The sequence below is a fragment of the Lysinibacillus sp. GW247-5R2A genome, assembly GCF_059424475.1.
On sequence record NZ_JBWKZL010000006.1, the window covers coordinates 1 to 55335 of the forward strand.

Here is a 55335-nt window from a genome sequence, read left to right on the forward strand (position 1 = left end):
CAAAGCCAATTTAACTCAGACAATTGGCAGTATGATGAAGAAACAGATACCTATACATGCCCCTATCAAAAACATCTCAGATTTACATATCAATCTGTAAGAAATGATCGTACGGGCTTCCAACGTACGCACAAAATCTACGAATGCGAAAACTGTTCGGGATGCCCGTTCCGTTCATCATGTACAAAAGCGAAAGAAGGCAACAACCGAAAAATCATGGTGAATGAAAAATGGGAACAACAAAAAGAATATGTAAAAGCAAAGCTTTCAGAAGAGGAAACAAGTGCCATCTATCGAAAACGTAAAATCGATGTGGAACCAGTTTTCGGATTCTTGAAAGCTAATTTACGTTTCACTCGATTTTCGGTACGCGGAAAACCGAAGGTTGAAAACGAAATGGGCTTAGCATTAATGGCAGTAAATCTTCGGAAATATATTGCCATTAACCAAGCAATAAGGTAAAAATAGTGGAAAATCTTAGTCAAATAAGCAAAAAGGGAAATCGAACAGCATCGATTTCCCTTTTATCTTGAATATCAGCTAGTTCTGTCCCAGCCTCCTTTGATGTTAAGAACTACGTTGTGCAATGATAATTTTCAATCCTTCAAAATCTCCGCCAGTTAATGTGCCTGCGTCGAATTTATCTAGGTGTGACTTATTAATAAGATTTTTATCTACTGCTTGTTTGAGGTAGTCACGCACAGCAGCTTTAGTTGTTTCGTTTGTGAATTTCATTGTGTCATCCTCCTTTTCTATTGGTTTTTGAGTACCTTCTACAATAAGTTTTACCTTTACAGCGCTGCTTATTGGCACTACTACTTGTCCTTCTAATTGATAGCCTGCTGGCATTTTCCATGTTGTAGGAATTTCAAAATGCGGTGCATCGTACTTTCCTGCTTCCCAATATCCACCCCATTCAATGCCTAGTTTTTTAGCTATCGCTCCCACTTTTGAAAGTGTAGAAATATCATACAAGTTTCGCGGAGGAGCTACAGCAATATCCCAAGCTCTGCGTGATGTATGATTACTATTGCGTGTCCAGGTAACTACTTGCCCTGGTCTCATTCGCCCTTGTTCATACAAATAATTTTGGCGCGCTTGGCTGCGGTATGTCTCTGTTATGAATATGAAGTCTATACCTGCCTTATAGCATTCTTGAAAGAGTAATTGACAGGCTGTTTGAGCAGCTGCAGTTAATTCACTTAAATCTCGACATGTTTGAGTTACGCTTGTCATTTAACCTCACCCTCTCCTGATTTATCTTTTACAATTGCTAAAATATTTTTTACAAAGTCAGGCATTGGCAAGCCCATTTTAGTACCGTTTTCCGTGATCGATATAAATTCAAGAACACAAAATGCAATGGCTGCTCCATCCCCTGCGTACTCAATGCCAGAAATCACAACGGACAATAAATAAACCGATCCTACTAGCATTAAATAATAAATCTTGCGTATGATGCCGTTAAAGCCTGTACGACTATTTAAGTTTTGATTAACGACTCCACTCATGATGCCAGTGGCATAATCAATAGCCATGAAACCGATTAGAACCGTCACAGCCATTCCTAACCCATCAACCGAATATGAAATAATTGTGCCGATTGCTCCACTTACTGCAGCGATCCATTTTTCCATTACAACACTTCCTTTATGCATAATAAAAAGCACCCTCAGCTGAGGGTGCTCGTCTACTTTAATGAAATTCATAGTATATTAATTACTACTTTTATACTCAGTATAATTTTTTAATATAATCACGCTTATAAACGATCCAACTCCACCAATTACATATAGAATCAACGAAAATCTTCCGAAAAATAGAAATGGACTAAACATAAAAGCAATAGAAATAACTATCAATATTACTATTAATAATATCATTGGAATATTTCTATTTTGATTAGAGAGCTTAAATAATTTACTAAATGGTATTTCTCCGCTCCTCACCTCTCTTATTTCTAACCCCTTCCAATCTTCTAGCATCATTTGAACTTTTTTATCACTCTTCTTACGGAGTATCAAACAATTATTTGAAGACATTTTAATAATTTTCCATTCTTCGTTCGTATTATCTAATTTTAAATAGTAATCAGCAGTTAATGTTAATTTTTTTTCAAACCAATTCATTATAATGATTAACACCTGAAATAGTACAACTATAATTGCACCAATAACTAGAAAAATTGATATTACCACACTAGATTCCACTGAAAATATTTCTTGTCTTTTCTCCGGATCGAATAATATTCTTACATATGAGATTATCATTATAAATGTAACAATTACGATTAGTTTCCAGAAACTTATCTTTATTCTTTGTAAATCATTCATAAATTTTTTTTCAAATTGCGTTGTATTCCAATAGTTAATTGCTCTAGGAATAACGTATATAAGAATAGACAATAAAAATAAATAATGTGGATTATCTATTACGTTTTCTAATAACACCATGGTTCCTTTCCTCCAATCCACAAACTACATTCGACAAAAGGAAAGGATTTCCTTCTAATTTAGACAATAAAAATAACGCTAAGCGTCTGCTTGCGTTTACTTCTTTAACTCATACTTCAATGCGTCAATCTCACGCCTCATTTTACTGATAAAGGTAGGTTTATCATTATCGAACACGACCTCTATCTTTCATCTTTCGCTTGCCGTATTCATAAATTTCTTTTACAGCAGTTATCCGAGTGTCCATTGTAACACCCCAGCCTTTATCACGAACGGTAACCACATCACCTACGCTAAAACCTTTGCCGTAGACTAATCTTGATGTAGTAAGTATCTGGCCGCCTAAATAAATCTCTTGGGCATGCTCGGATAACTTTTCATTACCACGTTTGTTTAAATCAGCTACAACCTTTTCAATCGGACGTGGGTTTCCCTCATCGTCTTCCTCTGATACATCTCTGGCATCCACAAACATTTCATATCGGTCAGCTCCTACAACGTCACCAATCGAAATAATTCTGCGCTCTATGCCTTCACCCTGACCTGCTACGACTGCGAAGTTTTTATAATCCAAATCACTTTCGGTGTATTCGAGGGATTCAATTGTTTCAAACTCAGTCGAGAAAACAGCTTGTGGCTGCCCTGTTTGATTGGCTACTAGATTTCTTCCTTCTTTCACAACGAATACAAAACGCTTATTTTTCAAATCGAGCTCAATGTTCCAACCTAGACCATGAAAGTTCTGTGAGTTTTTCATTTAATGGGTCATATCGTGAGTTCTCTTCAATAACAGGTCCTTTGTTTTTGTTAGTGCCTAACACTAATCTTGGAAAGATACGAGCTGGATCACTCGGATTAATCATCTGCGTGTTCACAAAATGCCGCATAACTGTTTCTACATTACCTGTCACACTTTCATGAGTCTTGCCTGCCGCTGGATAGATAAGGCGCTGAGACGTGAAAGTTTTTAGAGCCAAGGCTTTAATGCCCCAGTTCTCCGTTTGCTTGCCGTTTTCGTCCAGCTCAATTTCTCAATGCCTGATGATGTAAGCTTGATCTAATCGATTGTAAGGGAAGATGATATTACCTTTAATCAATTACCAACAAAGAACTCTACTAATTTACTGGGTAGACTCTTTTCAGTTGCAGTGGATAGTGCTTGATTCACTAACTTTTCTCGTGCTGCTTCTATTTGAGACTGCTCAAACTGCGCCTTTAAATCGCGTAACTGTTTCGCTTCCTTCGATTCAGGTGGATAGCGTTTAGCAATCTCATCTTCTAATTTCTTTGGAAGTGTTTTAGTTTCATATGTTTTGATTGCTTCTGTAACACGAGTGTCTGCAAAGGACTGTAAATAGCTCTTACCTTCTGCATTTTCGTTTAAGAAAGTTTGAACCGATTCAAGTGTCAATGTAGCCCCTTGACCGTTACCGTCATCTCCTGGTAATGGGTTATCCGCTGGGGGAGTTCCTTCGTCACCGTCAGCAAGCATCTGAATATCTAAAGGTATTAAAGTTTTTAAATTGAATGGATTTTGATTCATGATTTCCTCCTTGCCCAATTTAGTTATTCGATTGAATCCCTAAACTGTTCAAAAGTGTATTTGTTCTCGTTCTTTATAGCGTCTGCGAGAGGAAAGACAAAATAAAAAGTCATTCAAAACGAATGACTTGTAAATATTTGTAATAAAGTTGGATTTGTTTAGATTACAGTTAAGAAAAAGTAAACTTTCATAAAGGAGAATTACTTCCTTTCTTTTCATCTTCACTTATTAGTTTGGCTGTTAGTTTTAACTAGCTTGCTAAAAAATCTTATAATTAATTGCCCTAAAATATAAATAATTGAAACAAATACAATGGCGGCATCTCTGCCAAAAGGTTTAAACCAACTTCCATCATCAACTATGAAAAAATAGCCAAATATCAAAGAAATAACGGTCATAATAAAATTCAAGCCAAAGAACAAAGGCAATTTAATGTTTCTCGATGATATACCTACAACAATTATGAACACTAGAAATACCTGAAACAAAAAATCAGCTTGTTGCCTAGCAAGATGACAATTAAATTCGTAAAAATGAAATAAGAAAGGAACTGGAAATAAAAACAAAATACTTTTAATAAATCTCTTCAATTTATATATACCCCCATATTATATTGATAAAGAAAAACCACCCATAAGTGTAATTCTACACTATTGGGCGGTTTTTTCAATATGGTGTAGTTTTATTCCTAATTCTTATTCTACTGAACTGTTCCTTTAGTATAAGTGACAATCTTCACAATTTCTTTGTTCCATAACGATTTCCTTTAAATGTGTTACTTAAGAAAATTGCCCGATTGTTGAACACAATTTAAACAAAACACCAAAATCGATATTAAAAGAAATCATCCACACTCACCCTTCACCTCTAAATTGTTTCCTCCAATCCTCGTAACTCACGAACGGCACTGTGACACTTGGAGGTTTAACCTGCTTGTATGCTTTGTTAAAGGCTTGCCTGTAAGTTAACCCTAAGTCAGACATATAAGCATCAATACGAGCAGCCAATAGCTTTTGGTACGTATCATCCATGTAATCTCTGCCTCTACGGTATTCAGGTAACTTGCCATTCACCATATAAATCGTATGGCAACGACATTGAATATCCATCGATGCAATACCCCATAAACGAGGACCTTTTGCTTTCCATCCTAAACTCGGTGCTTTATCTTGCAGATGTTCTGGCTTGTGATCGCTCCCCCCCCATTCCGTTATAGTGGAAATAGCCATCTTTATCAGCTTTTTGACCATCTAACTTACGATGTGATTTGCGGACCCTAGTATCAAGCGAGGACATCCATACTTTGGTTAGCCGTGCTGTTTTGCTTGCCTGTTCCTCTATTGCTAAATCTACTTGTGATCTAACTCGGCCACCTTCTGTACGAGCAACTAGGATAGCCTTCTTTCTTGTCCAACCCATAGCTTGTTCAATTCGTATCGCCATATCTGTGTAGCTTTCACCAGCTTGTAAACTCTGAGCTATCTCGATGTTCAAACGCCCGATAATGTCGTTCCTGTGTGCTTCTAATATCTTAGGTAACGTCAAAAACTCAACAGGATTAGTTAACACTGCTTGAATCACCTCAGCAGATGGTATTTTAAAGCCCATTTCCTCACCTGTAGACTGCTGTAAGAGATATAGCCATCAATAAGTATCTCTCGATGTAAATACGTTCCTGTGAAGCTTGTATAAGCTTTATTATCTCTTTGTAATCAGTATTTAGCTGTTGAGTTATCAACTTCATCTCTTGATAAAAGCGATTGTACTTGTTTACGTCAGTCCAAGTAGCTTGTCCGTTCTTCCCGAACTTGCGGTGCATTTCTAACATTTGAGCAAGAATAGTCTTTAAACGTCGTGCAAAAACAACCTCAATATCTTTTTCAGCTTTGGCTTCTAAATCATCTAAGACTCGATTGATTTCCTGTTGATTCATGTTTCATCAACTTCTTTCAGATCATCGTTATCCTCGTTCAATGGTTCAAGCTCATTTCCATACAATTGAGCGTCCTTCTGCATCTCTTCAAGTTCATACTCCACATCATCAACAATTGATAACTTAGAAAGGCGAGTATGTTCTGACACTAACCCTTTTAATGCTTGTGAAGCTTGAGCCTCGGACAACAAATCAATAGGAATGTTGCGTTTGTATTCATACCAAACTTTCAAGTAATCTTCCTTAGAGCAAATACCTTTCTTGGCCCATGCACTACACAGCACCTTAAATTGATAACGTAGAGCAGTCGTAAATTTTCGCTCCATCGTCTTACATTTGTTCTCAAGTGCCATAAGCTTATATTTCATTGCTACGCCAGTAGCATTACCTGCAAACGATTCATCGCTAAAGTTCACACTCTTAGCTAATCGCATGATGTTCTCTTCTAAGCGATCCAAGTGGTTCTCAATCATTTGATCATTGACGTCTTTGGTTAGATATTTAATGTCATCATCTTCACCCATTAACTCAAAAATGCCTGTTCGAGCAACTTTCTTAGCGTCATCGTCATCCATTCCCATGGCCTTTAAGTACTAGGTAGGCCAAACGGAATTGTTCTATCTCGTTGGAGGCATCAGAAAGAGTTCTATCGTAAGCATCAATCAGGTTATACACCTTGTCTGCATCACCCTGTAGTTCCTCGTTATTAGGGACTCCAAATAAAGGGCAATAGTCGAATAAGTGTTTACGTTCATCTTTTAAAACAAAAGGTGAATCAGTATCAGCGCGAGTGTAGAGCCTTTCAGTTGTTGTATCGTAAAACACCAGCTGTTCAAACTCTACTTTCTCACCCTCAGCATTAAGTTCAGCGCTTTTGTAATATCTTAAGCTATACTTAGGTTCACTGACATCTGCTGTTTCTGAAAGGATGATAGTTTCCCACGGATCAATCACTGTTGCTCTTTCATTTCCATCAGTATCAATGTAAAGCAAACGTGCTGAATAACCGCAAATGGCTGTTTTTTTGCCTGACTCACTATCTAGGTCATCAATAGAATTACGCAAATTAAAAAGCTCAATCGCCTCAGATAATTTATCAAGGCTTTGAGCTTGCTTGTCTACTACGTATGAAATTGGATTACCAAACATGTAACCAACCTTTGTATCTACTATTTCAGCATCTAAAGGATTATTAAGAGTATTGTTCACCTTGTCGTCAACACGGACTACATCGTCATTACCTTGCGCATAATCGGTTGGTTTACGTGTTAAAATCGGTACTGCGGATAGTTCAGCTTTGTACCGATTGTAGTTAAGTAATCGCTTTTTTCGTTCAGCTTTAGTTTCTGAAACGAGCTTATCAAGTAATAAAGGAGTAACGCCTTTCTCGTCGATATAAGCAATGTATTCGTTCACTTTACCACCTCCTTATTTTGAATTGACACCTTTCACACTAGCAACATCATAATCATCCAGCCCGTACCACATTGCTGAAAATGTGTGCGGATCAATATTAAATTCGTCTTCATAGATTTCATCTGTTTTAGGATCTTTCTTGAAGGTAAGTTCCTTCAACTCTCGAATTGTATTCACACAAGCATCCGAACAAATGATTCGTTTGAAACGTTTCATTTTCTTTGTATTCTCTACGCGCGTGAGCTTCTTACAAGCAAACATACGAAAGCCTCGCTGCTTGTAGTAAGCAATTGTTTTCGGCTCCGCATTATAAGATTTAATAATTGATTTTTTTAGCCCTTCTTCCTCAAGTTCATCTGCAGTTTTATCATAGGTCATGCCTCTTTTGTAATACTCCCAATAGATATACAGCCATTTCTTCTCATGATCTACAACCATACGTAAAAGCGCATTGTAGGAATCGACAAAGCCAAAGTCCATGCCATTCTTTCGAATTGGTTTTCTAATCGCGGCTATCTCAGCCATTACCTCATCATGAGGCTTTGTCTCAAACTGTGGAAGCACTAATATTCCATTGACACCGAAACGTCCTTTACGTGCAATTCTATAAAGATCAGGATCATATAGCTCCATCTCATCAAGTTGTTCGATATAGCTTGCTGGCAAAAATAAATTATCATCAGCTGTTGAGTGATGATAATATGTGTTATTCACTATGATGGTTCTTAGCTTGTATAGTTCCTCATCATCTAAGACAAAATAGTTTTCCAGCTCGTTTTTAAAGAAATGCTTGTACACCCAGTTCCCTTTTGATACTGGATTAGTAGAGAGAATAATGAACAAGTCTAGCGTTGGGTGTCGCAAACGACCAAGTAACTCTTTAAACCCGGCATACTTAATCTCACTACATTCCTCCAACCAAATGAGAGAAATATTGTTAATGGATTTTAGCTTTTCAGGCTTATCCATCCCTCGAAAGATTATCTTTGAACCGTTCGGGAATTTTACAGTCATTGGCGAAGAACTTGTCTTAACCTTGCCAGATAAACCTAAATCCTCAATGATTTCAGTAAACAAAGAAAACGTACTATCTCTGTGTGTATCGTAAACTTCACGAACGACAAGAGCTGTACGTTTTTCTTCTAACAACTTCAAAAGTATTTTGAGTGCCACATGATATGATTTAGAAGATCCATACCCACCGACTAAAAGTTGAGTTTTGCAACTCCAGTCGAATAGGAAATCATCAAAGCGAGGATTAATTTCTTTCTCCATTACCCCTCACCCTTTCTCTTGATGACGATTTCCATAGGTCCATCATCTTTATTATCAAGTTTTTCAATTTCAGCTGTCGTCTTCTCAATGTTCAACTGCATTTGCTCGAGTTTTAGCCTACGTTAATCATCCTCTGTTGTAAGGTCCATAAACTGCTTAACCAAGTTTCGGTGTTCTGCAAATGCCCTCGTTTGAGCTTTGATGTAAGATTCATAACGTTCATGAGCATAAATGACTTTAAATGTTTCGCCACTACCACCTTCACCAGATGAATAACCACTTGTTTCTTTCAAATGGTCAAATGAATCTTCAACCCACATAATCTTCTGGACACGGATGATAGCAGCGAAGCTTAGTTCGATTTGTAGCCAAAGCTGATCAACCACATCGAAGTCCTGCAATGCCTCCATGATCTCGACTTGTTCATCGAATAAGAACTTACTTCGCAAGCCATGAATCATAGCAGCCCTGTTCCGTTTGGTGAATTGATTCTGTGGATTTGGATTGCCACTCCTCTTCTTCACTCTTCCATCCTTCTTAGGTGGTTCATCTTGTAGGATTTCATCGGTATGAGGTTCGGTTGCATCCTTACTAGAAATAGATGCAAACTTCTTAGTTTTGGTTGCATCCTTTTCAGTTACATCCCTAGTCCATGGATTACCGTTTTTAGAATCCCGGCTCTTTTGGCTCTTTATAGTACCTAAAGGAACATCATGATTTTCAGCAAGCTTAGCTAAAGTAATCTTTGTGGTTTCCCACTCTAATTTAATTTCATCCCATTTAGCCATATCTCATAAACACCACCTCCAGAATTCAAAATAAAAAAGCCGCGTTCGAATGAACGTGACTTTTAAAATATATTACTTCTGTTCAGTTATAACTACTTTTGCAATTTCTGTTACCCTAATAAACTCTGCAGAATTTTCAAAAGTGATTTTAACACTTGAACCTTCTTTCATTAGTTTTCCTATGTAATCTTCAACTTCTGAAAAATCTTTATACTCATTTATGCTCTCCCCTAACTTATAACCATTATTAGAGTAAAACTCAATAATATATTTTTTCATCTTCTTCACCTCCTACATAATCCAATTATATCTTAGAAAATGAAATATATGTAATAACTTTTTGCCCTCAAAAGTAAGTAACACTATTCATTGTAGTAATCTACCAATACTTGTTGTTTCAGATTTAAATTGCCTTCAATCAATGGCATCACCCCATTATGCTAATTGCCTTATCAAATAAAAAATAGCACCCTTATTGGATGCTATTTTAATATATAAGTTATTAATCTGGTTCACATTTAAATCATTTGCTTTTTAATTAATGCAATGATTTCATTATGTAATTCTTCACCATTTGATTTTTTAAAGTCCGTTATCATACTATCAAAATGCTCTTCATTCATTAGTATCCTGATGTTTTCAAGTGGTTGATTTAAATACTTATTGTAATTGTCTAATTTCACTTTAGTTGATTTTTTTAGGATAAAGCTGTACATTTTCATAAATTTTTCATATTCTTTTATTTCATCTGAATACTTTTTGTAACCTTCTAAATACTGCTCTTTAGTAAATCCAGTAATAAATGTACAGTAAAACATAGCTTGTATCCTAGCTTCCTCGATACTAATGATCTTCTCAATCATTTCAAAACCTCTATCTGCAATTAGATTACCTTTTCGATTTGTTTTTTGTAGCAACAGGTTTGTTCCACCACTAAATAAAAACGATGTTATTGCACTTATAACTAAAGTAACTGCTGTGGATATAGAAAAAACCTGATCAACTATAACTTCAATTTGATTCATTTATCTCACCTCCCACCCAATCATAAACCAAAAGGTAAGAAATTTGTAATAATTCTGCTTTCAAAAGCAAGTACCGTTGCTCTAGCAGTCATAGGGAGGAACTGATCGATACTCACTTTTCAAGGCAAAATAAAAACATCCCGGAGGAATATTTAAAAAAGGATAATTAACTTTTATGTCGAATATTGGTATTTAAGGAGGTGAATAACACTATGGCAACTTATATCGTAAATACTGGTCCTAACAAAGAGGTACATCGTACTGCTTTTACAGTAGCATCTTGCAAAATATCTGAAATTACTCCTTCTCACAGGGTGGATACTGATACTGACTATACTGTAGCTTATCCAAATGAATATGACGGATGTGCTTATTGTTACCCAGAAAAACACCATAAGTAAGCTTTTACAATAGAGGAGTTGGCAGACTCCTCTATTTAATTATTCCTAAATCTCTTTTATATTCGACACTATTTGATTGATGCCATTTTTTACAATCCAATTCTGTTAGACACCCACTCTTCAAAGGCATTATTGAAACACCATTATCTTTGCCATCTGCAGAGAAGTAAGGATAAGGGTTATACCCCAATTGTCTAGCTATATTAATACTTTCTTGAGCAATTAAAACGTGTGGTGGATATTCACGTTCTTTCCAAATTCCAAATCCATTTTGATATTCCACTATTTGCCCTGCTCTTCCGTGTCCGCAACAACATCCTATCGTTTTTATTCCTCTTTTATTTAAAATTTGAACTTCCTCTGCTATACATGCATCAACAGCAACCACATTTTTATTTTGATTCTTATTTATTATGTTTACCCATCTATAAACACCATATAAACACATATATTCACCTCATTATTTAGTATGCTCTTAAAACAGAAAAAATTTACATAGAATTCCACCCTCAAAACCACACCAAACTCTGCCCTCTCAACTCGTAGTGTTTTGGCTGTTTGATGCAGTTTTCAAAGCATAATAAAAGCCACGTTCAAAAGAACGTGACTTCAAATAACTAAATATAATTACTTACCGTCTGTAACTGTTGAAATACCTCGCTGAAGCATACCTGCAAAACCTGCCATTGCTCGGTGAGCAGCAGCTTCACCTGTACGAGAATAAGCCACGATTACAGATGAACCATTAGTTGATTCTGTACCTACGAATACTGTTTCGCCAGCTGTTCGTACAGCTTTATCTAGGGCTACCAAGAAAGTCTGGTCACCATTCCATGCTTGAGCATATAAGTAACCCGTTGTACTAGCTGTGTGTGTAGCAAGCATGTCGTCAATTTCTGTTCGAGAATAACCTAAAGCTACAACTGCTTGAATAGTACTTTCTGTTAACTTTTTACCTGTAAAGTCAGCTGGTTCACTTAGTTCATAAGCTTTCTTGTTTGGCTGAGCGTCAAATACGCCTTTGTAGAAGTTACCGATTTTCTTCGAGTCACTGATTAGTCGGGATCCAGGAATTGTTGATAAAGACCCTGTGTAAACAATACCGTGAGCTAACCATGCTAGACTCATACCGACATAGCTATTATAGCCTGATGATGGGAAGAACTTACGACCGTATTTTGGAGGAGTATTAGCACCACCGATAGCAATCGATGCTTTAGTTCCAGTAGCATCAAGAGTTGCACATTTATCAAAAACATAAGTACCAAATTTATATAAAGCATTATACTTTGGATACTGTGATGCAGAAGTATGTGTTGTAATTAAATCAGAATATAATGCTAAACCACCTGCATGTAGGATTGGTCCATTTAGCGCAAAATTTCCGTACTTTTGATTTCTCCAACTATTTACCGCTAAATCTAAAGCTGCATAGTTTGGATTTGAAGAACTATCAATCCAAGTTGCAATTTGATTTGCCATTGAAATTGTAGCTGAAGCCATTCGACTTTGATCAGCTGTTCCTAAACTGTAATAAACACCTTTGCGAGCCATAACTAAACCAGCTAAAACAATACCACCTGCTGGTGAACCACCAAGGTTAGCATTAGTTGAAAGTAAGGACTGTCCAGAGCTATTTTTTAAGCTTTCCATTGCTGTTAATGTAGCAAGGATTGCTGTTTTCGCATTATTTTTCACTGAAGTTGTTGTTGATTTATCATACAGACTAGTTAGAAATTGTAGTTGATTTCCTAAACGTTGGAATCGGAGATCCACACCTTGATTAGCACTGCCTGTTCGAATTGCTACCACATTTGAGTATGTTGAATTGTAAGATGTACCTTCAGGGAATTGTTCATTAAAAAATCTTGTAGCTTCAGTTAATGTATTAATTGTTGTCATGTTTTCTTCACCTCATGGAATTTTTTTGTAGAATCTTGCTTTGTTGAATTACACTTTGATTCCTCCTTGTAAATAATTGAACAATCCTCTTTTTTCAATAGAAAAAACCACTCATATATTTTGAGTGGTTTCATGTATAAAGAGAATTATGCTCAATATGATTTCGATCTTACTTAAGCAATTAGCCTTTTATATTAATTAAGATACCTAATCTCTTAAAAAATATGGGCCGGCCGTGTATGTCATGCTCCGAACAAGTTTGCTCAGCGCAAGTCGGTCGTCGGTCTGTCTTTCCCTAATATTTAGGTTTTTATAAATACCAAGGGAGGAAAACCTTACCGCGCCGACCTACCTCCGAGTTTACATCATATTTTTCCTTTCACAAAACATGCTACATGTTTTACATTTGTTCCTTTTGTTACATCTTTTACAAGTATTGAATGATAAATGATATGTATTTACCTTTATCTTTGATCTAATCAAGAATTTCTCTCTCCAATACAAATAAAAAAACTCTTCAAAGTTATATATAACCTTGAAGAGGATGTTTTATGACCTAATTAATTCTGTCAGAAATATTAACTTGTGTATATATTTTGTTAATACCATTCTTAATATCCTTCAATGAAGCACTACTCAACACTAAATCTTCGGCTTTAGCTAACTGTGTTACGGACACTCTTTGATCTAAAATACGTACAATAAAATCAATGAATTTTGCCATAACTGTTCGCCTCCATTTCCAACCTTTATTTAGGTGTCCCTAATTTTAACACATTTTTAAACAAATTCAAAGCAATTTGTTCATTTATCATTCTTGTATTGGCTATTAATAACAGGACAAACCTTCTTTTTCCTTCGCTGTCGTTCTCCGTCTCAATACACAAATTATAATATCCTCTATTCTCTTTTTGGGATTTCCCTCCTTTATAGTTTCGCAACAAAATACAACTTGCCAGATCTTTTTCATCTGTTTTCTGTTGCTCAACTATTTTTAAAATATCCTTATGGTAACTGCTTTTTAAAGTCTTTATACGTTTTAAAAAATCCACTTTTTTTGCAATATTTGAATTCTGAATACTTGATTGAATATTTTCAAATAATACACCCAAATCATTTTCGTTATTTATTACATAAGGATTACTTATATCTTCATTACCTTTAAAAGCTATATGTATATAATCCTTAATTTCAAAGAAATTTAGGTAATGTACAGATTTATATCTATTTTTTTTACTAAAAAATCTTTTACTCACTTTCCAATCCTTAATCCATTCTTTAAAATCAATAACAATTTGGCTATCTTCTTTTAAATCATTCAACTCATGAAATGAAAAGGATTCTCCAGGATTGTTTTCTTTATAATATAATTCAAAGAGAAAATCATATACAGCTCTTAAATAAGGAGCTGGAACATAAATTACTGACTTAGTCAATTTAGATAGAAACTTTTTTGAAGTAAATTTGTTCAATTGATTAATATTTATTTCCTTAATCGTATCTCTATTGAATAAATTTATTATTTCCATTGGTACTTCAATCTGTTTTGGTTTTATTTTACTTATTTTGTCATATTTACTATCATTTCTCCATACCTCATCAATTTCATATACTATATTTTTTTCTGAGGTTGTTTTAGTTAATTCAAAAAATTGAAAAGATATAATTCCAAGGTTGTTATTTTTTATATTTTCACATCTATTTCTTAAATTATATATAAATTGAGCGTTATTATTTTCATATTTATTTAGAAAACCATATCTAAATCTGAAATCCACTAGAGGAGAAACTATTCCTAGTCCTAAAAGAATTATAACTATACCAACACTCCCACTTAGCGTAAACCTGATTAATTCTATACTATCCTTTATCACTGCATTTTGAATATTTACATATCCAGCTCCTACCATCCCTAAGATAATTAATAATAACGAAGCTAATATAGGTAGTATTCCATCTCTAAAAATATATTCTTTAAAATGTCCCCAACTTTCTTTTTTATATGGTTCTCGTTTTCTTCTTTCTCTTTGTAATAAAACGATTAAAAATAACACTCCAATTAAAATTAATCCAAAATTCACGCCTAAATAGTAATTTGAATTCAAACCATTTGAAACCAAATACCCCCAACAGGTGGCAATTACATTCCAGATAGTTTCCATCATTACATTATATTTAAACAAGATCAAAAATGTTACTACGTAAATTAAAGTTACAATAAGTATCTTTCTTATGTAGAATTTGAAGTTGAAAATTATTAGTAACATAAGGAATACATAAAAAAGACCAATTATGATTTCCATAAACCCCACCTCTATTTATCGTTCCATTAATAACCACATTATGCCATATCCTCTTACATATAACTATCTTTCATTTTATATCAAAAGTATTAAATACAAAAAAAAGCTTGGAAAAATTCTATTAAATTTCCCCAAGCTTTACTCAGCTATCATACATTATTGTAACATCATCTGACTCAAAATTTTACTTCGCACTCTAAATATGGTTGTACTAGAAAGTTTCATATGCTTCCCAATTGTTCTCATGCTATCCCCGTCCAACAATCTATGAAGGACTTCCACCTCTCTATCGCCAACCACATATGAAATACGTTGTTGTACTTCGGCAATCTTTTGTTCATATTCCTTAATACGATAATTTAGCGAATAAACACGACGTTGTACCTCTGTGTATACTGGATCACTTGTACCTCCACTAGCCTTTGGCAATGTTGCCTCAATGCCATACATAGCCGTTTTAGCTCCAATGTAACTATTGTTATCAGCCTTCGCTACTGGCTGCCTTGCTTCCACAATCGTTTCAACCATCCACCGATAATTCTCAATCCACTGAAGTAAATCTTCTTTCGTAACTTTAATTTGCCCTGTTAACATAGGTTTGCCCTCCTAAGTTGTGTTATAATTACTTATCTGACTAGCCTAGAAGGGCATAAACCAATTCGAGCTGTAGCGTGTGCAAACGCTGCGGCTTTTTCTTTTCTTTAATGGTTCATTCGATTAAACAGAGCTAATACATATAAACAAAGTAAACACATATATCTTCCTTATTTTTAAAAAAATATTAAACTTGCTAAAATTGTCCATTATATTATAATGATATGAGTAAAAAGGTTATTTAATCTTATCAATAAACAACGAATAAAGAACCATTAAACTTGAGCAATATGTCTCATTCAATTAGATTTATGGAGGAATAATATTTATGAAAAAAAAATTAATCGGATTTTCAGTTGCAGGTGCGCTCCTATTAGGAAGTGCTGGTGTTTATGCTAGTTCTAATAGTAAAACACTCGAAGTTTTCTATAATGTCAAAGATATCAAGATTAACCAGGTATCTAAGATGCCAGAAAACAAACCTTTTACATACAATGGTACTACTTATGTTCCATTACGCTTCATTAGTGAGCAACTTGGATCTCCAGTGGAATGGGATAGCGCTAATCAAACAATAAATATAGGGAAAACTAGTGAAAAATCTGCTTTTTACCCTGGAAGAGATCTAGATTATATGAACTTCCAAAGCGAAGTAGGTTTTAGCGATTTATATAGTTATTCATTTAACCAAAAAACAATTTCTGATAATATTGGAAATGATTATAGCAACTACATTACAATTTCAGCTAATTATAGGGGTGATCAGTGGTCATTGCTTGAATTTCCTTTAAATGGTCAATTCCACACTTTTAAAACTATTCTTGGATTGACTGAAGAAAGTAAAAATATATCTACAGAATTAAAATTGGAGGTTTATCTTGATGAGAAATTACAAGAAACCTATACAATTTCTGCTGGTGAAATGCCAAAGAATATCGAATTAAAACTTAAAGGTGCCAATAAAATTGGCTTTAAATTAATTAAAAAAGAACGTACTGGAAATAATGCTACCGTTGGTCTATTTGATGCAAGATTTTATAAGTAAGGCATATTAAGGGAGGAGAAAAATCCTCCCTTTTACTCTTCAATACACATATTTCTTTATCTATTATTCCAATAATTACCAAGCCATCATCTCATCAAGCAATCTTTCGAATATTCACTTAGCCCACCTCCGCAAGCGACTGATCTACTCAAGCTCTTTCCCAATGCTCTGTAGCTCCCTGAAAACCTTGCACCCTCTACATTTTTTGGTAGGATCATAGGCTCTCTTCTTGGGACACCCTTTGCATTTGAGGTGAGCTATATGGTCCTGTTGATTGATTAACCTTGCTCTACGTTGTTTGACTTCCTTGCGAACTGTGTTCATTCAGGCACTCCATTCAATCGTCACCTCTGCCCTTGGATTATCCGAATACCACTTGCGAGCAACTAACTCTGTCACTTGGCTATCGTCACGCCATATAACCTTACTTAGACCGTCTTTTATGCCCTTTGCTAAGTTATCGATGTCTGGCTTAGTTGTTGGTCGCAACTCACCATTTAACGCCTGCTGTAGCTTTTTCTTGCTATTGCTGATAGCTTTTGGCATCTTTCGGTAGACATCTATAGTTAACTTTATATCCTCTGTTACTAGTGTTTCTGGTGCTATTTGTGAAGCTACCAATCTCACGAATGATTTACAGTCTTTGGATTCCTTCGGATCGAATGTGCCGTTTCGTGTTACTCGTGGTCTTTGCTGTGCCTGTACATCTCCTGGTATTTCAATTGTGAGTACGTTCATGTTTGCCCTCCTATACGATTTCAAAAAGAGTCATCTGTTTTGTATTTTCAAAAGCTATTGGATTCATCCATAAAACTTCAACTGCAGTTTTTCGTTTATCGCCAGTGAATCCTGTTTTTATTTCAAAGGTCTTGTGATTCCATCCCTCTAGATATTCTTTATAAAGATCACTATCGTAACCAGAAAGTAATACTGGACCTTGATGTTCCTTTAGCATCTGCAGTAACTGAATGTGATTTGTATCTGAGTATTCGTTTTCGTAATGCTTTGATACCCTAGATGAATGCACATAAGGTGGGTCAGCATAGATTAGTACATTCGGTCGATTGTACTCATTAATAAGCTGAATAGCATCCTTACATTCAATTTGTACATCTTTTAATCTAGCTGCAGCACTAAATATCCGGTTTTGTAAATCGTGCCATTCATACGTGTTGTATGGTCCGTTTTCACTTACATTTCTACGCCACCCGACATTAGAATTAGTTTTGCCCCCTATAGCCATCCATCAACGAACCAACATCCTGCGAGTATCCTCTATTGGATTGGATGACTTTTCTTGTGATAGTTCATACTCTTTCCGAGAATATAAGGTGTAATGAGTAAGTCGAGCTAATTCAGATGGATTATCACGCATTTGGGTGAACATGTTAATAAGTCTGCAGTCGATATCATTTATTGTTTCAACTACTTTTTTTGATTTGTTGAAGAATACTGCCCCACTACCGAAGAATGGCTCTAGATAAACTTCATGAGCTGGCATATGGTCTATAATCCAATTTGCCATGGTCCATTTCGAACCAGGATAATTTAAACTCCTTTTCATTCCTTCACATCCTTTATTAGCACTCTTAGAAGTCTGCTGATAAAACAACCTAATGCCGTTCTACCAGCAGCGTATATTTAATCCTCAAGCTTAATGAGTTGTAATCTGTTATTTACTTCACTTTCCGAACGTCGTTGATAAGCACCTGACATGTAAAATCGTATTGTATTAGGTTTAACTCCACGTTCCTCAGCTATCTCTTTTACAGTTCCGATGGCTACCATCTGTTCACCTTTGTAAAGTGCGTATTCGTTCATGTGGCACCTCAATAACCAGCGTCTTGACGCTTATGATTTACTTCATTTTTCTTAAAATAAGCTTCCTCGATTTGCTCCCACGAGAAGCCAAAACCATTCATACCAATGTTTAAGAACAAAATCCAAGCCGTTCTAAAGCAATATTCATTGTTTAAATAACCAAATGCGTACTTACATTTGCCTTCTTCTTCCTCAGTGAATTTTCGAATATACGCCATACTTAAGAAGTAATCCATTTCTAAGAACCAACTTGTTAAATCACCATCAAATTCGTCTGGATCAAGTTGCTGCTCGTATACCCAAAGTGAATCTTCCCATCCTTTTTGGTTTGCGATTGAAACAAAGAAGTGAACAGCATCAACAAATTCTTCAAGTAATTTATTTGTCTTTCCCGTACCGTTGCATTCTTTACAGTCTTTGAAAGTAAACATATCGCCTGAACCGCCACATGTTTTACAATCTTGCTCGCCCCTAGGCTCCTGGTCATTGCTCCAATGCTTAAACCATCGTCCTTCATTTGCAAATTCAGCTAATTCAACTTTCAAAGCTAAAAATGTGTTAGGTGCTAACTTGTAACTTGTTACCTTCCAACCCTTTATTTTTAATAATTCGAGCATCAAGCATTTTTTGTGCATCTATAATATTTTGTAAACTCATTGTTCTACCCCTTTTCCGAATTTCATTAAGACTTGATATGGCCTTGCTTCATATTCAAAGAATTTAATATCACTGATTGGGTACCAATGGTTCTGTCTTTCAGCTTTAATTTGCTTTTCAAGCTTTTCTCTTGTTTTTGCTCCAATGATTTTCTTTGTAGGCTTTTTCGTTATCATCAGTAATCACCCCTTACATCAGAATGGAAGATCATCCTCATTAACTTCAATCGGCCCTTTACTATTTGCAAACGGATCTTCATCTGCTCTTGTATAACTTGGCTGGTTGTTATTACTGCCAACTTGCCCCTGTGAACTGCCTTGATACTGTCCACCTGTATTTGTACTAGATTCGTGGTTTGATGTGCCCTGTGAGCCTCCTGTGCTGTTTCTTGGCTCTAAGAATTGGATACTGTCTGCTACAACATCAGTAGTAAACACACGCTTACCATCCTGCCCCTCATAGCTGCCTGTTTGGATTCGCCCTTCCAAACCTATTAAATTACCTTTCTTCTGAAAGTTTGCTAGATTTTCAGCCTGCTTTCTCCAAGCCACACAATTAATGAAGTCTGCCTCGCGTTCACCCTGTTGATTTTGGAATGTCCTGTTTACTGCAACCGTGAAGCGACATGATGCAATGCCGTTCGAAGTAAAACGCACCTCAGGATCTTTTGCAAGTCGGCCAACTAATACAACTCGGTTGATCATGCTGTTGCCTCCAATAATTCAGGGTTTTCGTAGATGTTCCCAACGATTTCAGCAATAAGGCATTCATTGTGCCAATCATAAAATTCGATTAACCCCTCTTGTGTTTTAAATTCACCGCCCTCAGCTATGAAAGCATCATAATGGTACTTAACCAACCAATTAGGAGAGTAATCTTCAAGCGCTAGTATGTCCCCTTCATAAATCTCCTTACCATTCTTGTCCTTTAAGCCTGTGTATTGTTGGAAGTGATAACGATCATTATTAAATGCCTTCATCCCCCAAGTTCCAAAAGGATTATTTATGAAGTTATCCCAATCAATATATTTTTTAACTCTCGCTTCCCAAGCACGAAACTTAATTTCTCTACTCATGCCGTAGCCTCCTTGAAATACCTTTTATTGAATGTAGTATCAAAAGCTCTAAGACTGTAATTAAAATCTTCAATCAAGCTTGGGAAAATGAATGTTTTCATCCCTTTGGGATTCGAAATATAGACACCAAAGTCAACTCCATTTAATGCCCTGAATGGTGCTACATTAAAACCATTGGATTTATTAAAACCTTTATTAATCAATACATCTTTATACGCTTGAGCTTATTGGATGTTGTTCTTTTTTCGTTGTCGTCGTCTCATTCGTTAACACTCCTTTTTCCTAGCATCTCTAAAACTTTTTGTCTCTCAGCCTCAAAATCAATAGTATTGTTACTAGTTTCAGTAGCTGGCGTTGGTTCTTCACTATCATTACGATTAGCGAACCACTCTGGAACAACTTCCGTACGACCTTTTGTTTTTTGATATGAGGATTGACTAGATTGTTGTCGCTTATTTTTGTCCCTTTCTTCCTTGGCCTTTAGTTGCTCAACATTTGTTATAAAATCCTTTCTCCAGTTAGCCAAGATTCGCTCTGTATAATGCATTGGTTTATTTGGCTGTTGAAGTGCAGTAATCTTCATGGCTTCATAAACCAGTGCTGGATCATTTTCACATGCCATGTGCTCAATGCATTCGCAAATGTAGCCAGATATTCTTTGAATGTTTTCATCATAGAATTTTGTTAAGAATATTAATTGTTCCTCAGTGACAGACGACTGACCGACTTCACTGTCTGTTATTTGTTTTTCTTTTTTATTTTCTTTTTGTTTTTGTTTTTCTGTTTGTTTTTCTTTTTGTCCACTTATCGTCGACGTATCGTAAGAACCAACATCATTACTGGATTCTTCATTTTCTGACGTATCGTTATACGTATCGTGGGACGTATCGTAGTACGACTCGTAGACGTTACGTACAGAATCATTCGAGATTCCTTCGCCTACCCATCGGATAAGCGAAGTATCCTTCACTTCTTTTAACTCTGATTTCACACAATCAAGAATCGGTTTACCCCCGCGATTCAGGTTGTATTTCCCCCAATTTTTAATGGCTATCTCACGCGTTTCCTCGTTGTATTTAATGATCTTGTGATGGTCCCTAAAGCGTTGTAGCAAAGCACCAGCACTTTCCATTGAGTAGCCCATATCGAAAGCTATTTGTTTTTTAGTAATTTGATAGATGCCAATTTGAGTCGTACTTTCATTTGTCAGCAAATACAGGAAGAAGTACTTGTCCTCTGCTGTCATTTCCTCAACCACACGAGGATCGTTCCAAAAAGTTGTGTAGACGTATCTGTATTTAGCCATTTGCCCTGACCCCTCCTATTGCTATTCCTTGATTTCTTGGTAATCAACCACATCAATGTCATCAACTTCAGCGTTACTACATACTTCATGCCAGTTAATTGCAGAATCCAATATTTCATTTTGTTTTTGCCAGCCCATTCCCTCCCTATACGCAACCTCAACCGTGTAATTCACTCGTAGTTTTGCTGTACCTTCAACTTGTAACTTAGCCATTTCTTTAGCCCTCCATATTTTCAATATTCAAATTTTTAATCATAGATTTATTCATAAAGTTCACATGTTTTTCAGTTAATCTTTTTCAACCCACTCCACTAAATAGCGATTTATTAACTCGTTGCATAAGTATCGTAATTGTTGTTCTGTGTTTCCTTCATCATTGAAGCCGATGCGATAAAAAGCATCACCCATTTCCCACAATTCAGGACCTCTTGTTAAAAACTGCGACATGATTAAATCACAAATGCCATTTTCATAGCTATATACTTCGATTTTTGTAGTAAATCTAAAAGTATTTGGTACATTCATTACAATTGTATTTTTTTGAATAAATCCGTCTCCAATTTCAAAAGTTCCGCCATTAACACTTAATCCTTCTAAATCCTTAAGAGTAGGTGCTTTTTTGAATCTTAATATTTTATCCATTGTTAATGTCCCCTTTTCATTTACGGTATAAAAATCATCTTGCCTGGTAATCTAAAATGTCGCCTACATTACAATTCAGTACCTTGCAAATTGCCTCTAAATCTTTTATTTTCACACTGTTAGAACGGCCGTAATACAGTGTTCTTAGCGTTGTCATTGAAATGCCTGTCCTAGCATGAACATCTCTTATTTTTAAACCACGTTCAGCCAACAATACAGCTAGTCGAATTTTAATCATTGCTACCTCCTATAACAGTCCGTCCTGTTTCTCACAGATTGCCAAACTACCACTAACCTTGAGCACCCTATAGTTTGGATAACGCCTCATATAATCCAGCACCAAGCGTCTGATTTCATCGTTATCCTTCGCCTGCTCAAAAATCCAAGCAGGCAGAAGGACTTTGTGGGGTACATTATTCATCCATTTGCACCTCCTAATCTAATAGATACTCAATTTCGAATGTGCCATTAAGTTTCTTAGTCCCTCGGCAAAATTCGCACTTGTCACATCGATGTGCATTTTTACGTCCTAGCTTTGCATCTATGATGCTTGGTAGCATGGTTTGAACATATTCTTTCTCAAAGTCGAAACGCCCTGAATCGAAGTCTAAAACTGTTTTATCAGGTGGTGATTCTTTTGTAACTGCCACAATATATGGATCATAATAACGACCTGTATTTTGAAAGATAATTTCTCGATACACCCACATTTGCATCACATAATCAAATGCTTGTACAAATGAAACCCATGTATTATATTTCTCGCTCCAGTAACGCTTTCGAAGCTCTTGAGTGCTCTTTAAATCACTAAAGAATCCACGTTCATGATTGATGTTATCGACTTTGATTTTCCACTCTACTCCGAATAGTTCACCTGTATAAATGACCTCTTTCTCACCCTGTAAAGCGAACATGCAAAACTCGTCATTTTTGATGGTTTCAATCATGTCATCAGCTTTTTCGTAGTCCTTATACTTGTTGCCACGATTGTTAAAAATGCTGTTGTGGTTCTGTTCTAGAAATTCAGTAAATGCCACATCACTTTCAAATGCTGCATGTAAGTATGAACCGACCATTAATGCTGTAGAAGGAGGACGAGTGAACTCGCCCCTTACCTCCCCAAACGCTCTAGCCTCACACTCTATAGCGCTTTTAAACTGCGACACTGACATGTAGTGCTGGTTGGCCTCATTCGAGTGGTAATTCTGACTTGTCAATTGGAATGTCGATTGGTGCATCTTGTTTCACCTCTGGTTTTTGCTCCTCTTTAAATGCTTCACCTAAGCCACTAGATTGATTTTTAGCAATTTCCTTATCAAACCAATCCTCCGCCTTACTCATGCCGTCTTTTAAACTATTAAAGATGTTAATTAATTCAACATAGTCATACTCAGTAAATGATTCGGCATTGTACCCGAACTTCGCTTCTATCATTTCTTGTGTTACTCGATGTTGCTCTTTGAATGTTTTAAGCGCGTTTCCGATACGATCTTTTAGAGGCCCTTTACTGTTTCCAGCTAGGGTGTTGTTGCATTGAATGATTGCCTTATCCACGATGTCTCCAGGAATGATGCCAAGGATACAAGTTCTCAATCTTCGAGCACCATCGTTAGCTACTTTTTCATAGATGTCTCGCGGATCATCCAATTTTTTAATTGTTCCTTTCGCTTTCATTGAGTGTTTAACCGTGAATACTTTCTCTTGACGTACATTAGTTTCTAGGTCCCAGCAATAAGCCTTTGCAAGTGATTCACCATCACGTTGTTCAAGTTCTTGAATACCAAACGATAAATTGCCCCAGTTTTGTGCTAAGACTTCGGCTAAACGGATCGATGGCCCTGTAACTCTTTGCCCTCCACGAGGATATTGATACATAGCCACCTGTGCTAATGCTGGACGTTGACATGAATCAATAATTCGTTGTTCAGCTTGAAATGTGTTTCGCGGGAATTGTTTAGCCATAAATATTTGACCTTTTACTTCCTCCATTTCACGAGATGCACTAGCTTGAGCTAGCGCACCTCCTACATTTTGGAATGAAGGTTGTCCAATTTGAGGATTGTTAAATTGTTCTGTTAAACCGTTATTCATTTGTAATTCCTCCTGTAATGCGCTATAATTGCGCTAAATATTTGATTTATAAGCCACTCTGCCAAGTGGTTTATTTTTTTGTGCAAAATTTGGCATTATAGTTATCCTCTAAATAAGTGTGGATGTTGTCTAAATGAACAATCTCTCCATTCGGAAACTCCATATAGTCATCATTGAAAACTATTAAACTACCATATATATCTCGAAAATCTGTCTTGATATACTTAAATGTAGGTACATAATTTACTGTTTCAATCGCTCCCAATACCATTGGGTTCTCCACTTCCATAAGTTGTCTCACGCAATAGCCTCCTTTTGGTTTCGTAACACATCTGCATAAGTTGCTGTGACAAAGCTTGTGTAGCGTACATTGTCCTCAATTGCCACTAATGTAAGAATGATTCCCGTAAATTCACTGATGATGTCATACTCAGCAAATCGTTCCTCAAAATCTTCTGTATCTAGCCTTATCTCACGCATTTTCAGCTTAAATTGAGTAATACTCATATCTTCACCTTCTTTCTGATGGCATCCCATCAAGCAACTTACAACGGCAAAGCATAACCGTAGGGAGACGGTGCTGTAAGCTGCTTGACGAGAGCGAGATAACTCCCGCAAACATCTATTTTTGTGATATAATTGATTTGTATATTCCATAGTTCTTGCTGTTTAATCGCTCCAACGATTAAGCAGCCATTTCCACAACCTTATCCACCACCTCTGCTAGTACTCCATTCTTATTAAGCTGTTCAACAGTTGTCCAAAAACGCTTGCGTTCGTGTAGTTGCTCTAGTTGTTTCAACGAATTATGTAGGTCTCGTTCTAGTTGTTTTGCTATGTTGATACGACCTGCTTTACGTGTAGTTTGATTACATCTGTTAGATCATCAATACAAGTTAGTTCACGTTCGATTTGTTCATCTATTTCAATCATTTAATGAACCCTTCTTTCTGTAAGTACTTATAGTGGTCCATCCAAACCCCTGTGTAGCTAATTCCAAGATGCTCTGTAGTCACTGCTATAAAGTTTGCTAGTGCTGTAGCTGCCTCAACTGCCTCCTCAATCATGTCCATGATGTTTTTTCGCTCATAATGTTCTATGGCATCACTTGGTTTGGCTAGGCTTGTACTAGTGATAGAGTCCAAGGCTTCTTGAAGTTCTTCTATTGTTTTCTCACGTACACTACACCTATGAAGGTCTACATTTGGTCCGTTTAACCATATTGGGCCAGTGCCTGTATATTGATGTTGTACAGCCAGCGCAAACTTAGGATCATCGAACTTCTCTACGATGCTTTTACTTATATCTGCAGGGACCTTACTACGGCCATTTTCGTATTTGGAGATAGCCTCTCTCCCTACTCCAAAATCAAAACCGAACCGTAATTGTGTTTCATCTCCCCTAATCTCTTTCATTACCTCGCCAACTAAATTTCCAGTAACAGTCATATTTCCATTCCTTTCTTTTTTGAATAAGTCACATTTCATAGAAAAGTTAACTTGTAAGAGACCGCACTTTGTATAAATTCTCTGTATAATAATGGTTAAGAGGTAGATTTGCCCCTACCTCTTAGATTTCTACTAGATTGGTAGTTTGATTTATCTTGAGGCCATTTGCCCTGGCCTCTCCTATGCTCTTAATAATCTAAGACTTTCATTTTCACTCACATAGATACCAAGACGTGAGTTCATGTACATGACATTTTTATCTCGCCATTCCAGCACTTTATCCCTTGGATAACGAGCTGTTAGAGCATGACATTTAGGAAATCCATCCATGCGGATGATCTTTTCTACAGTTGGTAACTCACACTGAAATATTTGAGCTACATGTTCTTTTTTTAAGTTTGATGGTAGAGATAATTCAAATCTCATACTTTCTCTACAATCTTCTACACCTTGTTGATACGCTCGATGTAAAAAATCAACTAGCTCCGCTTTAAGTAGCTCCGCTTTTAATTCTTCGATTGTTAGATTCATAGTTTCGCCTCCAATCTCAGGCGCTGAAATAGCGCCTTCCTCTATTTGGACTCTCGTTCTTGATGCTTTAATACATCGGCGATAGCGTAATAAATTTCCTGTAATTCATCCGGTGAAAGAATTACACCAGCTACACTAGCTTCTTTAAAATTGCTATCCATATCTCGTAAAACTACGTGAATGATACCTTGTTCACCATCACTTTCAAGTTCGAATAAAGTGTGACTTGCCGGACCTTCTATCGTTACTTTTACTTCTTTATTACTCATTGGTTAAACCTCCATTAATCTATTTTTGGGAATACGCACCCTAGAGTCGTTAAAACATAATCCATGACACTTTCTAAATGTTCTTCACGGCTTGCAATATAATCGCGTGTCCCATGCTCATCTATAATTTTTGTTGGGTAAGCTTTGCGCCTATTGCATAAAACGCTGTTCATAATGTCGCAAACCTCTTGCAAAACTTCTGACTGATCCTTTGTAAGAAGGTTAACTACTTTCGACATATCACTTCACCAACTTTAATTGCAATTGCGTGTTGTAATGTTCGATTTCAAGGCGCATTTCTGTTCTTGGTTGCCACATAAACAAGAATTTCATGCCATCTTCAAACTTGTTTTTTGGCAAATCTCTAAATTCATTGATATCAAAATAGTCTTTGAACTCACCCCAACATGCGGAGAACAACTTTTTATTCAAATGTTTGTACGCGTTACTTTCTTTGCCACCAAGTGCTTCATATACTATCTCTGCAACTTTTTTTCGGATTACTTTTGCTTGTGAACTTGTGATGTGAAGGTTGTCTCGTAATTCCTCGATGTCAGCCTTAACCTCTTTTACCTCCGTTTGAATCGTTTGTACCGTTTTACGAGTTTCGAGTGCTGCTTCTAAAGCTAGAGTAATAGGATCTTGTGGTAAGTTAGTTTGATTGATTACTTGTTCTTCCATTTCGTTGAAACGTTCGATGTATTGAACAGCAAATTGAGTACCCTTTTCACCAGTCATTCGAGTACCGTATAGTTCACAGCCTTTTTTAGTAAGTAAGAAGCAAGGTAACTCTTTATTTTGAGTATTAGTGTAAGTTGATTCGATGAAATAGGACTGGGGTAAATTCCCCTCTCCTAATTGATTAATGATACGACGTATATCTTTCAATACTTCATTGTGGTCACGACCAACCATTTCAGCTACCTCTGTACTTGGGATATTTCTTGTTAATCGATTCATGATAAAACCTCCTGTTTTTTAAAATTTTCCAATCTAATAAACTATTGGTAGATTGGAGGTGAAATTAATGGCTACTAGAGCAGATATAACATGTAAAAACTGTGAAAATACATTTCAAGTATTTTGGAATGATTTCACCAAACAGCTCCCATTAGGTTGCCCATATTGTTCATGTACTATTGACGAGACAATGACAGAGATGATAAAAAACGCTCTGGGTACTACATGGGAAGTAAACTATCATTTCCGAAAATATCACGAAGAAAGAGGTGAGGCTCTTTTCACCGTTGATATTAAAGATGTTTTTGTTCCAATTGATAAATTCGACTTTGATGAATAAAAAAGTCTAAAACTAGAGTTGGGTGTAAATTCGTTTGGGAAATAGCATTTTGCAAAAGTGTTTCTAACAAAGCGTAATGCTCACCCATCTCTTTTTTAAAAAATATTATTTTGTCCTGTTGATTTTTCACTTCATTTTCAATGTTGGCTAATCGATTCATGATGAAACCTCTTTTTTTATTTTTGTATCAAATTGCTACATCAATGAGATGAGACGAGTTATTTTGTAACATATCGTTACATTCATCATCAAAAAAAAGTACCCAATCAAAATCTAATACCTCAGATATTGATTTAGCTACATGTACTGAAGGTCTGCGTTTGCCCTGTTCAATCATGGTATAATATGCACGTTCAATCCCAGATGCTTTTGCAACATCATCATGAGTCATTTTTTTTTCTATGCGTTTTGCCTTTAACCAAGTTCGGTTTTTCATTTCCTCACCGCCTTTCGTATTGCTTATCTATAAGATAGTATCATTACGTTACATTGTCAACACATTTCGTGTCATTTCGTTACATTATTATTTTTTATTGGATTAGTAACAAATTGTTACATATAATTATGTTATGTTTAAAAAAGCGAGGTGAAATTATGCTAGGCGTACGACTGAAATATCTACGAAAATCTAATAACAAAACTCAACAAGATATAGCAGACATACTAGGCATTACAAGACCAGCTTATACTGCTTACGAACAAGGTAAGAGGAATCCTGATTATGAAATTTTAGAAAAAATTGCAGATTACTATAATGTCTCTATAGATTACTTATTAGGGCGAACAGATAATAAAGATGCTTTACATAAACAAGCTGGTATATCAGACGATGATTACAACAGCCTTAATGCATACCAAAAAGAAGTTATTGATTTCTTTTTAACTAGAGAGAATTTGTTTTTCAAAAACCAACCAGAAAATTTACTTGATGCTTTAGAGCAATTCGAAGTTTATTACGAGGTGTGGAAGAAGCAACAGGAGAATAAGAAGTGATTTTACATTTTTATGTATGTTTTCCAGAAATTTAAAAAATTCGCCTTTTCATTGGCGGATTTTTTTGTTAACATAAATAGAACATACGTTTGTAAAAGAGGGATGTTATGATTTTTGTTTATACCCATTTAGAAGACTACATAAAAGATTTATTCACTAGCATTAATGTGATGAATCCAAAGCAATTGGATCCAATGATAATTGGCCATAAACTCGGCTACGAGGTCATTTACTTACCTATTGATTCAGTAAGTTATGACAACATCATTTATATAGACTCACGATTATCCGAGCAGGAGCAATGGCAAGAATTTTGCCATGAGTTAGGCCATGTAATCTCACATTCTGGCAACCAAACAAAAACACCTCCTTTGTTTAGAGAGTACCAGGAATGGAAAGCAAATAATTTTGCTCTACAAGCATGTGTACCAACATTCATGCTAAATAAAATCAAACTTCCTATAAATGAAGAAAAGGCTATTAATAAAATTTCTCTACTATTTAATGTTGAATATGATTTCGCGCAAAAAAGACTACACCATTATCTTAACAATCATTTTTTTAGCAATTGTACTCTTCTTGAAAGGAGCTGTTAGCAATGGGATATGTACAAAAAATCAGTAAGAATAAATTCAAACTTATCGCAGATTTAGGTTATCGAGGTAATCGCCGTATTCGTAAAACTAAAAATGTAGAAGCCAAAAGCGAAAAAGAAGCGATGCGCCTACTAATACTGTTTGAAGAAGAAATGAAGCAAAATAAAGATGTATATTTTAGTGATATTGAATCGATTACATTAAATCATCTTTTTCCACGATGGAAAGATAATTACGCAAAACAACATTATAGTGCACGATCATTTCATGATAATTGTACGCATTTAGAAAAACGAATCCTCCCTATTTTTGGTGATATCAAATTAAAGGATATTAAAAAAGTAGATGTAGTATTTTTTGTAGGTGATTTACAGAAGAAAAAACGAAGATTAGACGGCAAAGAAAGCGAGTTATCCCCTTCCACTATCCATAATATTTACAAGGCATTCGCTAGTATTATGAATGTAGCAGTTGAATGGAATTTAATCGAAGAGAGTCCTTGTAAAAATATAAAGCTACCCAAACTTAAATATGAAGAAGGTAAAGCCTACAGCGAGGAACAAGTTAAATTATTGTTTGAGCGATTAAATAATAGAGAGACTGCTGAAAAACGATTGTTAGTTGAACTGGCTGTGGTAAGTGCTGCTCGACAAGGTGAACTAGTTGCCCTTGAAGAAAAACATTTAAACATTGAAAACAATACCCTATTAATAGAACAAGCTTTAGTTAATTTAACTGGAGATGGGATTATCATAAAAGAAACAAAAGGTAAAAGAAAACGTGTAGTTACTATTCCTTCAAATATTCTGAATGATTTAGTTACACTTGCCGCAGTAATAAAATATCAACTGGAAGAGGCTGGCGAGGAGCGAGTATGGGAAGGACATACTTTTCTTTTTTCAAATGAGTTTGGTAAACCTTATCGTCCAGATTCAATAAGTCAGTGGTGGGATCGTTTTATGAAAAAGAATCCCGATTTACCTAGAATTCGTTTTCACGATTTAAGACATACTTCAGCTACCCTTTTAATTCATGCTGGTGAACATCCTAAGGTTATTCAGTCGAGATTAGGTCATTCAAATATCACAACTACCATGAATACTTATGGACATCTTTTACAAGAAACTGATCAGCGAGCAAGTTCTCACTTTGATAAACTTTTTGATGAAAAAGATTGATTTGGGCACCTCTTGGGCACCAAACAGAATATTATACATTTATGCATAAAAACAAAAAGCCTTACAACCGTTGTGGCTGTAAGGCTTTGCTTGACGTCCCAGGAGGGATTCGAACCCCCGACCGACGGCTTAGAAGGCCGTTGCTCTATCCTGCTGAGCTACTGAGACATGATGTCGTTTCATATGTATTCCATAGGAAGGACAATACTTATTATATGTATTATATAGCGTAATGTCAACATTAATTTTACTATGTAGGCAAGGTTTCCCTCATCTATGTTTTATCATATGTTTTCACCATATAGATTATACCATTTTTTTGCCTTATCGATAGGTCGAACATGAAAATTTTTGTTAAAATATTGGCTAGAAATCAATGGGAGGTATGTGGATGTTTAAGGATGCTGTTGTAATTGTGACTGGTGGTGCACAAGGAATTGGCAAGGGCATTGTGCTAGCGTATGCACGACAGGGTGCGAAGGTGGTTATTGCTGATATCAATAAGGGATTATGTCAGCAATTAGAGACGGAATTGGTCGATCAGGGCTTCTCTGTCATCTTTGTTCATACGGATGTGGCGAAGGAACAGGATATTGTTTCATTGATGCGACGAGCGGTCGAACAATATGGGGCGATTCATATATTCATTAATAATGCTGGAAAGTTCCAACATACATCCCCTTATGATATTACGTGGGAGGAGTGGCATGATCTCTTGCAAACGAATTTAACGAGTGCCTTTTTCTGTGCAAGTGAGGCTGCGAAAGTGATGAGGCACAATGCCAAAGGAGGCTGGATTGTATGTCTAGCCTCTACACGGGCTGAAATGTCTGAGCCTCATACTGAAGCCTATACCGCTACAAAAGGTGGGATTGTAGCATTGACTCATGCTTTAGCACGGTCGTTTGGTCCTGATCAGATTACTGTGAATTGTATTTCGCCTGGGTGGATTGAGACTGGCCATTATGAAGAGCTTCGTCCGATTGACCATGCACAGCATTTGTCAGGGAGAGTTGGTGTGCCAGAGGATATTGCTCAAGCATGTCTTTATTTAACAAATCCGTTGAATGATTTTGTTACGGGTATTAACTTAACGGTTGATGGTGGGATGACGAAGAAAATGATGTACGAGGATTGATGCTAGATCTCCTCCCTTTGCCTTCTTTGTTTTCATACATAGAGCTACCTGGGAGTATGCTAGTGTAGGAAAAAGAATGAAAAGGAGTGAGGTTTTGTACCCTTATTCAAATGGGTTTTCATTAAGCCAGTTGTATCAATCCCCCTCTACGCAATACACGGCACCGATTCGTCACTTTTTACGTTCGGCTGATAATCGACGCTGTATTAGTAAAGCTGAGGCGGATTATATGGCGATGAATCGGTTACTGTGGATGGAGCATGTGAATTGGACACGGATGACGATTATTAGCATCGTTTTCAATTTGCCTGATTTACCCTTTGTACAGCAGCGTTTGTTACGAAATGCAACAGATTTAGGGAATTGCCTCCGTCCCTTTTATGGTGACTCTATAGCGGATCGATATGCAGCCTTAATTAAAGAGCATCTTGTGATTGCAGCTCAGCTAGTGACTGCTGCTACTAAAGGAGATACTGCAACGGCTGAGGCAAAAGAGAGAGATTGGTATCGTAATGCTGACGATATTGCACAATTTTTGCATACGATCAATCCTTATTTAAGCATGGAGGCCGTACAAAAGATGTTTTATATGCATTTGGCTTTAACAAAGAATGAAGCCGTGACCATGATTCAAAAAGATTATCAAGCCGACGTGGACATATTTGATGAAATTGAGGCTGAGGCACTTGCCATGTCAGATATGATTGCCGGCGCTATTGTCATGCAATTTTGTTATCTCTTTTAAAATATATCTCCCTTACAAAAAACAAGGTCTATTTTTGGATAGATCTTGTTTTTCGTTGTTCAACCACTGGAGGAAAGACTTTTGCCTCTTTTGTCTTTGCATAATGTGCAATGGGGCTTGTCCTCTGAAAGGTTCCCTTCATAAAAGAAGCTAACGTATTACTTTGAATCTTTACTTCAGCTTGTTGTAATTCCCACGGTGTATGCTGAATATCAATACGAAATAATGTATCGTTCCATTTTGCCCATGAATGGTAACGTTCTACTAGCCATTGGTCAAAATTAGTTTGAGTGTTGTTCCCTATTGTATAGGATACCCTCAATCTTTCATCCAATGTTTTGTAATAGCTCGTATAGGTGTTGTCATTATTCCTATGCTTTCCTACAATTTTTGAGTATCGATAGGGTAAGCTGACTAATGCTGTTATTTTTGAGAAGACATAATTGGTCACATCTAAATGAAAAAAATAGATTCCTTTCTTGCCCTCATATTCTACATATGTTCGTACATTCAATTGTAAGGAAGTATTCAAGCCAGGAATGGGTGGTAGAAATCGCAAGCGATGCCCATGGACTTTAAAAAGTACTGCACTTACCCAGGCATCCTCTTCGAATAAATCTAGCGTCAATTCTGGAGGTATATGTTTTTCTAATTCTAGTGGTGATACTGGCCAATGTAAAAATAGGACATCCTGCCATGTCTGTGCTATTATCCACATAGTAAAACTCCTTTCTAAGCCCATTTTTTCCTAGAAAGGAGTTATTCAAACAATATAGCTATTTTTGAATCTGCTCAGCCGCTTCTATTTCTACATAGCGATAATATAAATTTCGCAATTCAGATTCTTTAAATAACCCTAGATGATTTTTAAGTTGTGGATGTACTAAAATGCCATGTGTTCGTAGCTCTTTTACAAACCAACCTTTTGAATATTTATGCACCGAATCCATTCTCCTTTACCTTTATTCATACATAGGGTATGCGCTTGGTTTGTGTAGGGTGCCATTGCACAATAAAAAAACGAGAGGAGTAATTCCTCTCGTTGTCTACTTATGTGCCACAAAAAGTTCGATATGGTTGATTAGATGGCTCTGGTATTGAAGCATATTCCTGATGTTCATTCGTGTGGGCAAAGGGCTGTGCCAGAACTGTCACTAATTTATTCATCACGCTATAGTCTCCGCGTTCTACAGCCGCTTCCAATGCCTCCTCCACCCTGTGATTACGTGGAATAACAGCGGGATTATGCTGGCGCATCAATTGTTGTGACATGTCTTTTGTTTGTGACTGTCTTGCTAATCGTGTAAGCCATTTCTGATGCCAGTCTTTAAATGCTGACGACTTCCATAACGAGGTTTTATCGATTTGGTCAAAGCTTAGGGCGATGAACGTATTAGTATAATCCGCTTTGTCCTGTTGCATGAGCTGCAAAAGTTCTTCTATCAACTTCATATCCTCTTGCTCTTCATCGAATAACCCTAATTTTGCTCGCATTCCTTTCAGCCAGTTTTGAACGTATAGCTTAGGATATTGTTCTAAGGTAGCTTGAGCAAGTTCAATGGCCTGCTCTTCATTTTCATGAATTAAGGGAAGTAATGCCTCTGCCAAGCGTGTTAAGTTCCAGCCACCAATGTTTGGCTGGTTACCATACGCATAACGCCCTTGTTGATCAATTGAACTGAACACTGTCGCTGGATCATAGGCATCCATAAAGGCACACGGTCCATAATCAATGGTTTCCCCACTGATGGTCATATTATCTGTGTTCATGACCCCGTGAATGAAGCCCACTAATTGCCACTTTGCTATAAGAGATGCTTGTGTTTTAATGACTTCCTGCAATAAATAAAGATAGCGATTCGTGTCACCATGTGGATTCGGGAAATGCCTTTCTATTGCATAATCTGCTAAGATCTGGAGTTCTTCGTCTGTACCCCATTGTGCTGCATATTGAAAGGTCCCTACTCGTAAATGACTGCTAGCAATTCTCGTAAGGATAGCACCAGGTAGATCAGTTTCACGGATAATCGTTTCACCTGTGCTCACTACCGCTAAACTTCTAGAAGTAGGAATCCCCAACGCAAACATCGCTTCACTAATGATGTACTCCCTAAGCATAGGCCCCAATGCGGCTCTTCCGTCTCCACCACGAGAATAAGGGGTTCTGCCAGACCCTTTTAGTGCGATATCCATACGCTCATTAGTGGGTGTTATTTGCTCGCCATATAAAAGTGCCCGTCCATCACCTAACATATTAAAATGTCCAAACTGGTGTCCTGCATAAGCCTGCGCAATAGGAATACTACCATCGGGGGCTTTATTACCTGCCAAAATGGCTATGCCCTCTTCGCTTTTTAAAGCTTGACTACTTAAACCTAGTGACGCAACTACGGCTTCATTTAACAGGACTAATTCGGGTGAACGAACAGGGTTTAACATCATATCGGAATAAAAAATACTTGGTAGTTGAACATAGCTATTGTCCATTTTCCAGCCAATTGTCTTTTCCATATTTCCTCCTTTGTTACCTTATCCATTTATTTTTTCCATTTCAACATCATTCATTCCTAAACAATTTTACCACCCCATATAAAAATCCGCTTACTTGAAGAGTAAGGCGGATTTTTAAGTCGTATTAATTTCGTTGGAACGTATGACTTGACATACATTGTTGATCATCCGACCAAAATTCCACTGTAAAAGTTGAAGCATTTATTTCTAGCACGGCAAAGCTTTTTTCTTTGCGACCCCGCGGCTTTAATAAGCTTCCTGGATTGATAAATAAAATATGATCCATTATTTCAGCCCCGAGAATATGAGAGTGACCAAAACAAACAATTTGGGCATTCAATTCCTTTGCCCGATAGGTTAAAGACAGCATGGAACTTTTTACATTAAATAAATGACCATGAGTCACCAAGATTCTTACGCCATCGACTGTAAAAATTTCTTCCTCAGGAAAAGCTTCCTCCCGATCACAGTTCCCTCGTACTTTTTTCATTCCTTTTAATGCATCATGCACATAAGGAAGCTCACTATCACCACAATGTATGCGAACATCTATTTCAGGATAAAAATTTCTAACCTTGTCGATCACCTGACTGTCGCCATGTGTATCGCTCATGATAAGTATTTTCATGAATACCACCTCTTATTTAATAAGATTCGGCAATTGCTCCTTCAACTTACGAATAGCATTACCTCGGTGAGAAATAGCACCTTTTTCTTCTGGCGTAAGCTCAGCCATCATACGATTTAAATTTGGAACAAAGAAGATTGGATCATAGCCAAAGCCATTCGTCCCACGTTTCTCGTGTGCAATCACGCCCTCGCAAGTACCAAATACAGTCGTCGTTTCAAAATCTGGACCTGCAATAGCAATACAACAGCAGAATCGAGCGGTACGTTTGTCATCTTCTACACCCTGTAGGTTTTCTAACAGCTTCACCATATTAGCTTCATCATCATGATCACTAGCATAACGCGCAGAGTAGACCCCTGGCTCACCATTTAATGCATCTACTGCTAAACCACTATCATCAGCAATCACAATGGTACCAAGATTGTTCGCTAGCGCTTCTGCCTTTAAGATTGCATTTTCTTCAAATGTTGTACCTGTTTCTTCTATTTCCATGTCAGGTGCTACTTCAAACATTGTGACAACTTCATAACCAAGTGGGCCAAATAATGCTTCGAAATCTTTGGCTTTTCCTTTATTTTTTGTTGCGATCACTACCTGTTTCATATTATTTCCCTCCGACCATGTTTGCTTGTTCAGCAAGCGCTGTTTTTTGGAGCTCAACTAATTGCTGGATGCCTTTTTCACCTAATGCTAATAAATCATTCAATTCTTCACGAGAGAATGTTGCTTCCTCGCCAGTACCTTGTAATTCTACAAAGCGACCTGCACCTGTCATAACAATATTCATATCAACAGCAGCAGCCACATCTTCTACATAATTTAAATCTAAAACAGCACCCTGTTCTTCTACAATCCCTACACTAGTTGCGGCTAAAAAATCAGTTACAGGAAACTTGACGAATGGCTTTTCTTCTGCAAATTTAGCAATTGCCTGTGTCATCGCAACAAATGCTCCCGTAATGGAAGCTGTACGAGTGCCACCATCTGCTTGAATCACATCACAATCAATCCATACTGTACGCTCTCCAAGCGCCTCTAAATCGACTACAGCACGTAATGCACGCCCAATTAGGCGTTGAATCTCCATCGTACGTCCATTGACCTTCCCACGTGATGATTCACGCGGTGTACGTTGAGCAGTTGCACGAGGTAGCATCGAATATTCAGCTGTAATCCAGCCTTTCCCTTGCCCGCGTAAAAAGCCAGGCACTTTGTCCTCGATTGTTGCTGTACAAATTACTTTTGTATTTCCTACTTGAATTAAGACCGAGCCTTCTGGGTGTAATAAATACTCCCCATCCATTTTTACAGGTCGTAGCTCATCTGCCATTCTTCCATCAAATCTTGTCATATTTATTGTTCCTCCTAAAAACTTTCGCGCCCTCATCTTATCATAATTTATTTCTTCAAAAAAGTACTCAATGATTATGTAAAATGCTGAAAACGGCAAAAATCAGCCTAGCCCATTGCTAAGCTGATTTTTTATTTTAATGTAATGCGTTTTATGTCGAGAGTACCTTGCTCCAACCAATTTTCAGCGATTGAACGGAAAATTGGAACAGAACCAGTTGCAAAAAATTTATGAGCAGGCACTGTATTTGCATTTGCTAAAGTGCCATTATAAGCTAGCATTTCTTGAACATCCTTTGCTGTTTCTTCCGCAGAAGATAAAACATTCACTTCATCTCCTACGACAGCTTCAATTTGTTTTTGTAAAATAGGGTAATGTGTACACCCTAAAATAACCGTATCAAATTGCTGATTTTTCAACGGCTTTAAGCCTTCTGCTATTAACTTCGTCGCAAATTCACCTTTATATTCGCCACTTTCTACAAGTGGAACGAAAGTTGGACAGGCTAGTGGAATAATATGTGTTGACGTATTAAGTGACAGTAAGGCCTCTTCATATGCACCACTTTTAATTGTTCCTTCTGTTGCAAGCACAACGACTTCATGTCGCTTCGTTTTCTTTACAGCTGCACGTGCGCCAGCATTTATAACGCCTAGTACCGGAAAAGGCATATTTCTTTGTAAACTTTCGAGTGCTACTGCAGTCGCTGTATTACAAGCAATAACGAGCATCTTAACATTCATTTTTTCTAGCGCTTTCGCCATTTGCCAAGTGAAGTTCCGTACTTCCTGACGGCTTCTTGGACCATATGGACATCTTGCTGTATCGCCAATATAATAAATCGTTTCGTTTGGCAATCGCTTCATAATTTCTTTTGCTACGGTTAACCCGCCTACTCCTGAATCAATAACGCCTATCGGGGCATTCATACTTTCCGCCTCAATCCTGTTTCATGTGTACATGTAGTTTTTCTAGGTAACTTGATAATTGCGCGACTTCTTGCTCATCAAAACCAACAAGCATCTCTTGCAAATATTGCTGTCTTTTTTCTATAACCTCTTGAATAATACGTTCGCCCTTTTCGAGAAGATGAACAACAACGACACGGCGGTCATTTTCATCACGCATACGCTTGACTAATTCATTTTTCTCCATCCGGTCAACTAAATCTGTTGTCGTGCTAAAAGCTAAATATAAACGGTTTGATAATTCGCCAATTGTAATATCACCAAGCTCTTCTAACCACTGTAATGCAACAAATTGTGGCGGCGTAATCGCATAGTCGGAAACAATTTCTCTTCCCTTTTGCTTCACGATGGCCGCTATATAGCGTAATTCCTTTTCAACCGTTGCAACGGTTTCAGGTGAGTGTTTTGTTACTTCATCCGACATATAACTATTTCACTCCTAAAAATACGTTGAATAGTTCTATTTTGTCGTTTTTTTCACGAAATAGCAAGTGTCCATTAGTCTAATTTAAATTCTTCTAAGCGTAACAGCTCAATTAACGCCTGAGATCGATTTGTTACACCTAGCTTTTGAATTGTATTGGAAATGTGATTTCGCACTGTTTTTTCACTAATACCAAGCTGCTCTGCAATATCTCTCGTTGTTTTTTCAGCTAATAAAAGCGCAAATATTTCTCGTTCTCGGTTCGTTAATAGAGAACGATGATGAGAGCCATTCATTCAGTTACACCCTCCTCCCCCGCACGTATTGTAACTTATGTTAAGGGGCTTGAAGCGGTGACGGCTATTTGCATGATTATTACATGTTTCCTTAAAAATTTCGGAAATTGCTTCGACATTTTCATAAATTTTATGTAAAACATAATTCCTACTATTCTCATAATTATTTATGCAATAGCCCTACTCACTAATGAGGAATAATTTCCAAACTAATCAAGTGCGCTCTTTCTTCTTTAGAAATCGGTACACTTTTACCTGTTCGAGGGTCCATTTGCACAATTGTACCTCGACCTGTAAAGCACACTTCATCCCTTTGATTTTTAGCTAAATAATGAATATCCATGGATGAACTTCCAACTTTCGCTATCTTAGTGTAAATTCGTAGCACGTCATCAAAGAAAATCTGTTTTACATAATCACATTGTAAATCAGCTACAATCGGTATACTCTTTACATTCTCATCAGCTACAGATGGCATTAAAATACCTACATGTCGGAAATAATCAATTCTTGCCTGTTCAAAATATGTAAAGCTTACCGTATTATTCATATGTCCAAACATATCTGTTTCTGAAAATCGTACTCGTGCCTCACTATAAAAGGAAAAACCCTTTTCCCACTCTTGGAAGTCTTCAATATAATTTGCTTTCAAATTAGCACCATCCCCTATAATTAATTGGCCATCCTTTTAGTTTGGTTCAGACAGCCCATAAATAATGAATACAAATTCATTATAAAAGATAATGCTATATTATCATAGGAAAAACCAAAATTCCCTTATTTTATTACTATATCTCTTTTCTTTCTATAGTATGGTTTTTCCTTGAACTATGCTAACTATGTTTATATCACAATAAAAGACTCCCTTACACTAAGTGTAAGGGAGTCAGCTTGTCCGATATTAGTCTACGAAGTGGTCAGAACCGAAGAAGTTACGGAACATTTGCACTGTAGTAGCACGGTTTAATGAAGCGATTGATGTTGTTAAAGGAATACCTTTTGGACATGCAGCAACACAGTTTTGAGAGTTACCACAGTTTGCAAGGCCACCATCGCCCATAATAGCATTTAATCGTTCATCTTTAATCATTGCACCAGTTGGGTGAGTGTTGAAAAGACGTACTTGTGATAATGGAGCTGGCCCGATGAATGAAGCTTTTTCAGACACGTTTGGACATGCTTCCATACATACACCACAAGTCATACATTTAGATAATTCATAAGCCCATTGACGTTTACCTTCTGGCATACGTGGACCTTCACCTAAATCATAAGTACCATCGATCGGTACCCATGCTTTCACTTTTTTAAGCGCGTTGAACATACGTTCACGGTCAACTTGTAAGTCACGAATAACAGGGAATGTTTTCATTGGCTCCAATTTAATTGGCTCAGTCAATTGGTCAACAAGTGTTGAACATGATTGACGTGGACGGCCATTAATAACCATTGAACATGCACCACAAACTTCTTCTAAACAGTTCATATCCCATGATACTGGCGATGTATTTTCACCATTTTCAGTAACAGGATTTTTTTGAATTTCCATTAAAATAGAAATTACGTTCATACCATGACGGTAAGGCACTTGGAATTTTTGCCAATAGCTATTGCCGCCCTGTGTATCTTGACGTAGGATTTCAACTTTAACCATTCTTCCAGTATTAGCTGAGATTTGCATAACTTTTAGTCTCCTTTCGCAGAGTAGTCGCGTTTACGTGGTGGGATTAAAGAAACGTCGACTTCTTGGTACGTGATGATTGGATTACCAGTAGTTGGATCAAACTTCGCCATTGTTGTTTTCAAGAATTGCTCGTCATCACGGTTAGGGAAATCAGGTTTATAGTGCGCACCACGAGATTCATTACGTAATAATGCACCTTTTGTCATTACTTTCGCAAGCACTAACATATTTTTAAGCTGACGTGTAAAGTGTGCGCCTTGATTACTCCATTTTTGCGTATCGTTGATGTTGATGTTGTTCCAACGCTCAGTAAGGTCATCTAGTTTTTTCAATGTATCTTCAAGCTGGTCATTGTAACGTACAACAGTCATTGTAGCAGTCATCATTTCACCAAGCTCTTTATGCAGTAAGTAAGCGTTTTCTGTGCCTTCCATTTTCATGATAGCATCCCATTTCGCTTGTTCTTCTGATACGCGAGCATCGTAAATCTCTTGTGGAATATCTTCTGCATGCTTTTTAAGATGTTTTACATAATCTACTGCGTTTGGTCCTGCAACCATACCGCCATAGATAGCAGATAGTAATGAGTTCGCACCAAGACGGTTTGCACCGTGTTGAGAGTAATCACACTCACCTGCTGCAAATAGACCAGGAATCTCAGTCATTTGGTTGTAGTCAACCCATAATCCACCCATTGAATAGTGAACTGCTGGGAAAATTTTCATAGGTAATTTACGTGGGTCATCTCCTACGAATTTTTCGTAGATTTCGATGATACCACCAAGTTTAACGTCCAACTCATGTGGATCTTTATGAGAAAGATCTAGGTATACCATGTTTTCGCCATTGATACCAAGTTTTTGGTTTACACAAACGTCGAAAATTTCACGTGTTGCAATATCACGTGGCACTAAGTTACCGTAAGCTGGGTATTTTTCTTCTAAGAAGTACCAAGGTTTACCGTCTTTATAAGTCCAAATACGACCACCTTCACCACGAGCTGATTCTGACATTAGACGGTTTTTGTCATCTCCAGGAATCGCTGTAGGGTGAATTTGAATGAACTCACCATTCGCATATGAAGCACCTTGTTGGTAAACGATAGAAGCAGCAGAACCTGTGTTAATAACAGAGTTTGTTGTTTTACCGAAAATAATACCAGGGCCACCAGTCGCCATAATAACAGCGTCTGCACGGAATGATTTAATTTCTTCTGTACGCATATCTTGCGCTACGATACCACGGCACACGCCGTCTTCATCGATAATAACACCAAGGAATTCCCAGTGCTCATATTTATTTACTAAACCAGCTACTTCATGAGAACGAACTTGCTCATCAAGCGCATATAGTAATTGTTGACCAGTTGTTGCACCAGAGAAAGCTGTACGGTGCATTAAAGTACCGCCAAAACGACGGAAATCTAATAATCCTTCTGGTGTACGGTTGAACATAACACCCATACGGTCCATTAAATGGATAATGCCAGGTGCTGCATCACACATACCCTTAACTGGTGGTTGGTTCGCTAAGAAGTCCCCACCATATACTGTATCATCAAAGTGGATCCATGGAGAATCCCCTTCACCTTTTGTATTTACTGCACCATTAATTCCGCCCTGCGCACAAACAGAGTGTGAGCGTTTTACAGGAACTAATGAGAATAAATCAACTTCAGTACCAACTTCAGCTGCTTTAATCGTTGCCATCAGACCGGCAAGACCACCGCCGACAACAATTACTTTGCTTTTCGCCATGATTATTTCTCACTCCTCTTAAAAAATTGCAATGATTGCATGTGCTCTATCGTAGCTCTATTGAATTATACGAAAGCTAAAATAGCAGCCACACCAACTACACTTAGAATTACGAAAATAATGTTTGTTACGTAAGTAGCAATCTTTTGAGACTGAGGAGATTGTACAATACCCCAGCTTACTAGGAATGCCCATAAACCGTTAGATAAGTGGAAAGTTGCTGATAAAATACCAACAATGTAGAATCCAAGCATGAATGGATTAGCAACAATATTCGCCATCATGTCGTAATCAACGTGTGCTCCAAGTGCTTTTTGAATACGAGTTTGGAAAATATGCCATGCAATGAAAATCACTAGGAATACACCAGTGAAACGTTGTAATGAGAACATCCAGTTACGGTATGTGCTGAAACGTCCTGTGTTTGGTGAAGCAGTGAATGCAATGAACACTCCATAAAATGCATGGAACATCAATGGAATATAGATGACAATCCATTCAACTAGGATAAGGAATGGAATCTTTTCCATTACTGCGGTAGCATCGTTATAACTATCTGCCCCGCCTGTTGCTGTAAAGTTAATGAACAGGTGCATCGTTAAAAACAGACCTACTGGAATGATCCCAAGTAGAGAATGTAAGCGACGCCATAAAAACTCTCGATCTTTCGACAAGACTGTTACCCCCCTTAGTACTTAAAATAGCACAACAAAAGAAGTCATCATTTTGTAAATGATACTTCATTGACTGTGTATTTCATCATGGTACAATATTATGACATGTTTATTGTACTCTCAAGAGCTACGAGCGTCAAGGCAACTCGGAGTTTTTCATAGAGCTTATTAAAGAACTAATCTAGTGCATAATGCGTCGTTTTTTCTCGAAAAATCTACCATTACTTTATTAACGTTAAATTATAAGAAAATTCTAAGAAAGAAGGATAACAATGTTAAACACTCCATCTCCTACAATCTCATCCTTTGGTTATGAGATCATTCGCGATCATATTCTATCTTCTGTACTCGGTAAACATGAGGATGATGTCCTTTATTGGGCAGGTAAAGAGCTTGCGCGTAAGTTTCCATGTAAAAGTCAAGACGAATTAATCGCATTTTTCGCAGATGCCTGCTGGGGTACATTAGAGCTAATGAAAGAATCAAAAGACGGACGTATTTTCCAGTTGACAAACGACCCTGAAATATTGCAAATCAAACAACGTAGCTTCAGACTTGAGGCAGGATTTATTGCTGAACAGATTCAGCTAGCTAAAGGCTATTTGACAGAATGCTATGATGAAAAACGTGAAAAGCAACATTACGTTATGTTTACAGTCAAATGGGACGTGAAGGAACGAATTATGCATACAATTCCAACAGAGTAACAAAAAAGGATTGTCTCCCCATTCATTAAACGGGATGACAATCCTTCCTTTTATTTCGGACAATTACAGAAAATGCTGTTTCTTCTATTATTATATGTAAAGAGCCTGCTCTAAATTAAATTCATCATGCAGTGCATTTGCTGCACGAATCATTTCATCCTGCGGTACTACAACAGACACTTTAATTTCTGAGGTGCTCACCATCTTCACTGGGATATTTTCACGACGTAAACAATCGAACATGCGAGCAGCGACACCTGGATTCGAGACCATACCGGAGCCAACTATCGAAACTTTCGCTAATCCAATTTCGAAATCAGCAAAGCTAAAGCCAAGTGATACTTTACTATCCTCTAAAACACGTAAAGCTTCTGCAAATTCTTCTTTCAAAATCGAAAATGACACAGTTGGTTTTAATCCATCAATGATTGCTTGAACAATGATATCCACGTTGATGCGATTTTCAGCAAGAGTTGAAAATATATCCGCTAATGAAGCATGTGAATAAGCATCATACCCAATTGTTAAACGAATAACATCTGATTCAAAGGCAACACCACGCACGACTAAATTTTTCTCCATCTCTACTTCCTCCTTCAATAAAGTACCTACTGACTCCACTAAACTAGAGCGTATGATCACTGGCATTTGAAACTTTTTAGCTAACTCCACTGCACGTGGATGAATGATGTGTGATCCTAAATGTGCTATCTCTAACATTTCATCATAGGAAATTTCCTGTAGTTTTTGTGCCTTTACAACAAAGCGTGGATCTGCTGTATACACACCATCAACATTCGTGTAAATATCTGTCCGCTCAGCATCTAATGCAACAGCAAGTGCAACGGCTGTCGTTTCCGCTCCACCTTTCCCAAGCGTTGTTATATTTCGGTCATTGTCAATGCCTTGATCTCCAGCAATAACGACGATTTGTCCTTGCAGCAAATGCTCATCGATACGGCTAACATCGATATGATTGATCCTTGCATGACTATGCATATGATCCGTGTAAATGCCAGCCTGCCAGCCTGTTAGTGACACCGCATTATAGCCAGCTTCTTGTATTGCAATGGCAAACACGGAGCTGGATAACTGAGAGCATGAAGATACAGCTGCATCTAATTCACGTTTTGACACATCATCCGTGAAATGAAGTACGCTCATTTTCACATCCTGTATCGTTTGTCTCATCGCACCAACTACTACTACCACATCGAATCCTCTATCTCTTTCAGCAATTGCTTTTCGTGCAGCCTCTTGAATTTGTTCGGGCGATGCTAAAGCAGCCCCTCCAAATTTCATCACTATTCTAGACATTTCTTTTGCTTCCCTTCCCAGTCATGTAATTCACCTAAAATAAGGTGTAAAACTGCCTCTAGAAAACTAAAAAGGCAGCCTTCACAAAACGTGAAAGCTGCCTATAACATGTACAATATAAAACTTGCGCATGTGTGATAGCTCTCCGAAACGTTTAGAATCGGCAGTCTTACATTTTTTAAATGCAAAACCAGTACAACAGCGGAAACAACAATGCTGTACTTCGGCAAGCTCCCCTTTCACGCAATGTCTTAGGATTTGTTCATCCTCTTTTGCGCTACTTTTGAATCTTGCACCTCTATCATCACCTTAAAAGTGATTATATTAAATTTTTCCGCCCTCATCTAACAAGTGGGCTGTTAACATTGGATCACAATGTTATTTACAACCTTAGCATATGTCTATTCCTTTGACAATGACTCCTGCTGAAAATAGGCATAAATCTGATTTGCTAAATTAGCTGGCATCCCAGCTTCCTGTAAAGCAAGCTCACTAGCCTCCCGTATTTTCTTCACGGAACCAAAGTGTTTCAGTAATTGCTGTTTTCGTTTTGGACCGACACCTTCAATTTGATCCAGCACAGATTGGATAGCATGCTTTTCATGCTGTTGACGCAAGAAGGTAATCGCAAAACGATGGACTTCATCTTGTATTCGTTGTAGTAAATAAAAACCGTCACTTGTGCGTTTTAAAGCAATGACCTCAGGTGGATCACCAAACAATAGCTGAGATGTATTATGCTTGTCATCCTTTGCCAAACCAGCAATAGGTATAACTAGTCCTAATTCATCCTCTAATACTTCACGCGCAACTTCCATTTGACCTTTACCACCATCAATTAGCACTAAATCCGGTAATGGAAGTCCTTCCTTCAAAACACGGATATAGCGTCGACGAATTACCTCTTGCATAGCGCCATAATCATCATGCTTGGCTGCTGTACGGGTTTTATATTTGCGATATTCCTTTTTGGCGGGTTTGCCGTCAACGAAAACAACCATTGCAGATACGGCGTCTGTTCCATGCATATGACTATTATCAAAAGCTTCAATTCGTAATGGTGTCGTTATACCCATCGCATCACCAAGTGCCTCGCATGCACCAATAGTACGTTCTTCCTGCCGTTCGATAAGCTGGAATTTAGCGGACACTGCAATTTCAGCATTTTTCGTCGCTAAATCTACCAACTCCTTTTTTTGACCTCTTTTTGGCGTAAGAACTTTGATACCTAACAATTCCGTTAAAATGGCACCATCAATTGCTTGCGGAATAAAAACTTCTTTTGGCTTAATATGCTCTGGTTTTTCATAAAACCGTCCCACAAATGTTAGGAACTCTTCCTCTGCGTCTTGATAGATCGGGAAAATAGAAACATCTCGCTCGATCAGTTTACCTTGCCGAACGAAGAAAACCTGGACACACATCCATCCTTTTTCCACAGCATAGCCAAAGACATCACGGTTAGTAGTGTCACTTGATACTATTTTTTGCTTCTGCATAACTGTATCAATATGGGCGATTTGATCACGAAACTCCTTAGCTCGTTCAAACTCTAAGCTTTCGGCAGCCGCAAGCATTTTTACTTCAAGCTCCTTTTTGACTGCCTCCACGCCGCCGTTAAGAAACTTCGTCATATCCTCAATCATTTCCTGATAAACATGACTATCAATTTCTTTCACACAAGGTGCTATACATTGACCCATATGATAATACAAACAAACTTTTGAAGGTAGCTGCACACATTTTCGTAGTGGATATAAACGGTCCAACAGCTTCTTTGTTTCGCTTGCCGCATAGGCATTGGGATACGGTCCAAAATATTTAGCCTTATCCTTTTTTACTTTACGTGTCGTAATTAGACGAGGATGTTTTTCATTCGTAATTTTTAAATATGGATACGTCTTATCATCTGTTAACATGACATTGTATTTTGGATCATGCAGTTTGATGAGATTCAGCTCTAAAATGAGTGCTTCAATATTTGATGATGTCACGATATACTCAAAATCTTCTATTTCGCTTACAAGTCTTTGCGTTTTACCTTCATGTGTTCCTGTAAAATAAGAACGAACACGATTTTTCAGTACCTTCGCTTTACCGACATATATAATTGTCCCCTGTCGATCTTTCATCAAATAGCAGCCAGGCTGGTCTGGTAGAATATCCAGTTTACGCTTAATTAAATCGTTCATTACCTACCTGCCCCCCTACGTAAGATTCCCCTCAATGAATCATTTTTATCTTTCTTTATTATATAACGAAAAAAAGCCGAACACATCAATTGATGGTCCGGCTTTTGTGAACTTCATTCATTACGCATGTTTTGCGATAAATGCTTCTAAAGCTTCTTTCGGTTGGAAGCCTACAGTTTTGTCAACTAATTCTCCATCTTTAAATAATAATAATGATGGGATTGACATGATTTGATACTCAGCAGCAGTACCTTGGTTATTATCTACGTCAACTTTTACAATTTTAGCCGCACTACCTGCAGCGTCCATTTCTTCAAGAACTGGCCCAATCATTTTACAAGGTCCGCACCAAGCAGCCCAAAAGTCCACTAATACTAACCCTTCTTTAATATCGCTTTGGAACGTAGCATCTGTTGCATGTACAATTGCCATTTGAAATCCTCCTTAAACTTACTATGATTGTAGTATAGCATGGATAAATTCACTTGAGCGAACAATCTGCCTGTAATGTATTTTTTATGAAAATCCATGTCGAAAAATTAAAAGTTACCGATTAAATCTATAGATGACGGCCTTTCCATAAATAAGTTAACGTAATGAAAATGTAGATGGCTAATGTAATACCCGTCACGATTATTGAAGTGGTAAAAATAATACCAATTAAGATTGTACTCAACGCAATAATCGCTATCCAAGTAGTATAAGGGTACCATTTCACTTCATACACACTTGGGTTGGCTGACTGTTTTTTTCTTGATTTTAAATGGGCTATTGCAATTATTAACCAAATAAATAATACAGTATATCCAAGTGACCCCATTAGAAAATCAAATGTCTTGCTTCCAGCATATAACGAAAAGATGACACCTACATACAATGCTAAAGTACACATCAAAATCGCATATACGGGAACATTTCTTTTGGATAATTGTGCAAATATTTTAGGGACACGACCGTCAACCGCTTGCGTATAAAGTACACGGGATGAACCATAAAGGCCCGAATTCATCGAAGAAATAATGGCAAGTAAAACGACAGCATTCATAATATGATCCGCGCCAGGAATTCCGATCATTTTAAATACCATGACAAACGGACTTTCTGGTACTCCATTCACTTCATTCCAAGGAATCAAACTAACGATAATAAAGAATGGCAGTAAATAAAAAGTAACAATACGGATTAATGTACTGCGCACAGCTTTTGGGACTACCTTTTCAGGATTCTTTGTTTCAGCTAATGTAATCCCTATGATTTCAGTTCCACCATAGGAATAGATCACCACAAGCATAGCTGCAATTAACCCCATTGATCCATTTGGGAAAAAACCACCGTGCGAAGTTAAGTTAGAGAAACCTACAGCACTATGATGACCAAATGAGACAAGCAATAAAATGAGTCCTGCAATAATAAATACAATAATAACGGTAATTTTAATCAATGCTAGCCAATATTCCGTTTCAGCAAAAATCTTCACAGATAACAGATTAATAGCTGTCACTAGCACCGAGACAGATAACGCCAATATCCAAATTGGATATTCAGGCAGCCAATATTGAATAAAAATAGCGGCCACTACAGATTCGGCAGCAATATTTAATACCCACATCTTCCAATAAATCCAGTCTAAAAAATAAGCTGGATATTTACCTAAAACGGATTCAACTAAATCTCTAAACGTTCTTGCCTCTTTATTGCGGACTGCCATTTCTGCAAGACCTTGCATAACAAATAGTAAAATAATGCCCCCTAATAAATAGGCTATGAGCACTGATGGACCTGCCATATCGATGGCTGCACTACTTCCCTTAAATAATCCTGCGCCAATAGCACCACCTAATGCCATCATCGTAATATGACGCGAGGTCATTGTTCGTTTTAATTGTTGCTGATTGTTCTTTTCCACTTTCCTACCTCCTAAAAATCAAAAAAGGCATACCGTCTGTTCCTTCATCATCAAATGAAAGAAGAGACGATATGCCATAAGCAAACCGCGGTACCACTCTAATTGGTTCATTATGAACCCAACTTAAAACCTTGTAACGAAGGTTAATCGTCAAACAAATAGAATAATCCGACAATTCCATTTATCTTACCACTCCTAGGCAAGTTCAAAGTCTTATTGGTCTGCGTTGCACCAACCCGCAGCTCTCTTTACCGAATAATGAGCTTTTACTACTCCTAATCTTTGCGTTTAAAAAAATTATGATTGTTAATTTAATGATTATTCAACACTATAATCGTAACTGTTAATTATGTCAATATTTTATTTTGCGATAATTTTCAAATAGCAGTTGCTTGCTTAGAAAGTGAAAAAAGCAGGAAGGATCATCCCTTCCTGCAATAACCTTTATGCATTCACTTTTAAAGCCTTAAATTCTTCAATTAAAAGCGGAACTACTTCAAATAAATCTCCAACGATTCCATAATCGGCTACTTTGAAAATATTTGCTTCAGGATCTTTATTGATAGCAACAATGACTTTAGAGTTTGACATTCCTGCTAAATGCTGAATAGCCCCTGAAATACCAGCAGCAATATAAAGATCAGGCGTTACAACCTTACCAGTTTGACCAATTTGCAGTGAATAGTCACAATACTCAGCATCACATGCACCACGAGATGCTCCAACTGCACCACCTAGTAAATCTGCAAGCTCTTTTAGTGGCTCAAATCCTTCTTCAGATTTTACACCACGACCACCAGCAACTACTACTTTTGCCTCTGATAAATCAACACCCTCTGAAGATTTACGAACAACCTCTTTAATAATTGTGCGAAGGTTTGTAATTTCTACAGTAACTGCCGAAACATCTCCTGTTTTACCATCAACTTTTTCTACAGGTGCAATGTTATTTGGACGAATAGATGCTAATACAATTCCGTCTTTTACTTTCACCTTTTCAAAAGCTTTACCAGAGTAGATTGGTCGGATGAATACAACATCATCGCCTGCGCCTTCAATTGTAGTAACATCAGATACTAAACCAGCTTGTAATTTACTTGCAATTTTTGGCGATAAATCTTTCCCATTTGCCGTATGGCCAAAGACAATGCCAGCTGGCTTTTCTTGCTCAATAACAGCTAGTAGCGCTTGACTATAGCCATCAGATGTATATTGTTTTAAATGTGGGTGTTCCACCGTTACAACACGATCAGCACCGTATTCAAATAATGGACCTGTTAAATTTGCTACAGCATCCCCTAAAAGTACCCCTACAACCTCGCCACCATCAGCGATTTGTTTTGCAGCTGCAATTGCTTCGAAAGAAACATTACGTAAGCTTCCTTCACGAACTTCACTTAATACTAATACTTTTTTTGACATAGCATATTCCCTCCGTTACCCTTTAAGATTCGATTTTTTAAACTACTTTTGCTTCTGTGTGAAGTAGGTTTACCAGTTCTTTTACTTGTACAGAAAGGTCGCCTTCAAGAACACGGCCTGCTGCTTTTTGAGCTGGTAGGAAGATATCAACCGTTTCAATCTTCACTTCTACATCATCTTCATCGATATCTAAATCATCTAATTCAAGCTCTGCAAGCGGTTTCTTCTTCGCTTTCATAATACCTGGTAGAGATGGATAACGTGGCTCATTTAAACCTTGTTGAGCTGTTACTAATAGCGGTAAAGAAGTTTCAATTACTTCTGAATCTCCTTCTATATCACGAACAATTTTTGCAGAAGTTCCATCAATTTCAAGCTTTGTAATCGTTGTTACATAATTAATATCTAGTAAATCTGCAACACGTGGACCTACTTGACCAGAACCACCATCAATCGCAACATTTCCTGTTAAAATTAAATCAGCATCTTTATCTTTTAAGTATTCTGCTAATAGATAAGCAGCAGCATTTTGATCTAATTCATCTAAATCATCTTCCGTATTGATAAGCACTGCTTCATCAGCGCCCATTGCTAGAGCTGTTCGTAATTGCTTCTCGGCATCCTCGCCGCCAATTGTTACTACCGTCACTTTACCGCCAGCAGCGTCACGCACTTGGATTGCTTCTTCGATGGCATATTCATCGTAAGGGTTAATAATGAATTCTGCGCCGTCCTCTTGGATTTTACCACCCGACACAACGATTTTTTCTTCTGTATCAAACGTACGTTTAATTAATGCAAAAATATTCATATATCCATACCTCCTGGAACGTTTTATAATTCTAAGTAAACTTATAAATATTATATATATTTAGTTTCAATAACATCGATAACATACTTGCTCGTTGCTATCGACATATGGGAAATTTATTTGCCAGTAAACATAGGCTCACGCTTTTCAATGAATGCTTGAATTCCTTCTTTTGCATCTTCTGTAACGAATACTGTGCCAAAGGATTTCGCTTCCGCTTCAATACCATCATAAAATGAAGCATGCTTTGCATATTGCAAGGTTTGAATAGCTGCCTTCAAAGCAATTGGGCTCTTCTTGGCAATATTCTTTGCAATATTTAATGTTTCCTCTAACAGAGTCTCTTCTGAGAATGCACGGTTTGCTAAGCCCCATTGCACAGCTTCTGTACCGGAAATCGGTTCGCTCGTAAACATCATTTCAGCAGCCTTTGCTACACCAACATAACGTGGTAGTCGTTGCGTACCGCCGAAGCCAGGAATAAGGCCTAATTGTAACTCAGGTAAACCTAGTTTCGCTGATTCCGTCACAAAGCGCATATGACAGCTCATTGCTAGCTCAAGCCCACCGCCTAATGCTGCACCATGAATAGCTGCGATAATCGGCTTAGGGAATGATTCCACACGCTCAAATACTTGCTGTCCATTTCTAGCTAGCTTCGTAAACTCTTCTCCAGATTCTACCCCAGTAAATTCTTTAATATCTGCACCTGCAGAGAAGAAACGGCCTTCACCATGAAGTACAAGGACTCTTACAGCATCATCATGTTCTACAGCATCTAGCACAGAATTTACTTCTGCAATGATACCGCGAGATAATGCATTTGCTGGTGGACGTGCAATTGTAATATTTGCTACCCCATCTTCCACTTTCCAACTTAGAAATTCCATTTCTCCACATCCTTTTAACCTTTAATGGCGTTCAGGATTAATGCCTGAACCTTCGGAACCTGCTCCATCAAATCATATCGATAGTCATTCATAACCCACGACGTAATAGTTTCATCGATTGTTCCAAAAACCATTTGACGTGCCAAGCGTACATCCATCGTTTGATTGAACTCACCTGAAAGCATACCTTCGATTAAAATTTGATCAAGTAAATGTAAATACTCACGTAATACTGAATTAATTTTTAGTCGTAAGTCTTTATTTGATTGGCGAAGCTCTAATTGTGTGACGGTTGCTAGGTATCGATCTGTCGCTAGAACATTAAAATGATTTTCAATCATTCGGGAAAGTTTGTCTTTAGACGTATTCCCATTTTCTATTATATCTTGTAATGACTCTACAAAAACAGCCATTTTTTCATTAAAGACAGAAATTAATATATCTTCTTTATTTTTAAAATATAAATAGATTGTTCCATCGGCCACCCCAGCCTGTTTGGCGATTTTCGATACTTGCGCTTGGTGATACCCATTTTCCGCAATAACGATGACAGCTGCATCAATAATTTGTTTATATTTTGGCTTATCTCGTTTCACTTTTATATCACCACCTAAAAAACATGCGCACGTCACCATAATCAAGTATGACGTGAGAACCTAAAAAAATATGAAAATATGAATGGTCATTCATTCATATTTTCATATTATATTTTACATCATTGCTTGTCAATACTTTACCACGTATTTATTTCGCTTCTTTATTCGCCATTTTTGTTTTTTCTTCTTCCACTAATGTACGGCGCAAAATTTTCCCAACGGCTGTTTTTGGCAGCTCATCTTTAAATTCATAATACCGTGGAACTTTAAATGCCGCTAGATGCTGACGGCAATATTTATTTAATTCGTCTTCTGTAATGGAATATCCTTCTTTTAAAACAATATAAGCTTTTACCGTTTCTCCTCGATAAGGATCAGGTATACCTGCTACAACACATTCTTGGATTTCCTCACGCTCGTATAACACTTCTTCAACCTCACGAGGGTATATATTAAAGCCCCCTGCAATAATCATATCTTTTTTACGATCCACTACATAGAAATAGCCTTGCTCATCCATATAGCCAAGATCTCCTGTTAAAAACCAGTCATCTGTAAATGTAGCGGCAGTATCCTCTGGGCGATTCCAATAGCCCTTCATCACTTGTGGTCCTTTAACTGCAATTTCACCAACTTCACCAACTGGCAATTCTTCCGTATCCCCTGTCCGCAAAATAATCGCTTCTGTATTTGGCCAAGGTAATCCTATTGAGCCAATCACCCGCTTGCCCCAAATTGGAGTAGCATGTGTCACTGGTGATGTTTCAGTTAATCCATAACCCTCTACTAATTTTCCACCTGTTACCTCTTCAAACTTCTCTTGCACTTCAATTGGCAATGAAGCAGAGCCACTTAGGCAGGCCTTAATAGATGATAAATCGTAATTAGCAATGTCTGGGTGATTTAATAAGCCGATGTATAGGGTTGGCGCACCAGGGAAAAGTGTTGGCTTTTGCTTATCGATTGTCTTTAATGCAGTTTCAGCATCAAATTTCGGTAACAGCACCATTTTATTTTGGGTGAAGACTGATAAAAGCATAACAGTTGTCATACCATAGACGTGGAAGAATGGTAGGATACCCATAATGACCTCATCACCGTGCACACATTTATACATCCATGCATCACACATTGTCGTATTGGCGATTAAATTTTTATGGGTTAGCATGACTCCTTTTGGGAATCCGGTTGTTCCACCTGTGTATTGTAGTAATGCTAGGTCTTCTTCAAAATCAAAAGGAATATGATCCATTACCTTGATTGGTGCAGAACGCATTATTTCTGAAAACAAATGGTTTTGTCCACTATGTTCAACCTTGACACTAAAGCCATATTGCTTTTTTTGAATAAATGGATAGACTAAATTTTTTGGGAATGGTAAATAATCTTTGATGGCTGTCACAATGACATTTTCTAGGGCGGTTTCTTTTATAATTTTCATCACTCTTGGGTACAAAATATCCATCACAAGAATAACTTTTGCACCCGAATCTGCCATTTGATATTGAAGCTCACGTTCAGTATAAAGTGGATTTGTTTGTACGACAACAGCACCTGCATACATGGCGCCGTAGTAAGCGATTACACTTTGAGGCGAGTTAGGCAACATAATGGCCACTCGGTCTCCCTTTTCCACACCTAATGATTGTAAATAGTTTGCGAACCTTAAAGCAGACTCATATAGTTCGGTGTACGTCAAATCCTTCCCCATAAAATGAATCGCTACTTTTGATGGATTCTTCTTATAGGCGCGTGTCAAAAACTCTTGCACTGGAATTTCCTCAAACGTTAAAGACGATGGTACTTCTTCAGGATAATTTGCTAGCCATGGTTTTGCTGTCATACGTCCTCTCCCCTTTGTCCCAAACTTTGTCAATTCTTAATTTTATTATAATGAAAAAGAAATGCACTTTCAAACAGAAAATAGAAAATAAACGCATTTTCGATTAATTATTATGCATTTAACAACATTATTATGACTAATTCTAAATAGGATTTGTATGGGTAGATACGATGAATACTCATTCATTCTCCCATTTTTCAGATTAGAAAAAACCTATATATTCCTATATTTAAAAAACAATTTTTCCTATCAGGGCTTTAATAGATTTAGTTGAAGCCACTTGCTATAAGCTCAATAAAAAACGCATCCTTTTAAAAGGATGCGTTAATGTGCTTAAATAGTCATCATATAATAGACGCCCACTGCCAAAAATGCGATACAGACAATGATTAGTACCTTTGCTAATTTTTCCATGTCATGACACTCCTATGCAATACTTGCCCCAATTACAAACGATAGACCTACTGAAATGGTAAAGGAAATGAAACCAACTGAGCGATTATCATTGGCAATCTCTTGATCAACATTAAAACGAGGTGTCATAAATTCAAATAAGAAATAGGCCACAATTAACAACGTAAAACCAAAAAGACCCCAGCCAATCATTTCACTTAATGTACTATGACGAGCAATAGAAAAACGAAAAATATTACAAATTCCTAGTATTTTTCCGCCTGTTGCAAGAGCCACAGCAACATTACCTTTTTTAATTTCTTCCCAATTTTTATACTTCGTCACGACTTCGAACAATGCCATCGACACGACTAAACATAACACAACAACACTAAAGTATCCTGCCGTTTCGATAATTGGATATCGCCAAAAGCCAGAATTCAGCATTTTTCTCCGTCCCCTTTATAGCTTATTTCAATTCAACAACTGTGACG

The 55335-nt window shown here is 37.2% G+C and carries 74 protein-coding genes, 1 tRNA gene, 2 pseudogenes, 1 riboswitch and 1 other annotated feature (1 of these 79 only partly in view); of the genes and pseudogenes, 9 read left to right on the plus strand and 68 right to left on the minus strand.

Annotated elements, in window-relative coordinates; translation table 11 throughout:
• A pseudogene (locus AC07YC_RS10425) lies at window positions 1-441 on the plus strand (transposase); the annotation flags it as partial.
• Window positions 442-567: 126 nt separating this feature from the next.
• On the opposite strand, the gene AC07YC_RS10430 reads toward AC07YC_RS10425, so the two are convergent.
• The 16 genes from AC07YC_RS10430 to AC07YC_RS10505 form a co-directional block, all read right to left on the minus strand.
• Window positions 568-1236 carry a M15 family metallopeptidase gene (locus tag AC07YC_RS10430; RefSeq protein WP_494919293.1) on the minus strand — a complete coding sequence of 223 codons (669 nt, stop codon included), beginning with the start codon at window positions 1234-1236 and terminating at the stop codon, window positions 568-570.
• On the minus strand, window positions 1233-1637 hold the full coding sequence (locus tag AC07YC_RS10435; protein WP_494919294.1) for a phage holin family protein: 405 nt from the start codon (window positions 1635-1637) through the stop codon (window positions 1233-1235). Before AC07YC_RS10435 ends, AC07YC_RS10430 begins: the two co-directional genes overlap by 4 nt.
• Window positions 1638-1715: 78 nt before the next feature.
• On the minus strand, window positions 1716-2453 hold the full coding sequence (locus tag AC07YC_RS10440; protein WP_494919295.1) for a hypothetical protein: 738 nt from the start codon (window positions 2451-2453) through the stop codon (window positions 1716-1718).
• 166 nt (window positions 2454-2619) lie between these two features.
• Complete coding sequence (locus AC07YC_RS10445; RefSeq protein ID WP_494919296.1) at window positions 2620-3210, minus strand: siphovirus ReqiPepy6 Gp37-like family protein; 591 nt, start codon at window positions 3208-3210, stop codon at window positions 2620-2622.
• Window positions 3167-3430 (minus strand): Gp37-like protein, encoded by a 264-nt coding sequence (locus AC07YC_RS10450; RefSeq protein ID WP_494919297.1) that lies wholly within the window; start codon window positions 3428-3430, stop codon window positions 3167-3169. Before AC07YC_RS10450 ends, AC07YC_RS10445 begins: the two co-directional genes overlap by 44 nt.
• Window positions 3431-3546: 116 nt before the next feature.
• The gene (locus AC07YC_RS10455; protein WP_494919298.1) at window positions 3547-3996 is read right to left on the minus strand and encodes a DUF4355 domain-containing protein; all 450 of its coding nucleotides are present in this window, start codon (window positions 3994-3996) and stop codon (window positions 3547-3549) included.
• A gap of 221 nt (window positions 3997-4217) precedes the next feature.
• Entirely contained in the window at window positions 4218-4586 is a 369-nt protein-coding gene (locus AC07YC_RS10460; RefSeq protein ID WP_494919299.1) for a hypothetical protein, read from the minus strand.
• A gap of 264 nt (window positions 4587-4850) precedes the next feature.
• Window positions 4851-5105, minus strand: coding sequence for a hypothetical protein (locus AC07YC_RS10465; RefSeq protein WP_494919301.1), 255 nt, complete (start codon window positions 5103-5105; stop codon window positions 4851-4853).
• Between the two features lie 55 nt (window positions 5106-5160).
• On the minus strand, window positions 5161-5490 hold the full coding sequence (locus AC07YC_RS10470; RefSeq protein ID WP_494919302.1) for a phage minor head protein: 330 nt from the start codon (window positions 5488-5490) through the stop codon (window positions 5161-5163).
• 118 nt (window positions 5491-5608) lie between these two features.
• Window positions 5609-5929, minus strand: a complete 321-nt coding sequence (locus tag AC07YC_RS10475; protein ID WP_494919303.1) for a hypothetical protein — start codon at window positions 5927-5929, stop codon at window positions 5609-5611.
• Complete coding sequence (locus AC07YC_RS10480; RefSeq protein WP_494919305.1) at window positions 5926-6504, minus strand: phage portal protein; 579 nt, start codon at window positions 6502-6504, stop codon at window positions 5926-5928. Before AC07YC_RS10480 ends, AC07YC_RS10475 begins: the two co-directional genes overlap by 4 nt.
• Complete coding sequence (locus AC07YC_RS10485) at window positions 6497-7345, minus strand: phage portal protein (RefSeq protein WP_494919306.1); 849 nt, start codon at window positions 7343-7345, stop codon at window positions 6497-6499. The genes AC07YC_RS10480 and AC07YC_RS10485 overlap by 8 nt, the downstream gene beginning before the upstream one ends.
• A 12-nt stretch (window positions 7346-7357) precedes the next feature.
• Entirely contained in the window at window positions 7358-8620 is a 1263-nt protein-coding gene (locus AC07YC_RS10490) for a PBSX family phage terminase large subunit (protein WP_494919308.1), read from the minus strand.
• A 122-nt stretch (window positions 8621-8742) separates the two neighbouring features.
• Entirely contained in the window at window positions 8743-9408 is a 666-nt protein-coding gene (locus AC07YC_RS10495; protein WP_494919309.1) for a hypothetical protein, read from the minus strand.
• Window positions 9409-9480: 72 nt separating this feature from the next.
• Window positions 9481-9687, minus strand: coding sequence for a hypothetical protein (locus AC07YC_RS10500; RefSeq protein WP_261612747.1), 207 nt, complete (start codon window positions 9685-9687; stop codon window positions 9481-9483).
• A 239-nt stretch (window positions 9688-9926) separates the two neighbouring features.
• A complete protein-coding gene (locus AC07YC_RS10505) occupies window positions 9927-10433 on the minus strand; it encodes a hypothetical protein (protein ID WP_261612748.1) in 507 nt (168 codons plus the stop codon).
• Window positions 10434-10645: 212 nt separating this feature from the next.
• Here AC07YC_RS10505 and AC07YC_RS10510 point away from each other — a divergent pair, with 212 nt between their 5' ends.
• The gene (locus AC07YC_RS10510) at window positions 10646-10834 is read left to right on the plus strand and encodes a hypothetical protein (RefSeq protein WP_494919310.1); all 189 of its coding nucleotides are present in this window, start codon (window positions 10646-10648) and stop codon (window positions 10832-10834) included.
• A 31-nt stretch (window positions 10835-10865) separates the two neighbouring features.
• Here the strand turns inward: AC07YC_RS10510 and AC07YC_RS10515 are convergent, their stop codons facing one another.
• From AC07YC_RS10515 to AC07YC_RS10535, 5 genes are all read right to left on the minus strand, one after another.
• Window positions 10866-11282: a hypothetical protein gene (locus AC07YC_RS10515; protein ID WP_494919311.1), complete on the minus strand. Its 417-nt coding sequence runs from the start codon at window positions 11280-11282 to the stop codon at window positions 10866-10868.
• A 179-nt stretch (window positions 11283-11461) separates the two neighbouring features.
• Window positions 11462-12736, minus strand: a complete 1275-nt coding sequence (locus AC07YC_RS10520; protein WP_494919312.1) for a hypothetical protein — start codon at window positions 12734-12736, stop codon at window positions 11462-11464.
• Between the two features lie 556 nt (window positions 12737-13292).
• On the minus strand, window positions 13293-13460 hold the full coding sequence (locus AC07YC_RS10525; RefSeq protein ID WP_494919313.1) for a hypothetical protein: 168 nt from the start codon (window positions 13458-13460) through the stop codon (window positions 13293-13295).
• A gap of 25 nt (window positions 13461-13485) precedes the next feature.
• On the minus strand, window positions 13486-14898 hold the full coding sequence (locus tag AC07YC_RS10530) for a hypothetical protein (protein ID WP_494919314.1): 1413 nt from the start codon (window positions 14896-14898) through the stop codon (window positions 13486-13488).
• Between the two features lie 297 nt (window positions 14899-15195).
• Window positions 15196-15633 carry a hypothetical protein gene (locus AC07YC_RS10535; protein ID WP_494919315.1) on the minus strand — a complete coding sequence of 146 codons (438 nt, stop codon included), beginning with the start codon at window positions 15631-15633 and terminating at the stop codon, window positions 15196-15198.
• 328 nt (window positions 15634-15961) lie between these two features.
• Here AC07YC_RS10535 and AC07YC_RS10540 point away from each other — a divergent pair, with 328 nt between their 5' ends.
• Window positions 15962-16678 (plus strand): copper amine oxidase N-terminal domain-containing protein, encoded by a 717-nt coding sequence (locus tag AC07YC_RS10540; protein ID WP_494919316.1) that lies wholly within the window; start codon window positions 15962-15964, stop codon window positions 16676-16678.
• A gap of 324 nt (window positions 16679-17002) precedes the next feature.
• On the opposite strand, the gene AC07YC_RS10545 is transcribed toward AC07YC_RS10540, so the two are convergent.
• The 22 genes and pseudogenes from AC07YC_RS10545 to AC07YC_RS10650 all read right to left on the minus strand — a co-directional run bounded on the left by AC07YC_RS10545 (window position 17003) and on the right by AC07YC_RS10650 (window position 28254).
• Window positions 17003-17416 (minus strand): RusA family crossover junction endodeoxyribonuclease, encoded by a 414-nt coding sequence (locus tag AC07YC_RS10545; protein ID WP_494919317.1) that lies wholly within the window; start codon window positions 17414-17416, stop codon window positions 17003-17005.
• Between the two features lie 10 nt (window positions 17417-17426).
• Window positions 17427-18242: pseudogene (locus tag AC07YC_RS10550) on the minus strand (DNA adenine methylase).
• Window positions 18243-18319: 77 nt separating this feature from the next.
• Complete coding sequence (locus AC07YC_RS10555; RefSeq protein WP_494919318.1) at window positions 18320-18499, minus strand: helix-turn-helix transcriptional regulator; 180 nt, start codon at window positions 18497-18499, stop codon at window positions 18320-18322.
• An 8-nt stretch (window positions 18500-18507) separates the two neighbouring features.
• Window positions 18508-19134: a dUTP diphosphatase gene (locus tag AC07YC_RS10560; RefSeq protein ID WP_494919319.1), complete on the minus strand. Its 627-nt coding sequence runs from the start codon at window positions 19132-19134 to the stop codon at window positions 18508-18510.
• 18 nt (window positions 19135-19152) lie between these two features.
• Window positions 19153-19332, minus strand: coding sequence for a hypothetical protein (locus tag AC07YC_RS10565; RefSeq protein WP_494919320.1), 180 nt, complete (start codon window positions 19330-19332; stop codon window positions 19153-19155).
• 18 nt (window positions 19333-19350) lie between these two features.
• Window positions 19351-19860: a single-stranded DNA-binding protein gene (gene ssb, locus AC07YC_RS10570; RefSeq protein WP_494919322.1), complete on the minus strand. Its 510-nt coding sequence runs from the start codon at window positions 19858-19860 to the stop codon at window positions 19351-19353.
• A complete protein-coding gene (locus tag AC07YC_RS10575; protein ID WP_494919323.1) occupies window positions 19857-20231 on the minus strand; it encodes a YopX family protein in 375 nt (124 codons plus the stop codon). Before AC07YC_RS10575 ends, ssb begins: the two co-directional genes overlap by 4 nt.
• A gap of 259 nt (window positions 20232-20490) precedes the next feature.
• Window positions 20491-21537 (minus strand): DnaD domain protein, encoded by a 1047-nt coding sequence (locus tag AC07YC_RS10580; RefSeq protein ID WP_494919324.1) that lies wholly within the window; start codon window positions 21535-21537, stop codon window positions 20491-20493.
• A 21-nt stretch (window positions 21538-21558) separates the two neighbouring features.
• The gene (locus tag AC07YC_RS10585) at window positions 21559-21750 is read right to left on the minus strand and encodes a hypothetical protein (protein ID WP_494919325.1); all 192 of its coding nucleotides are present in this window, start codon (window positions 21748-21750) and stop codon (window positions 21559-21561) included.
• Window positions 21751-21825: 75 nt separating this feature from the next.
• On the minus strand, window positions 21826-22179 hold the full coding sequence (locus AC07YC_RS10590) for a hypothetical protein (RefSeq protein ID WP_494919326.1): 354 nt from the start codon (window positions 22177-22179) through the stop codon (window positions 21826-21828).
• Window positions 22180-22213: 34 nt separating this feature from the next.
• Window positions 22214-22417, minus strand: a complete 204-nt coding sequence (locus AC07YC_RS10595; protein WP_427513844.1) for a helix-turn-helix domain-containing protein — start codon at window positions 22415-22417, stop codon at window positions 22214-22216.
• Window positions 22418-22613: 196 nt separating this feature from the next.
• Window positions 22614-23345 (minus strand): PD-(D/E)XK nuclease-like domain-containing protein, encoded by a 732-nt coding sequence (locus AC07YC_RS10600; protein WP_494919327.1) that lies wholly within the window; start codon window positions 23343-23345, stop codon window positions 22614-22616.
• Window positions 23346-23367: 22 nt separating this feature from the next.
• A complete protein-coding gene (locus tag AC07YC_RS10605) occupies window positions 23368-24270 on the minus strand; it encodes a hypothetical protein (protein ID WP_494919328.1) in 903 nt (300 codons plus the stop codon).
• Between the two features lie 70 nt (window positions 24271-24340).
• Window positions 24341-24571: a YqaI family protein gene (locus AC07YC_RS10610; protein WP_031417157.1), complete on the minus strand. Its 231-nt coding sequence runs from the start codon at window positions 24569-24571 to the stop codon at window positions 24341-24343.
• A complete protein-coding gene (locus AC07YC_RS10615; protein ID WP_494919329.1) occupies window positions 24568-24777 on the minus strand; it encodes a hypothetical protein in 210 nt (69 codons plus the stop codon). The genes AC07YC_RS10610 and AC07YC_RS10615 overlap by 4 nt, the downstream gene beginning before the upstream one ends.
• 422 nt (window positions 24778-25199) lie before the next feature.
• Entirely contained in the window at window positions 25200-25718 is a 519-nt protein-coding gene (locus AC07YC_RS10620) for a helix-turn-helix domain-containing protein (protein ID WP_025114392.1), read from the minus strand.
• Between the two features lie 180 nt (window positions 25719-25898).
• The gene (locus AC07YC_RS10625) at window positions 25899-26249 is read right to left on the minus strand and encodes a hypothetical protein (protein ID WP_171365603.1); all 351 of its coding nucleotides are present in this window, start codon (window positions 26247-26249) and stop codon (window positions 25899-25901) included.
• A 41-nt stretch (window positions 26250-26290) separates the two neighbouring features.
• Entirely contained in the window at window positions 26291-26518 is a 228-nt protein-coding gene (locus AC07YC_RS10630; RefSeq protein ID WP_171365604.1) for a hypothetical protein, read from the minus strand.
• A gap of 14 nt (window positions 26519-26532) precedes the next feature.
• Entirely contained in the window at window positions 26533-26757 is a 225-nt protein-coding gene (locus tag AC07YC_RS10635; protein ID WP_494919330.1) for a hypothetical protein, read from the minus strand.
• Window position 26758: 1 nt separating this feature from the next.
• Window positions 26759-27478, minus strand: coding sequence for a Rha family transcriptional regulator (locus AC07YC_RS10640; protein WP_494919331.1), 720 nt, complete (start codon window positions 27476-27478; stop codon window positions 26759-26761).
• Window positions 27479-27771: 293 nt separating this feature from the next.
• Window positions 27772-27978 (minus strand): hypothetical protein, encoded by a 207-nt coding sequence (locus AC07YC_RS10645; protein ID WP_090002275.1) that lies wholly within the window; start codon window positions 27976-27978, stop codon window positions 27772-27774.
• Window positions 27979-28005: 27 nt separating this feature from the next.
• Window positions 28006-28254, minus strand: coding sequence for a helix-turn-helix transcriptional regulator (locus AC07YC_RS10650; RefSeq protein ID WP_494919333.1), 249 nt, complete (start codon window positions 28252-28254; stop codon window positions 28006-28008).
• Between the two features lie 158 nt (window positions 28255-28412).
• Here AC07YC_RS10650 and AC07YC_RS10655 point away from each other — a divergent pair, with 158 nt between their 5' ends.
• The 3 genes from AC07YC_RS10655 to AC07YC_RS10665 all read left to right on the plus strand — a co-directional run bounded on the left by AC07YC_RS10655 (window position 28413) and on the right by AC07YC_RS10665 (window position 30585).
• Window positions 28413-28811 (plus strand): helix-turn-helix domain-containing protein, encoded by a 399-nt coding sequence (locus AC07YC_RS10655; RefSeq protein ID WP_090002279.1) that lies wholly within the window; start codon window positions 28413-28415, stop codon window positions 28809-28811.
• 107 nt (window positions 28812-28918) lie between these two features.
• Window positions 28919-29407 (plus strand): ImmA/IrrE family metallo-endopeptidase, encoded by a 489-nt coding sequence (locus AC07YC_RS10660; RefSeq protein ID WP_096365042.1) that lies wholly within the window; start codon window positions 28919-28921, stop codon window positions 29405-29407.
• A gap of 2 nt (window positions 29408-29409) precedes the next feature.
• Window positions 29410-30585 carry a tyrosine-type recombinase/integrase gene (locus tag AC07YC_RS10665; protein WP_494919334.1) on the plus strand — a complete coding sequence of 392 codons (1176 nt, stop codon included), beginning with the start codon at window positions 29410-29412 and terminating at the stop codon, window positions 30583-30585.
• Between the two features lie 94 nt (window positions 30586-30679).
• Here the strand turns inward: AC07YC_RS10665 and AC07YC_RS10670 are convergent.
• Window positions 30680-30753: transfer RNA gene (locus tag AC07YC_RS10670), tRNA-Arg, on the minus strand.
• A gap of 223 nt (window positions 30754-30976) precedes the next feature.
• Here AC07YC_RS10670 and AC07YC_RS10675 point away from each other — a divergent pair.
• Window positions 30977-31723 (plus strand): SDR family NAD(P)-dependent oxidoreductase, encoded by a 747-nt coding sequence (locus AC07YC_RS10675; RefSeq protein ID WP_494919335.1) that lies wholly within the window; start codon window positions 30977-30979, stop codon window positions 31721-31723.
• A 76-nt stretch (window positions 31724-31799) separates the two neighbouring features.
• Window positions 31800-32468, plus strand: a complete 669-nt coding sequence (locus tag AC07YC_RS10680; protein ID WP_258954693.1) for a hypothetical protein — start codon at window positions 31800-31802, stop codon at window positions 32466-32468.
• 28 nt (window positions 32469-32496) lie between these two features.
• Here AC07YC_RS10680 and AC07YC_RS10685 read toward each other — a convergent pair whose 3' ends face one another.
• The 13 genes from AC07YC_RS10685 to AC07YC_RS10745 form a co-directional block, all read right to left on the minus strand.
• Window positions 32497-33186: a YqjF family protein gene (locus tag AC07YC_RS10685; protein ID WP_494919336.1), complete on the minus strand. Its 690-nt coding sequence runs from the start codon at window positions 33184-33186 to the stop codon at window positions 32497-32499.
• A 58-nt stretch (window positions 33187-33244) separates the two neighbouring features.
• Window positions 33245-33418, minus strand: a complete 174-nt coding sequence (locus AC07YC_RS10690) for a DUF2639 domain-containing protein (RefSeq protein WP_494919337.1) — start codon at window positions 33416-33418, stop codon at window positions 33245-33247.
• Between the two features lie 100 nt (window positions 33419-33518).
• Window positions 33519-34979: a protein adenylyltransferase SelO gene (locus AC07YC_RS10695; RefSeq protein WP_494919338.1), complete on the minus strand. Its 1461-nt coding sequence runs from the start codon at window positions 34977-34979 to the stop codon at window positions 33519-33521.
• 124 nt (window positions 34980-35103) lie between these two features.
• The gene (locus AC07YC_RS10700; protein WP_494919339.1) at window positions 35104-35607 is read right to left on the minus strand and encodes a metallophosphoesterase; all 504 of its coding nucleotides are present in this window, start codon (window positions 35605-35607) and stop codon (window positions 35104-35106) included.
• A 12-nt stretch (window positions 35608-35619) separates the two neighbouring features.
• On the minus strand, window positions 35620-36213 hold the full coding sequence (locus AC07YC_RS10705; RefSeq protein ID WP_494919340.1) for an XTP/dITP diphosphatase: 594 nt from the start codon (window positions 36211-36213) through the stop codon (window positions 35620-35622).
• Window position 36214: 1 nt separating this feature from the next.
• Window positions 36215-36961: a ribonuclease PH gene (rph, locus tag AC07YC_RS10710; RefSeq protein ID WP_025114540.1), complete on the minus strand. Its 747-nt coding sequence runs from the start codon at window positions 36959-36961 to the stop codon at window positions 36215-36217.
• Between the two features lie 131 nt (window positions 36962-37092).
• Window positions 37093-37890, minus strand: coding sequence for a glutamate racemase (gene racE, locus AC07YC_RS10715; RefSeq protein WP_008179152.1), 798 nt, complete (start codon window positions 37888-37890; stop codon window positions 37093-37095).
• Between the two features lie 10 nt (window positions 37891-37900).
• Window positions 37901-38353 (minus strand): MarR family winged helix-turn-helix transcriptional regulator, encoded by a 453-nt coding sequence (locus AC07YC_RS10720; RefSeq protein WP_008179154.1) that lies wholly within the window; start codon window positions 38351-38353, stop codon window positions 37901-37903.
• Between the two features lie 74 nt (window positions 38354-38427).
• Window positions 38428-38649: a helix-turn-helix domain-containing protein gene (locus AC07YC_RS10725; protein WP_004226437.1), complete on the minus strand. Its 222-nt coding sequence runs from the start codon at window positions 38647-38649 to the stop codon at window positions 38428-38430.
• 187 nt (window positions 38650-38836) lie between these two features.
• Window positions 38837-39301: an acyl-CoA thioesterase gene (locus tag AC07YC_RS10730; protein ID WP_494919341.1), complete on the minus strand. Its 465-nt coding sequence runs from the start codon at window positions 39299-39301 to the stop codon at window positions 38837-38839.
• A gap of 249 nt (window positions 39302-39550) precedes the next feature.
• The gene (sdhB, locus tag AC07YC_RS10735; RefSeq protein ID WP_025114536.1) at window positions 39551-40330 is read right to left on the minus strand and encodes a succinate dehydrogenase iron-sulfur subunit; all 780 of its coding nucleotides are present in this window, start codon (window positions 40328-40330) and stop codon (window positions 39551-39553) included.
• 5 nt (window positions 40331-40335) lie between these two features.
• Window positions 40336-42090 carry a succinate dehydrogenase flavoprotein subunit gene (sdhA, locus tag AC07YC_RS10740; RefSeq protein WP_336635453.1) on the minus strand — a complete coding sequence of 585 codons (1755 nt, stop codon included), beginning with the start codon at window positions 42088-42090 and terminating at the stop codon, window positions 40336-40338.
• 65 nt (window positions 42091-42155) lie between these two features.
• Window positions 42156-42764, minus strand: coding sequence for a succinate dehydrogenase cytochrome b558 subunit (locus AC07YC_RS10745; RefSeq protein ID WP_036119422.1), 609 nt, complete (start codon window positions 42762-42764; stop codon window positions 42156-42158).
• 272 nt (window positions 42765-43036) lie between these two features.
• Here AC07YC_RS10745 and AC07YC_RS10750 point away from each other — a divergent pair, with 272 nt between their 5' ends.
• The gene (locus AC07YC_RS10750) at window positions 43037-43471 is read left to right on the plus strand and encodes a YslB family protein (protein WP_036119424.1); all 435 of its coding nucleotides are present in this window, start codon (window positions 43037-43039) and stop codon (window positions 43469-43471) included.
• A gap of 90 nt (window positions 43472-43561) precedes the next feature.
• Here the strand turns inward: AC07YC_RS10750 and AC07YC_RS10755 are convergent, their stop codons facing one another.
• The 11 genes from AC07YC_RS10755 to AC07YC_RS10805 form a co-directional block, all read right to left on the minus strand.
• Window positions 43562-44788 (minus strand): aspartate kinase, encoded by a 1227-nt coding sequence (locus AC07YC_RS10755; RefSeq protein ID WP_336635452.1) that lies wholly within the window; start codon window positions 44786-44788, stop codon window positions 43562-43564.
• A gap of 130 nt (window positions 44789-44918) precedes the next feature.
• Window positions 44919-45097: riboswitch (Lysine riboswitch) on the minus strand.
• A 92-nt stretch (window positions 45098-45189) separates the two neighbouring features.
• Entirely contained in the window at window positions 45190-46980 is a 1791-nt protein-coding gene (gene uvrC / locus AC07YC_RS10760) for an excinuclease ABC subunit UvrC (RefSeq protein ID WP_336635451.1), read from the minus strand.
• 120 nt (window positions 46981-47100) lie between these two features.
• The gene (trxA, locus tag AC07YC_RS10765) at window positions 47101-47412 is read right to left on the minus strand and encodes a thioredoxin (protein ID WP_008179170.1); all 312 of its coding nucleotides are present in this window, start codon (window positions 47410-47412) and stop codon (window positions 47101-47103) included.
• A 127-nt stretch (window positions 47413-47539) separates the two neighbouring features.
• Complete coding sequence (locus AC07YC_RS10770) at window positions 47540-48850, minus strand: amino acid permease (protein ID WP_336635513.1); 1311 nt, start codon at window positions 48848-48850, stop codon at window positions 47540-47542.
• A gap of 95 nt (window positions 48851-48945) precedes the next feature.
• Window positions 48946-49178: a binding site (T-box leader), on the minus strand.
• 152 nt (window positions 49179-49330) lie between these two features.
• Window positions 49331-50308: an electron transfer flavoprotein subunit alpha/FixB family protein gene (locus tag AC07YC_RS10775; protein WP_336635450.1), complete on the minus strand. Its 978-nt coding sequence runs from the start codon at window positions 50306-50308 to the stop codon at window positions 49331-49333.
• A 37-nt stretch (window positions 50309-50345) separates the two neighbouring features.
• Window positions 50346-51119: an electron transfer flavoprotein subunit beta/FixA family protein gene (locus AC07YC_RS10780; protein WP_025114531.1), complete on the minus strand. Its 774-nt coding sequence runs from the start codon at window positions 51117-51119 to the stop codon at window positions 50346-50348.
• Between the two features lie 116 nt (window positions 51120-51235).
• Window positions 51236-52009: an enoyl-CoA hydratase gene (locus tag AC07YC_RS10785; RefSeq protein WP_336635449.1), complete on the minus strand. Its 774-nt coding sequence runs from the start codon at window positions 52007-52009 to the stop codon at window positions 51236-51238.
• Window positions 52010-52023: 14 nt separating this feature from the next.
• Entirely contained in the window at window positions 52024-52605 is a 582-nt protein-coding gene (gene fadR / locus AC07YC_RS10790; RefSeq protein WP_025114529.1) for a fatty acid metabolism transcriptional regulator FadR, read from the minus strand.
• Window positions 52606-52753: 148 nt separating this feature from the next.
• Window positions 52754-54448 (minus strand): long-chain-fatty-acid--CoA ligase, encoded by a 1695-nt coding sequence (locus AC07YC_RS10795; protein ID WP_336635447.1) that lies wholly within the window; start codon window positions 54446-54448, stop codon window positions 52754-52756.
• A 426-nt stretch (window positions 54449-54874) separates the two neighbouring features.
• Window positions 54875-55288, minus strand: a complete 414-nt coding sequence (locus AC07YC_RS10800; RefSeq protein ID WP_008179180.1) for a DUF350 domain-containing protein — start codon at window positions 55286-55288, stop codon at window positions 54875-54877.
• A 22-nt stretch (window positions 55289-55310) separates the two neighbouring features.
• Window positions 55311-55335 carry the end of an endonuclease MutS2 gene (locus tag AC07YC_RS10805; RefSeq protein ID WP_494919342.1) on the minus strand. Its footprint extends 2342 nt past the window's final position, so only the last 25 of its 2367 coding nucleotides appear in the window; its start codon lies beyond the right edge, outside the window; it ends in the stop codon at window positions 55311-55313.

What these genes read in the sequence shown, in the direction of transcription:
- AC07YC_RS10430 (WP_494919293.1), bottom strand. Translation starts at nt 1,236, where the DNA reads ATGACAAGCGTAACTCAAACATGTCGAGATTTAAGTGAATTAACTGCA.
- AC07YC_RS10435 (WP_494919294.1), bottom strand. Translation starts at nt 1,637, where the DNA reads ATGGAAAAATGGATCGCTGCAGTAAGTGGAGCAATCGGCACAATTATT.
- AC07YC_RS10440 (WP_494919295.1), bottom strand. Translation starts at nt 2,453, where the DNA reads ATGGTGTTATTAGAAAACGTAATAGATAATCCACATTATTTATTTTTA.
- AC07YC_RS10445 (WP_494919296.1), bottom strand. Translation starts at nt 3,210, where the DNA reads ATGAAAAACTCACAGAACTTTCATGGTCTAGGTTGGAACATTGAGCTC.
- AC07YC_RS10455 (WP_494919298.1), bottom strand. Translation starts at nt 3,996, where the DNA reads ATGAATCAAAATCCATTCAATTTAAAAACTTTAATACCTTTAGATATT.
- AC07YC_RS10465 (WP_494919301.1), bottom strand. Translation starts at nt 5,105, where the DNA reads ATGGATATTCAATGTCGTTGCCATACGATTTATATGGTGAATGGCAAG.
- AC07YC_RS10475 (WP_494919303.1), bottom strand. Translation starts at nt 5,929, where the DNA reads ATGAATCAACAGGAAATCAATCGAGTCTTAGATGATTTAGAAGCCAAA.
- AC07YC_RS10480 (WP_494919305.1), bottom strand. Translation starts at nt 6,504, where the DNA reads ATGGATGACGATGACGCTAAGAAAGTTGCTCGAACAGGCATTTTTGAG.
- AC07YC_RS10490 (WP_494919308.1), bottom strand. Translation starts at nt 8,620, where the DNA reads ATGGAGAAAGAAATTAATCCTCGCTTTGATGATTTCCTATTCGACTGG.
- AC07YC_RS10495 (WP_494919309.1), bottom strand. Translation starts at nt 9,408, where the DNA reads ATGGCTAAATGGGATGAAATTAAATTAGAGTGGGAAACCACAAAGATT.
- AC07YC_RS10500 (WP_261612747.1), bottom strand. Translation starts at nt 9,687, where the DNA reads ATGAAAAAATATATTATTGAGTTTTACTCTAATAATGGTTATAAGTTA.
- AC07YC_RS10505 (WP_261612748.1), bottom strand. Translation starts at nt 10,433, where the DNA reads ATGAATCAAATTGAAGTTATAGTTGATCAGGTTTTTTCTATATCCACA.
- AC07YC_RS10510 (WP_494919310.1), top strand. Translation starts at nt 10,646, where the DNA reads ATGGCAACTTATATCGTAAATACTGGTCCTAACAAAGAGGTACATCGT.
- AC07YC_RS10515 (WP_494919311.1), bottom strand. Translation starts at nt 11,282, where the DNA reads ATGTGTTTATATGGTGTTTATAGATGGGTAAACATAATAAATAAGAAT.
- AC07YC_RS10520 (WP_494919312.1), bottom strand. Translation starts at nt 12,736, where the DNA reads ATGACAACAATTAATACATTAACTGAAGCTACAAGATTTTTTAATGAA.
- AC07YC_RS10525 (WP_494919313.1), bottom strand. Translation starts at nt 13,460, where the DNA reads ATGGCAAAATTCATTGATTTTATTGTACGTATTTTAGATCAAAGAGTG.
- AC07YC_RS10530 (WP_494919314.1), bottom strand. Translation starts at nt 14,898, where the DNA reads ATGGAAACTATCTGGAATGTAATTGCCACCTGTTGGGGGTATTTGGTT.
- AC07YC_RS10535 (WP_494919315.1), bottom strand. Translation starts at nt 15,633, where the DNA reads ATGTTAACAGGGCAAATTAAAGTTACGAAAGAAGATTTACTTCAGTGG.
- AC07YC_RS10540 (WP_494919316.1), top strand. Translation starts at nt 15,962, where the DNA reads ATGAAAAAAAAATTAATCGGATTTTCAGTTGCAGGTGCGCTCCTATTA.
- AC07YC_RS10545 (WP_494919317.1), bottom strand. Translation starts at nt 17,416, where the DNA reads ATGAACGTACTCACAATTGAAATACCAGGAGATGTACAGGCACAGCAA.
- AC07YC_RS10555 (WP_494919318.1), bottom strand. Translation starts at nt 18,499, where the DNA reads ATGAACGAATACGCACTTTACAAAGGTGAACAGATGGTAGCCATCGGA.
- AC07YC_RS10560 (WP_494919319.1), bottom strand. Translation starts at nt 19,134, where the DNA reads ATGCACAAAAAATGCTTGATGCTCGAATTATTAAAAATAAAGGGTTGG.
- AC07YC_RS10565 (WP_494919320.1), bottom strand. Translation starts at nt 19,332, where the DNA reads ATGATAACGAAAAAGCCTACAAAGAAAATCATTGGAGCAAAAACAAGA.
- ssb (WP_494919322.1), bottom strand. Translation starts at nt 19,860, where the DNA reads ATGATCAACCGAGTTGTATTAGTTGGCCGACTTGCAAAAGATCCTGAG.
- AC07YC_RS10575 (WP_494919323.1), bottom strand. Translation starts at nt 20,231, where the DNA reads ATGAGTAGAGAAATTAAGTTTCGTGCTTGGGAAGCGAGAGTTAAAAAA.
- AC07YC_RS10580 (WP_494919324.1), bottom strand. Translation starts at nt 21,537, where the DNA reads ATGGCTAAATACAGATACGTCTACACAACTTTTTGGAACGATCCTCGT.
- AC07YC_RS10585 (WP_494919325.1), bottom strand. Translation starts at nt 21,750, where the DNA reads ATGGCTAAGTTACAAGTTGAAGGTACAGCAAAACTACGAGTGAATTAC.
- AC07YC_RS10590 (WP_494919326.1), bottom strand. Translation starts at nt 22,179, where the DNA reads ATGGATAAAATATTAAGATTCAAAAAAGCACCTACTCTTAAGGATTTA.
- AC07YC_RS10595 (WP_427513844.1), bottom strand. Translation starts at nt 22,417, where the DNA reads ATGATTAAAATTCGACTAGCTGTATTGTTGGCTGAACGTGGTTTAAAA.
- AC07YC_RS10605 (WP_494919328.1), bottom strand. Translation starts at nt 24,270, where the DNA reads ATGAATAACGGTTTAACAGAACAATTTAACAATCCTCAAATTGGACAA.
- AC07YC_RS10615 (WP_494919329.1), bottom strand. Translation starts at nt 24,777, where the DNA reads ATGAGTATTACTCAATTTAAGCTGAAAATGCGTGAGATAAGGCTAGAT.
- AC07YC_RS10620 (WP_025114392.1), bottom strand. Translation starts at nt 25,718, where the DNA reads ATGACTGTTACTGGAAATTTAGTTGGCGAGGTAATGAAAGAGATTAGG.
- AC07YC_RS10625 (WP_171365603.1), bottom strand. Translation starts at nt 26,249, where the DNA reads ATGAATCTAACAATCGAAGAATTAAAAGCGGAGCTACTTAAAGCGGAG.
- AC07YC_RS10630 (WP_171365604.1), bottom strand. Translation starts at nt 26,518, where the DNA reads ATGAGTAATAAAGAAGTAAAAGTAACGATAGAAGGTCCGGCAAGTCAC.
- AC07YC_RS10635 (WP_494919330.1), bottom strand. Translation starts at nt 26,757, where the DNA reads ATGTCGAAAGTAGTTAACCTTCTTACAAAGGATCAGTCAGAAGTTTTG.
- AC07YC_RS10640 (WP_494919331.1), bottom strand. Translation starts at nt 27,478, where the DNA reads ATGAATCGATTAACAAGAAATATCCCAAGTACAGAGGTAGCTGAAATG.
- AC07YC_RS10645 (WP_090002275.1), bottom strand. Translation starts at nt 27,978, where the DNA reads ATGAATCGATTAGCCAACATTGAAAATGAAGTGAAAAATCAACAGGAC.
- AC07YC_RS10650 (WP_494919333.1), bottom strand. Translation starts at nt 28,254, where the DNA reads ATGAAAAACCGAACTTGGTTAAAGGCAAAACGCATAGAAAAAAAAATG.
- AC07YC_RS10655 (WP_090002279.1), top strand. Translation starts at nt 28,413, where the DNA reads ATGCTAGGCGTACGACTGAAATATCTACGAAAATCTAATAACAAAACT.
- AC07YC_RS10660 (WP_096365042.1), top strand. Translation starts at nt 28,919, where the DNA reads ATGATTTTTGTTTATACCCATTTAGAAGACTACATAAAAGATTTATTC.
- AC07YC_RS10665 (WP_494919334.1), top strand. Translation starts at nt 29,410, where the DNA reads ATGGGATATGTACAAAAAATCAGTAAGAATAAATTCAAACTTATCGCA.
- AC07YC_RS10675 (WP_494919335.1), top strand. Translation starts at nt 30,977, where the DNA reads ATGTTTAAGGATGCTGTTGTAATTGTGACTGGTGGTGCACAAGGAATT.
- AC07YC_RS10680 (WP_258954693.1), top strand. Translation starts at nt 31,800, where the DNA reads ATGAAAAGGAGTGAGGTTTTGTACCCTTATTCAAATGGGTTTTCATTA.
- AC07YC_RS10685 (WP_494919336.1), bottom strand. Translation starts at nt 33,186, where the DNA reads ATGTGGATAATAGCACAGACATGGCAGGATGTCCTATTTTTACATTGG.
- AC07YC_RS10690 (WP_494919337.1), bottom strand. Translation starts at nt 33,418, where the DNA reads ATGGATTCGGTGCATAAATATTCAAAAGGTTGGTTTGTAAAAGAGCTA.
- AC07YC_RS10695 (WP_494919338.1), bottom strand. Translation starts at nt 34,979, where the DNA reads ATGGAAAAGACAATTGGCTGGAAAATGGACAATAGCTATGTTCAACTA.
- AC07YC_RS10700 (WP_494919339.1), bottom strand. Translation starts at nt 35,607, where the DNA reads ATGAAAATACTTATCATGAGCGATACACATGGCGACAGTCAGGTGATC.
- AC07YC_RS10705 (WP_494919340.1), bottom strand. Translation starts at nt 36,213, where the DNA reads ATGAAACAGGTAGTGATCGCAACAAAAAATAAAGGAAAAGCCAAAGAT.
- rph (WP_025114540.1), bottom strand. Translation starts at nt 36,961, where the DNA reads ATGACAAGATTTGATGGAAGAATGGCAGATGAGCTACGACCTGTAAAA.
- racE (WP_008179152.1), bottom strand. Translation starts at nt 37,890, where the DNA reads ATGAATGCCCCGATAGGCGTTATTGATTCAGGAGTAGGCGGGTTAACC.
- AC07YC_RS10720 (WP_008179154.1), bottom strand. Translation starts at nt 38,353, where the DNA reads ATGTCGGATGAAGTAACAAAACACTCACCTGAAACCGTTGCAACGGTT.
- AC07YC_RS10725 (WP_004226437.1), bottom strand. Translation starts at nt 38,649, where the DNA reads ATGAATGGCTCTCATCATCGTTCTCTATTAACGAACCGAGAACGAGAA.
- sdhB (WP_025114536.1), bottom strand. Translation starts at nt 40,330, where the DNA reads ATGCAAATCTCAGCTAATACTGGAAGAATGGTTAAAGTTGAAATCCTA.
- sdhA (WP_336635453.1), bottom strand. Translation starts at nt 42,090, where the DNA reads ATGGCGAAAAGCAAAGTAATTGTTGTCGGCGGTGGTCTTGCCGGTCTG.
- AC07YC_RS10750 (WP_036119424.1), top strand. Translation starts at nt 43,037, where the DNA reads ATGTTAAACACTCCATCTCCTACAATCTCATCCTTTGGTTATGAGATC.
- AC07YC_RS10755 (WP_336635452.1), bottom strand. Translation starts at nt 44,788, where the DNA reads ATGTCTAGAATAGTGATGAAATTTGGAGGGGCTGCTTTAGCATCGCCC.
- uvrC (WP_336635451.1), bottom strand. Translation starts at nt 46,980, where the DNA reads ATGAACGATTTAATTAAGCGTAAACTGGATATTCTACCAGACCAGCCT.
- trxA (WP_008179170.1), bottom strand. Translation starts at nt 47,412, where the DNA reads ATGGCAATTGTACATGCAACAGATGCTACGTTCCAAAGCGATATTAAA.
- AC07YC_RS10770 (WP_336635513.1), bottom strand. Translation starts at nt 48,850, where the DNA reads ATGACCTCGCGTCATATTACGATGATGGCATTAGGTGGTGCTATTGGC.
- AC07YC_RS10775 (WP_336635450.1), bottom strand. Translation starts at nt 50,308, where the DNA reads ATGTCAAAAAAAGTATTAGTATTAAGTGAAGTTCGTGAAGGAAGCTTA.
- AC07YC_RS10780 (WP_025114531.1), bottom strand. Translation starts at nt 51,119, where the DNA reads ATGAATATTTTTGCATTAATTAAACGTACGTTTGATACAGAAGAAAAA.
- AC07YC_RS10785 (WP_336635449.1), bottom strand. Translation starts at nt 52,009, where the DNA reads ATGGAATTTCTAAGTTGGAAAGTGGAAGATGGGGTAGCAAATATTACA.
- AC07YC_RS10795 (WP_336635447.1), bottom strand. Translation starts at nt 54,448, where the DNA reads ATGACAGCAAAACCATGGCTAGCAAATTATCCTGAAGAAGTACCATCG.
- AC07YC_RS10800 (WP_008179180.1), bottom strand. Translation starts at nt 55,288, where the DNA reads ATGCTGAATTCTGGCTTTTGGCGATATCCAATTATCGAAACGGCAGGA.